42 protein-coding genes, 1 pseudogene and 1 riboswitch (2 of these 44 only partly in view) are annotated in these 57,671 nt (G+C 62.7%); of the genes and pseudogenes, 8 read left to right on the top strand and 35 right to left on the bottom strand.

What is annotated here, in order from left to right; genetic code table 11:
- The 6 genes from FYJ68_RS05310 to FYJ68_RS05285 form a co-directional block, all read right to left on the bottom strand.
- Positions 1-450, bottom strand: partial view of a cation diffusion facilitator family transporter gene (locus FYJ68_RS05310; protein ID WP_229772046.1) — the 5' end (the start) only. It extends 744 nt beyond the left edge of the window; 450 of the gene's 1,194 nt are visible here — the first part of the coding sequence; it begins with the start codon at positions 448-450; its stop codon lies beyond the left edge, outside the window.
- Between the two features lie 102 nt (positions 451-552).
- Entirely contained in the window at positions 553-1,080 is a 528-nt protein-coding gene (locus FYJ68_RS05305; protein ID WP_326832233.1) for a MarR family winged helix-turn-helix transcriptional regulator, read from the bottom strand.
- Positions 1,077-1,622 carry a glutathione peroxidase gene (locus FYJ68_RS05300; protein ID WP_154434719.1) on the bottom strand — a complete coding sequence of 182 codons (546 nt, stop codon included), beginning with the start codon at positions 1,620-1,622 and terminating at the stop codon, positions 1,077-1,079. The genes FYJ68_RS05305 and FYJ68_RS05300 overlap by 4 nt, the downstream gene beginning before the upstream one ends.
- 617 nt (positions 1,623-2,239) lie before the next feature.
- Positions 2,240-3,529, bottom strand: coding sequence for a phosphopyruvate hydratase (gene eno, locus FYJ68_RS05295; protein WP_154434717.1), 1,290 nt, complete (start codon positions 3,527-3,529; stop codon positions 2,240-2,242).
- Positions 3,530-3,784: 255 nt separating this feature from the next.
- On the bottom strand, positions 3,785-4,189 hold the full coding sequence (locus tag FYJ68_RS05290) for a flavodoxin domain-containing protein (RefSeq protein ID WP_154434715.1): 405 nt from the start codon (positions 4,187-4,189) through the stop codon (positions 3,785-3,787).
- 94 nt (positions 4,190-4,283) lie between these two features.
- The gene (locus tag FYJ68_RS05285; RefSeq protein ID WP_154434713.1) at positions 4,284-4,949 is read right to left on the bottom strand and encodes a DUF3793 family protein; all 666 of its coding nucleotides are present in this window, start codon (positions 4,947-4,949) and stop codon (positions 4,284-4,286) included.
- A 600-nt stretch (positions 4,950-5,549) separates the two neighbouring features.
- Here FYJ68_RS05285 and FYJ68_RS05280 point away from each other — a divergent pair.
- Positions 5,550-6,860 carry an Nramp family divalent metal transporter gene (locus FYJ68_RS05280; protein WP_229772045.1) on the top strand — a complete coding sequence of 437 codons (1,311 nt, stop codon included), beginning with the start codon at positions 5,550-5,552 and terminating at the stop codon, positions 6,858-6,860.
- A 257-nt stretch (positions 6,861-7,117) separates the two neighbouring features.
- Here FYJ68_RS05280 and FYJ68_RS05275 read toward each other — a convergent pair whose 3' ends face one another.
- The 9 genes from FYJ68_RS05275 to FYJ68_RS05235 form a co-directional block, all read right to left on the bottom strand.
- Entirely contained in the window at positions 7,118-9,274 is a 2,157-nt protein-coding gene (locus FYJ68_RS05275) for a heavy metal translocating P-type ATPase (protein WP_154434711.1), read from the bottom strand.
- Between the two features lie 3 nt (positions 9,275-9,277).
- Entirely contained in the window at positions 9,278-9,577 is a 300-nt protein-coding gene (locus FYJ68_RS05270) for a DUF1490 domain-containing protein (protein WP_154434709.1), read from the bottom strand.
- Positions 9,578-10,091: 514 nt separating this feature from the next.
- Positions 10,092-10,640, bottom strand: a complete 549-nt coding sequence (locus FYJ68_RS05265; RefSeq protein WP_154434707.1) for a hypothetical protein — start codon at positions 10,638-10,640, stop codon at positions 10,092-10,094.
- A gap of 185 nt (positions 10,641-10,825) precedes the next feature.
- Entirely contained in the window at positions 10,826-11,743 is a 918-nt protein-coding gene (locus tag FYJ68_RS05260) for a helix-turn-helix domain-containing protein (RefSeq protein ID WP_154434705.1), read from the bottom strand.
- A gap of 198 nt (positions 11,744-11,941) precedes the next feature.
- Positions 11,942-14,605: a ferrous iron transporter B gene (feoB, locus tag FYJ68_RS05255; protein ID WP_154434703.1), complete on the bottom strand. Its 2,664-nt coding sequence runs from the start codon at positions 14,603-14,605 to the stop codon at positions 11,942-11,944.
- A 125-nt stretch (positions 14,606-14,730) separates the two neighbouring features.
- Positions 14,731-14,967, bottom strand: a complete 237-nt coding sequence (locus FYJ68_RS05250) for a FeoA family protein (protein WP_154434701.1) — start codon at positions 14,965-14,967, stop codon at positions 14,731-14,733.
- 67 nt (positions 14,968-15,034) lie between these two features.
- Positions 15,035-15,316: a FeoA family protein gene (locus tag FYJ68_RS05245; RefSeq protein ID WP_154434699.1), complete on the bottom strand. Its 282-nt coding sequence runs from the start codon at positions 15,314-15,316 to the stop codon at positions 15,035-15,037.
- A gap of 456 nt (positions 15,317-15,772) precedes the next feature.
- Entirely contained in the window at positions 15,773-17,500 is a 1,728-nt protein-coding gene (locus tag FYJ68_RS10170) for a hypothetical protein (protein WP_229772044.1), read from the bottom strand.
- A 198-nt stretch (positions 17,501-17,698) separates the two neighbouring features.
- Positions 17,699-20,431, bottom strand: a complete 2,733-nt coding sequence (locus FYJ68_RS05235; RefSeq protein WP_154434917.1) for a phosphoenolpyruvate carboxylase — start codon at positions 20,429-20,431, stop codon at positions 17,699-17,701.
- A 241-nt stretch (positions 20,432-20,672) separates the two neighbouring features.
- On the opposite strand from FYJ68_RS05235, the gene FYJ68_RS05230 reads away from it, so the two are divergent.
- From FYJ68_RS05230 to hslO, 3 genes are all read left to right on the top strand, one after another.
- Positions 20,673-22,070, top strand: a complete 1,398-nt coding sequence (locus tag FYJ68_RS05230; RefSeq protein WP_229772043.1) for a lipopolysaccharide biosynthesis protein — start codon at positions 20,673-20,675, stop codon at positions 22,068-22,070.
- A 226-nt stretch (positions 22,071-22,296) separates the two neighbouring features.
- Positions 22,297-22,372: riboswitch (Fluoride riboswitch) on the top strand.
- Positions 22,373-22,426: 54 nt separating this feature from the next.
- Entirely contained in the window at positions 22,427-23,653 is a 1,227-nt protein-coding gene (locus FYJ68_RS05225; RefSeq protein WP_154434697.1) for a chloride channel protein, read from the top strand.
- Positions 23,654-23,890: 237 nt separating this feature from the next.
- The gene (hslO, locus tag FYJ68_RS05220) at positions 23,891-24,802 is read left to right on the top strand and encodes an Hsp33 family molecular chaperone HslO (protein WP_154434695.1); all 912 of its coding nucleotides are present in this window, start codon (positions 23,891-23,893) and stop codon (positions 24,800-24,802) included.
- Positions 24,803-25,099: 297 nt separating this feature from the next.
- Here hslO and FYJ68_RS05215 read toward each other — a convergent pair whose 3' ends face one another.
- Together FYJ68_RS05215 and FYJ68_RS10550 are read right to left on the bottom strand one after the other, a co-directional pair.
- Positions 25,100-25,981 (bottom strand): stealth conserved region 3 domain-containing protein, encoded by an 882-nt coding sequence (locus FYJ68_RS05215; protein WP_229772042.1) that lies wholly within the window; start codon positions 25,979-25,981, stop codon positions 25,100-25,102.
- An 81-nt stretch (positions 25,982-26,062) separates the two neighbouring features.
- Positions 26,063-26,179: pseudogene (locus FYJ68_RS10550) on the bottom strand (Stealth CR1 domain-containing protein); the annotation flags it as partial.
- A gap of 303 nt (positions 26,180-26,482) precedes the next feature.
- On the opposite strand from FYJ68_RS10550, the gene FYJ68_RS05210 reads away from it, so the two are divergent.
- Positions 26,483-28,093 carry a flippase gene (locus tag FYJ68_RS05210; RefSeq protein WP_154434691.1) on the top strand — a complete coding sequence of 537 codons (1,611 nt, stop codon included), beginning with the start codon at positions 26,483-26,485 and terminating at the stop codon, positions 28,091-28,093.
- 64 nt (positions 28,094-28,157) lie between these two features.
- On the opposite strand, the gene FYJ68_RS05205 is transcribed toward FYJ68_RS05210, so the two are convergent.
- On the bottom strand, positions 28,158-28,652 hold the full coding sequence (locus FYJ68_RS05205; RefSeq protein ID WP_154434689.1) for a S24/S26 family peptidase: 495 nt from the start codon (positions 28,650-28,652) through the stop codon (positions 28,158-28,160).
- Between the two features lie 97 nt (positions 28,653-28,749).
- Between FYJ68_RS05205 and FYJ68_RS05200 the strand changes: the two genes are divergently transcribed.
- Entirely contained in the window at positions 28,750-29,943 is a 1,194-nt protein-coding gene (locus tag FYJ68_RS05200) for a hypothetical protein (RefSeq protein ID WP_154434687.1), read from the top strand.
- 56 nt (positions 29,944-29,999) lie between these two features.
- Entirely contained in the window at positions 30,000-31,760 is a 1,761-nt protein-coding gene (locus FYJ68_RS05195; RefSeq protein WP_154434685.1) for an ABC transporter ATP-binding protein, read from the top strand.
- 114 nt (positions 31,761-31,874) lie between these two features.
- Here the strand turns inward: FYJ68_RS05195 and FYJ68_RS05190 are convergent, their stop codons facing one another.
- The 11 genes from FYJ68_RS05190 to FYJ68_RS05140 all read right to left on the bottom strand — a co-directional run bounded on the left by FYJ68_RS05190 (position 31,875) and on the right by FYJ68_RS05140 (position 46,508).
- Positions 31,875-32,228, bottom strand: coding sequence for a hypothetical protein (locus FYJ68_RS05190; protein WP_229772041.1), 354 nt, complete (start codon positions 32,226-32,228; stop codon positions 31,875-31,877).
- A gap of 197 nt (positions 32,229-32,425) precedes the next feature.
- Positions 32,426-33,661, bottom strand: a complete 1,236-nt coding sequence (locus FYJ68_RS05185; RefSeq protein ID WP_154434681.1) for a glycosyltransferase — start codon at positions 33,659-33,661, stop codon at positions 32,426-32,428.
- 92 nt (positions 33,662-33,753) lie between these two features.
- The gene (locus FYJ68_RS05180; RefSeq protein ID WP_154434679.1) at positions 33,754-35,043 is read right to left on the bottom strand and encodes a DUF4874 domain-containing protein; all 1,290 of its coding nucleotides are present in this window, start codon (positions 35,041-35,043) and stop codon (positions 33,754-33,756) included.
- Entirely contained in the window at positions 35,040-37,418 is a 2,379-nt protein-coding gene (locus tag FYJ68_RS05175; protein ID WP_154434677.1) for a hypothetical protein, read from the bottom strand. Before FYJ68_RS05175 ends, FYJ68_RS05180 begins: the two co-directional genes overlap by 4 nt.
- Positions 37,419-37,436: 18 nt before the next feature.
- On the bottom strand, positions 37,437-38,369 hold the full coding sequence (locus FYJ68_RS05170; protein ID WP_154434675.1) for a hypothetical protein: 933 nt from the start codon (positions 38,367-38,369) through the stop codon (positions 37,437-37,439).
- Positions 38,366-40,537, bottom strand: coding sequence for an NAD-dependent epimerase/dehydratase family protein (locus tag FYJ68_RS05165; protein WP_154434673.1), 2,172 nt, complete (start codon positions 40,535-40,537; stop codon positions 38,366-38,368). Before FYJ68_RS05165 ends, FYJ68_RS05170 begins: the two co-directional genes overlap by 4 nt.
- A complete protein-coding gene (locus FYJ68_RS05160; protein WP_229772040.1) occupies positions 40,534-40,779 on the bottom strand; it encodes a PqqD family protein in 246 nt (81 codons plus the stop codon). Before FYJ68_RS05160 ends, FYJ68_RS05165 begins: the two co-directional genes overlap by 4 nt.
- 14 nt (positions 40,780-40,793) lie before the next feature.
- Positions 40,794-41,960 (bottom strand): nucleotidyltransferase family protein, encoded by a 1,167-nt coding sequence (locus FYJ68_RS05155; protein ID WP_154434669.1) that lies wholly within the window; start codon positions 41,958-41,960, stop codon positions 40,794-40,796.
- Positions 41,953-43,395, bottom strand: coding sequence for an exopolysaccharide Pel transporter PelG (gene pelG, locus FYJ68_RS05150; protein ID WP_154434667.1), 1,443 nt, complete (start codon positions 43,393-43,395; stop codon positions 41,953-41,955). Before pelG ends, FYJ68_RS05155 begins: the two co-directional genes overlap by 8 nt.
- Complete coding sequence (gene pelF, locus FYJ68_RS05145) at positions 43,396-44,820, bottom strand: GT4 family glycosyltransferase PelF (protein ID WP_154434665.1); 1,425 nt, start codon at positions 44,818-44,820, stop codon at positions 43,396-43,398. It lies immediately after the preceding gene.
- On the bottom strand, positions 44,817-46,508 hold the full coding sequence (locus FYJ68_RS05140) for a hypothetical protein (RefSeq protein WP_154434663.1): 1,692 nt from the start codon (positions 46,506-46,508) through the stop codon (positions 44,817-44,819). The genes pelF and FYJ68_RS05140 overlap by 4 nt, the downstream gene beginning before the upstream one ends.
- A gap of 456 nt (positions 46,509-46,964) precedes the next feature.
- Between FYJ68_RS05140 and FYJ68_RS05135 the strand changes: the two genes are divergently transcribed.
- Positions 46,965-48,314, top strand: a complete 1,350-nt coding sequence (locus FYJ68_RS05135) for a sensor domain-containing diguanylate cyclase (protein ID WP_195837732.1) — start codon at positions 46,965-46,967, stop codon at positions 48,312-48,314.
- 36 nt (positions 48,315-48,350) lie between these two features.
- Here FYJ68_RS05135 and FYJ68_RS05130 read toward each other — a convergent pair whose 3' ends face one another.
- From FYJ68_RS05130 to FYJ68_RS05105, 6 genes are all read right to left on the bottom strand, one after another.
- A complete protein-coding gene (locus FYJ68_RS05130) occupies positions 48,351-51,347 on the bottom strand; it encodes an EAL domain-containing protein (protein WP_154434659.1) in 2,997 nt (998 codons plus the stop codon).
- Between the two features lie 54 nt (positions 51,348-51,401).
- The gene (locus tag FYJ68_RS05125) at positions 51,402-53,171 is read right to left on the bottom strand and encodes a sensor domain-containing diguanylate cyclase (protein WP_195837731.1); all 1,770 of its coding nucleotides are present in this window, start codon (positions 53,169-53,171) and stop codon (positions 51,402-51,404) included.
- 593 nt (positions 53,172-53,764) lie between these two features.
- On the bottom strand, positions 53,765-54,955 hold the full coding sequence (locus tag FYJ68_RS05120; RefSeq protein ID WP_195837730.1) for a GGDEF domain-containing protein: 1,191 nt from the start codon (positions 54,953-54,955) through the stop codon (positions 53,765-53,767).
- Positions 54,956-55,302: 347 nt separating this feature from the next.
- On the bottom strand, positions 55,303-55,764 hold the full coding sequence (locus FYJ68_RS05115; protein WP_154434653.1) for an RpiB/LacA/LacB family sugar-phosphate isomerase: 462 nt from the start codon (positions 55,762-55,764) through the stop codon (positions 55,303-55,305).
- Between the two features lie 140 nt (positions 55,765-55,904).
- Entirely contained in the window at positions 55,905-57,005 is a 1,101-nt protein-coding gene (locus tag FYJ68_RS05110) for a glycerol dehydrogenase (protein ID WP_154434651.1), read from the bottom strand.
- A gap of 264 nt (positions 57,006-57,269) precedes the next feature.
- On the bottom strand, positions 57,270-57,671 hold the final stretch of the coding sequence (locus FYJ68_RS05105; protein WP_326832232.1) for an SIR2 family NAD-dependent protein deacylase. Its footprint extends 429 nt past the window's final position; 402 of the gene's 831 nt are visible here — the last part of the coding sequence; its start codon lies beyond the right edge, outside the window — the gene reads right to left on this strand; it ends in the stop codon at positions 57,270-57,272.

Below are 57,671 nucleotides of genomic sequence, written 5' to 3'. Positions count from 1 at the left end.
GCCAGCGGCGACCACCAGAAGCGCGACCGGCGTGTATTCGGGGGTCTCGGGCGAGACGATCTTGCGCACGCACTCCACGACCGACGTGACGCCGGCATACAGCACGATGACCGAGATGACCGCCGCGCTGAGGTACTCGACGCGCCCGTAGCCCATGGGATGCTTGTGGTCGGGCGCACGTCCCGCGAGCTTGGTCCCCACGATCGTGATGACCGACGAGAGCGCGTCCGAGAGGTTGTTCACCGCGTCGAGCGTGATGGCGATGGAATGCGAGAGGGTCCCCACCACCGCCTTGAAGCCCGCCAGCAGGACGTTGGCGACAATTCCCGTCACGCTCGCCCGCACGATCGCCGCCTCGCGTCCCGTTGGGGGAAGCGCCCCCTCGCGGGTCCCGCTCACGCCCTCCGGGTCCGACCCTGTCATCATCTCATCCTGATTGCCATCGGCCATTCCGGCCCATCTCCCTCTGTCGCATGGCATGCACGGGGCATGCCGGACCACCGCGCCACGTGATGGGGGCGCGGTCATGTCGCTCTCGCCTTTCTCCCCCGGCTAGTGCTGGTCTTGTCGCAGCTGCCCCAGCACCTTCAGCAGCAGGCGTTTGAGCTCGGCGGCCTCCCCTATGGACAGGTCGACGCACTGGAGCATGCCGCGCGGCACCGAGGCGGCCCGACGCTCCAGCTCCCTTCCCTCGGGCGTCAGCCGAACGATGAGCTGGCGTGCGTCGCGGATGCCCCGCTCGCGCGTGACGTAGCCCTTCTCCTCCAGCTTGCGAAGCAGCGGGGTGAGGGTGCCGGAGTCCAGGAGCACGCGCTCGCCCAGGTGGCTGACCGTTGCCTCGCCCTCCTCCCACAGCACCATCATGCAGATGTACTGGGTGTAGGTGAGGCCGAGGGGGTCGAGCAGGGGCGCATAGCGGCGCACGACCTCCTTTGAGCAGGCGTAGAGCGGAAAGCACAGCTGGTCCTGCAGCCGGATGGGGGTGGGCGTCTGGTCGGTGCCGCCCGTGCCGCAGGATGGCGCGGCAGCTGCGACGGGGGCGACGCCCCTCTCCCCCGCCTGGGCCTGGGGGGACGTCACAGCTGCCCCTCGATGGCGCGCTCGACGTCTGCCATGTCGTCCGTGGGCTCGAAGCGGGCGACCAGGTGGCCGTCCCTGCCCACCAGGAACTTGGTGAAGTTCCACATCACATACGCCTTGTCGCCAAACTTCTTGGCGTTGGACTTTGCAAAGCGCGAGAGGGCCGCCGCCTTGATCCCCTTGCCAAACCCCTTGAACGGGGCCTCGGTGGCGAGCGCGGCAAAGAGCGGGTCGGCGCCTTCGCCGTTGACGTCGATCTTCTTGAAGCGCGGGAACTTGGTGTCAAACTTGAGCGAGCAGAACTGGTTGATCTCGTCGTCGGTCCCGGGCGCCTGGCCGGCGAACTGGTTGCACGGGAAGTCCAGGATCTCGAGCCCCTGGTCGTGATGGCCCGCGTAGATGCGCTCGAGGTCCTCGTACTGCGGGGTGAAGCCGCACCCGGTGGCGGTGTTGACGATGAGCAGGACCTTGCCGCGATACGCGTCGAGCGGAGCGCTGCTCCCGTCCTGCGCGGTGACGCTGAAGTCGAAGTAGTCGTTCATGCGGGACCCTCCTTGGTCGTGGCGTTAGCGGCCATTGTCCTCCCCCTGCCGCACATTTTATTGTGCGCAATTGTATTGCATGCAATCTTCACGCGCGCGAACTGTACGCCACATCCCCGCCGGTACGTCGGAGGATGGCATCGAGGGGGGCGACATGCCCATGCGACCAGGGAACGTGGCGGAGATGCGCCCAGTCCGCCGCGAGGAAATGCCTGGCGCTGCAGTGAATACGAGGTTGCGCATTCGGTGGCAATCTCCTTGTCGCCAGGGCGGGTGACAGACGAATGGGAGAGGCTTAGCCGCGCTGGCCTTCGTGTTGATTCGGGAGCGGAATGCTTAGCCGCGCTAGACCCCATGCGGATTCCACCGCCCCGTGCTTAACAAACCTAGCCCTCGTGTTGATTTCTGGCACGGAATGCTTAATCACCCTAACCCTCATGTGACGGGAACGGACAAAAAACGACACGAGGCCTAGGGGCGCTAAGCACACCATCGCTAAATCAACACGAGGGCTAGGGTCTTTAAGCATTGCACGGCCGAATACACACGAAGGCGGGACGCACACCCATCGGCATGCGTCCCGCCCCGTATGGCCCGCCCTCCTTCAGGGGATGCCGCTAGCGGATGTTGTAGAAGGCGTCGCGGCCGGCGAAGTCGGCGGCGTCATCCAGAACGTCCTCGATGCGGAGGAGCTGGTTGTACTTGGCGACGCGGTCGCTGCGGCAGGGTGCGCCGCTCTTGATCTGGCCGGCGTTGGTCGCGACGGCGAGGTCGGCGATCGTGGTGTCCTCGGTCTCGCCGGAGCGGTGCGAGACGATGCAAGCGTAGCCAGCTCGCTGGGCCGCCTGCATGGCCTCGAGCGTCTCGGTGAGCGTGCCAATCTGGTTCACCTTGATGAGGATCGCGTTGGCGGCGCCAAGCTCGATGCCCTTCTTGAGGCGGGCGGTGTTGGTAACGAACAGGTCGTCGCCCACAAGCTGGACGCGCTTGCCCAGGCGCTGGGTGAGCTTGACCCAGCCATCCCAGTCCTCCTCGGCCAGGCCGTCCTCGATGGAGATGATGGGGTACTTGTCAACGAGCTGCTCCCAGTAGTCGACCATCTGGTCGCTCGTGAGGCTGCGCCCCTCTCCCTTGAGCTCGTAGAGCCCGGTCTCCTTGTTGTAGAGCTCGCTCGTGGCGGGGTCCATGGCGAACATAAAGTCCTCGCCGGGCTTGAAGCCGGCACGCTCGACGGCGCGCTGCAGGTACTCCAGCGGCTCCGCGTTGGTCTTGAGGTCGGGCGCGAAGCCGCCCTCGTCACCCACGCCGGTAGAGTGGCCGGACTCCTTGAGCACAGCCTTGAGCGTGTGGTAGACCTCGGTGCACCAGCGAAGCGCCTCGGCAAAGGTGGGCGCGCCAACGGGCATGATCATGAACTCCTGGAAGTCCACGTTGTTGTCCGCGTGGACGCCGCCGTTGAGCACGTTCATCATGGGCGTGGGGAGCGTGTGCGCGTTGACGCCGCCCAGGTACGCGTAGAGCGGCTGGCCGGTGGACTCGGCCGCGGCACGGGCAACGGCAAGCGAGCAGCCCAGGATGGCGTTGGCTCCGAGCTTGGACTTGTTGGGTGTGCCGTCCGCCGCGAGCATGGCCGCGTCGACCGCGCGCTGGTCCTCGGCGTCGAGGCCGATGATCGCCTCCGCCAGCTCGTCGTTCACGTGGGCGACCGCCTGCGAAACGCCCTTGCCCTGGTAGCGGGCAGCGTCACCATCGCGCAGCTCGCAGGCCTCGAACTCGCCCGTCGAGGCTCCTGAGGGGACGATCGCCCTGCCATGCGAGCCGTCCGCAAGCGTGACCTCCACCTCAACGGTGGGGTTGCCGCGGGAGTCCAGGACCTCGCGACCGTACACGTCGATAATCTCTGCCATATCGGACCTCCCAATATGTTAGTTTCATTCTGTCATTTTGCTTCTTACCCAGACGAGCAGCGCGATTTCACTCGCAGGCGAGATGCTTAATTTCACCGGTGCTTGCACGAGCCGTGCACCCCAGAATCCTGCCGAGCGCCGAGTTCCCTAATCACTCCCCGCTCGTGACTCATGCAAGCACCGGATTCTTTAAGCAGCACCAGCCCGCAGTCCATGCGGAGACCGGATTCTCGAGCACTCCCGTCACCATCGCCGCTAGGACGCCAGCCGAGACCCAAGCTCCCTCAGGCGGGCGAGCGCCTCGTCGTCCGGCTCGAGGTTGGCGATAACCGAGTCCACCACGTTGACGCCCGCGTCCTCGGCCGCCTGGCGCCAGGTGTCCATCCACTCACCTGTGCCCCAGTCGTAACTGCCAAAGAGCGCCACGGGCCTCTCCCCCAGATGAGGAACGCACTCGTTCCACACCTCCTCGAAGTCGGGGTCGAGCTCCTCCGAGCCCATGGCGGGACAGCCAAATGCCAGGGCGTCGTAGTCCGCCACGCTGGCGGGCGAGAAGGACGAGACCTCCGTTGCCTCCGTCGACGCACCCTCTGCCAGCGCGCTTGCCATCGCCTCGGTGTTTCCCGACTGCGTCCAGTACACGACCGCTACGTTCTTCATGGTTCCTCCTTGGGTGTATGTTCGTCCGTGTGACGAGGGCGCGGGCGACGGTGGACGTCAGGGTGCGGCCGCCCCTGCGTCGTCCGTCCCCTGGTCACGCGAGCAGGCGGTCCAACGTCAGCCCCGAGACAAAGCGCTCCCTGCACGCTCTCTCGCTGCACGCGACGCGCAAGAAGCGGAGCTCGGCCGTCCGAGCGTCCCCGTAGGACCTCCAGGGGCCACGGCACGTCTCGCTTGCCCCGTGCATGTAACCCAGGACGTCCTCCAGCGGATAGCCAAGGACCACGCCGATCTCGTGGGGAAAGGGGACTCCCTCGCCGCGCAGGTGTGCCGCGAGGCGCCTGCGGAGGGTGCCCATGAACTCTGCGACGTTGTCAACGGGATATCCAAGCCCCTTGAGGAAGGAGCGGGTCGCCGGGTCGCCCAGGACCTCCGCAACCAGGTTTGGCCGGTACGCGAGGAGCTGGATCCTGTTGGAGCGCTCGCCCAGCGCAATGAGGATGATGCCGCGGAGAGGGAGCTCGACCTCGTAGGTCCGAACGGCGTCCCTCAGGGCATTGCGCGTCTGCGGCCCGGGAGGGGTGCCAGCGGGCTCGATGCGCACGGAGAAGATCGCAGCGGGCTTCTCGCCCTCGATCACCGCACCTGCCGCCCGCACGAACGTGCAGGCAAAGCCGTGGCAGACCCTGCTCTCTAGGGAGTCGCAGCCCTCAAGGCTGTCGGAATCCGCCCTCACCGACATGGCACCCGTTCCACACATCAGAACCTCCGTGTCGCGCCGCCCGGGGACGGCGCAGGTTCGCCTAGTTCAAAATGCGTCGCCGGCATAGGAAAGGGGGGATGCCGGCGACGCCTGGGAAAACCTGAGCGCGTTGCGGGGAGAGGGTCCGCCTGCGTCAGGAAGGAGATGACGCTTGCTGCAAGTGTTTTACTTGGCTAACTCCTTGGCACATAGAGTACACCATGTCTAACTTGTACAAGGGGAGACGGGCGGGATTTTCTCGCCTGCGTCCGTTTGGGCCAGCGGCTGCCAGGTCCCGGCAGGTCACAGAGGTGGGCCGCAGGCTCGTCGCGATTCCAGCGTCTCCGGGGGGGCGGGGCAAGCCACGGCGCGCGGTCCACGGGGCGGTGCGAGGTCGGTGCCTCCGGAAGCGCGTCCGCTGCGGGGTGGCAAGCGCCTTCGCTGCCGGCGGGCAAGCCGGGCACCCAACGGACGTGAGTGGCAGGCACAGTGCCCTGGCCCCTCTCGCCCGACAGCTACGAAGCCCTCCCGTATGGCACGGCGTCCACCGGGTATCTAATAGTTAACTCAACCTAACTTTTTGGACCTGCGAGACAATAGGCCCAATCGCGAAGGGACATGACCATGACCAATGTCAGCAACGGGACCACCGACTCAGAGCAGGCGAGAGACACGCTGCCGCAGCGCCTGCGGCGGAGGTTTGGCGGCATGAGGACGGGCGGGCACGGTGGCCTCGAGATCCTGAGGAGCATCGGCCCCGGCCTGCTGGTGACGGTAGGCTTCATCGACCCGGGCAACTGGGCGTCGAACATGGCGGCAGGCTCGCAGTTTGGCTACTCGCTGCTCTGGGTGGTGACCCTCTCCACCATCATGCTCATCATGCTGCAGCACAACGCCGCGCACCTGGGCATCGCCACCGGACAGTGCCTTGCGGAGGCCACGACCACGCACCTTCCGCGACCTGTCTCGCGCCTGATCCTGGCGAGCGCCTACCTCGCCACCGTTGCCACCGCACTCGCCGAGGTCCTGGGCGGAGCCATCGCACTGCAGATGCTGTTTGGCCTCCCCCTGCCCGTGGGGAGCGTCCTCGTCGCCGCGGCGTCCCTCTCCCTCCTCATGAGCAGCTCGTACAAGCGGGTGGAGCGGTGGATCATCGCCTTCGTGTCCCTCATCGGGATCTCGTTTTTGGTCGAGCTCGCGCTCGTGGACGTGAGCTGGGGCGAGGCAGCAGTCTCGTGGGTCACGCCCGCCCTCCCGTCGGGTTCGCTCGCCATCGTGATGAGCGTCCTGGGCGCCGTGGTGATGCCCCACAACCTGTTCCTGCACTCCGAGGTGATCCAGAGCCAACACTTCGAGGCGCGGGGTGACGACGTGGTTCGCGAGCGCCTGAGAAACGAGTTCGTGGACACGCTGTTCTCCATGGGCGTGGGCTGGGCCATCAACTCGGCGATGGTCATCCTGGCCGCCACGACGTTCTTTGCGCGTGGCATCGTGGTGGATGACCTCGCGGTGGCGGCGCAGACCCTCTCCCCCATCCTGGGTCAGGCGGCGACCGTCACCTTTGCGTTGGCACTCCTGCTTGCGGGGCTCTCGTCGTCCATCACCGCCGCCATGGCCGCGGGGACGATCAGCGCGGGCATGTTTGGGGAGGAGTACGACATCCACGACCGCCACTCCTCCGTGGGCGTGGTCGCATGCATGGCTGCCGCCGCGCTGGCGTGCCTGCTGGTGCCCAACGCGTTCCAGGGCCTGGTGGTGAGCCAGGCGCTCCTCTCCCTGCAGCTTCCCATCACGGTGTTCCTGCAGGTGTACCTCACGTCGTCTAGGCGCGTGATGGGCAGGTGGCGGAACTCGACGGCGACCAAGGTCGTTCTGGTCGCCATCGGCGTCACCGTCACGTTCATCGACGTGATTGGCCTGCTGGGCTGACGACGAGGCGCCCCAGGGGTCGGCTTGCGGGCGCCTCGCGGAGTTGGGGTGCTGAGGAATCTCGAGCTGTGGCAATCCACGCGGCGCGCCCGCGCGCGAGCGGCTGAGGAATCTCGAGCTGTGGCAATCCGAGGCCCCACTCTGCCCGGGAATCGCGACTATTGGCAGCGGGACACCATCGTTCTGTCCTCGCTCGCTGCCACTACTCGTCTTCCCTCAGCGCAGACCGGCCTCGGATTGCCACCGCTCGACTTTCCTCAGCACCCTCCGCTTGGGGCTTCCGCATCAGGGAGCCCAAGACGCCACGCCTCGCGCCCGCGGGGCAGGAGGCGACGGGTGTTGAGCGCCGCCACGGCGAACGTGGACCCATTGTGCATGTATGCCGCGGTGGTAAGCGGGAGGACGCCCGCCACGCCCAGCGCGATGAGCACTGAGTTGAGCGCGACGATCAGGTGGTAGTCGTCGTGAATCCGCCTCATGAGGCGCTGGGCGAGGACGCGCATGGTCACGAGGGACTCAAGCGAGGCGTCGAGCACGCTCACGTCCGCCACCGCGCGCGCGATGTCGCTCGCGTCGCTCATGGCAACGCTCACGTTGGCGGTCGCAAGCGCCGGGGAATCGTTGATGCCGTCCCCCACCATGACCACGACGTGACCCCCGTCACGCAGTGTGGTCACGTACGAGCTCTTGTCCTCGGGGAGGACCTGCGCGTGGTACTCGTCTATCCCCAGGTGGGCGGCAACGTGGGACGCACAGCGCTCCGAGTCGCCCGTAAGCATCACAAGGCGGCGGACACCCAGGCGGCGAAGCCTGGCGAGAACCGCCGGGGCCTCCTCGCGCAGCGGGTCCCCGATGCAGATGGCGCCCACCAGCCGCGAGTCGATCGCAAGGTAGACGACGGAGGAGCGCGGCGCCACCTCCTCGAGCATGGCATCGAGGCCGTCCGGGCGCGGCACCCCCTCGTCCTCGAAGACGAAGTGCGCGCTGCCGATAACGGCGTTGGCCCCGTCCACGGTGGTCGAGATGCCATGGGCGACCACGTACCGCACCTCGGCGTGCATCTCGTCCTCGTGGCGGAGTCCGCGGCGGCGCGCCTCCTCCACGATCGCGCGAGCCATGCTGTGCGGAAAGTGCTCCTCAATGCAGGCCGAGTAGCGCAGCACGCTCGCCTCATCCATCTCATCGAACGACAGGACCCGCTCGACGCGCGGCGAGGCGTGTGTGAGGGTGCCTGTCTTGTCGAACACAACCGTGTCAGCCGCGGCCAGGGCCTCCAGGTACTTGCCACCCTTGACCACGATGCGCTGCCGGGAGGCCTCGTCCATGGCGCTCATGACGGCGATGGGGGTCGAGAGCTTGATGGCGCACGAGTAGTCCACCATGAGGACGGTCATGGCCTTGGTCATGTTGCGCGTAACGCCCCAGATGGCGAAGAAGGCCAGGAAGCTGTAGGGGACGAGTCCGTCGGCGAGACGCTCGGCCCTCCCCTGCACGCTGGCCTTGAGCTCCTGGGAGCGCTCAACCATCGTCGCGATGCCGTCTATGCGGGACGCACCGGGAGGCGCGTCGACGCGCACCCTGAGGTCGCCGTCCTGGAGGGCGGTGCCAGCGTACACGGTGGAGCCCTCCGCCTTGCGGACGGGGCGCGCCTCCCCCGTCATGGACGCCTCGTCCACGCTACCCTCGCCGTCCACGACAGTGCCGTCGACGGGCAGCACGGAGCCGGCGGTAAGGTGCAGCACCTGCCCGCGACGGACCTCCGCCATCGAGATGCGCACGTCACCGTCATCCCCGACGAGCCACACGTTCTCGGCGCGCGTCACCAGACCCTCCTTGAGGGCGAGGTGCGCGCGGCTCTGCACGTGGGTCTCCATGGCGTCCGAGAGCTGGAGGAGGAACATGACCGTGCCCGCCTCGGCGAACGAGCCACGCAGCAGCGACGCCACGATCGCGGTGGCGTCCAGGACCTCCACCGTGAGCTGACCCGCGAGGAGTCTGCGAAGCCCCTCTCGCACAAAGCCCGCGGCACGCACCACGGTCCAAGCGATGCGCAGGGGCGTGGGCAGGAGCGCCAGCCTGATGAGTCGCCAGGCGACGAGGTTGCCCACCCTCAGGGCGAACCGGTTGTTCTCGTCCGCGACCTCGATGGCGGTGCAGAAGTCCTCGGTGCCGACCTCCTCGCTCGGGAGGGCCAGCACGTCGAGGGAGTCGACGACCCGCAGCACGCGACCGCGTGCCACTGGGTCAAAGCGCACGAGGATGGAGCCGTTGGCAGGATGGACCTCGGCATGGCGGACGCCCGGGGTGCGCATCAGCCGGTACGCGATGCCGCGCGCCTCTCCCTCGTCGAAGAGCCGCGCGCCGCAGCGAAGCCTTAGGCGCCCCGGAATGTCCGAGACGATAGAGTAGAGCATGTGCTAGGCCTCTGCCCCCTCGGCGTCGACCTTCGCGATGACCTCGTCGCGCACGCCCTTCTCGAGCTCCGCCATGCGCTCGCGCACCGCGGCGTCGATCTTGGCCTGGCGGCGCGCCTCGGCGGTCGCGTCGCTCGCGTCGTCCACGATGCTCTGCGTCTCGGTGCTCACCGCGTCGGCTACACGCATGCAGCCAGACGTGACGGCGACCGCACCCCTGTGGAGGATGCCTGAGGTCGCAAGACCCGCAACGGCACCGGCGGCGGCTGCGCCACCTGCAAAGATCCAGAAGTGATGAGCCATGGTCAGTCCTCTCTCTTGTCGTTCCTCCCGACCCTGCAGCGGGAGGTCAAGGGGCGAATCTATGGCTCCAGGGGATGGCGGGGCAACTCCCCGCGGTCACATGGCCCAAACGGTCGCGTCTTCACCGCGTCTCGACGCACCCCGACGACGCCGCACCGGACGCCGCTTGTCCAGAGGGTCCTGGCGAGGCTGGCGCCATGCGGACGCCAAGGCTGATGGATGCCGAAGCCGATCACTTTAAAATCTCTGCGCCGTGTTGTCACAGTCGGAACGCCCAAGGTACCCCGGCCCCACACGGATTGGAGGCCCACATGCGGGTAAGCTGCTGAGGAATCTCGAGCTGTGGCAATCCGAGGCCCGACTCTGCCCGGGAATCGCGACTATTGGCAGCGGGACACCCTCGTTCTGTCCTCGTTTGCTGCCACTACTCGTCTTCCCTCAGAACAGGCCAACCTCGGATTGCCACAACTCGACTTTTCTCAGCACCCCCCCCCGCAAAGCCACGCGGCAGGGTCTACAGGCGCTCCTCCAGATCGGCATCGGGGTCGGTCTCGTCCCCGTCCGCGAGGGGCGACTCGTTGATGGCGCCCGCAAGCTCCACCGCAAGGTCCATCGAACGGCGCGCGAGATGGTCCTCCTCCTTGAGGAGCCGCTTCAGCAGCAGGTGCCTGAAGCGCCCTCGCAGCTTCTGGGACCCCATGACGCGCCTCGTGACCTGGATGGTGCGCTCCAGCGCCGCAGCGGCATCCATGTGCGACTCGTAGACCTCAACCAGGCGGTCGTACTCCTCCCTGCCCATCTCGACCGTGGGCAGGACCACGCGGTCCTCAGCAAACGGCGACTCGTCATCGTCGGTCCCCGCCCTGTGAGCCTTGGCGAGCCGCCGCCACGCCAGCACGGCACGCACGAGCGTGACCATCACGAGCACCCCCGTGGCAACGAGCACCACGACGATGCCCAGGTACGACCCCAGTACCAGGCTTCCCACCACGGCGACCTCGGCAAGCGCCGCGAGCACGAACGCAAGGCAGAGGTAGCGGGAGGCAAACGCCTTCTTCTCCATGCGGTCCCCTTTCTCCATCCTGAAAGAGGATGGACCACGGCGGACCCATGCGACGCGGCAGGACGCAATCGCCATCACCCCCGCATACATCTGAGGGCAACCCAACGGCAGGCGGCAGAGGATAGCCGATGCCCAAGCCTTGGCCACCTCGCTCCATTTACTAGGCGAGAGGGACGAGGGCCCCGCTATAGCGAGGCCCTCCACTGGCTGGGCGTCTTTCCCATGCAGGCGGCGAACGCCTTCGTGAACTTGGAGGGGTTGGAGTACCCCACCTCCGCGGCGACGTCGGCGATGCTCCGCTCGCGGTCCTCCAGGAGCCGGGCGGCCTCGTGGATGCGATAGGAGCGGTACCACGTGTACACCGGCACGCCGATCACCTCGCGGAAGGCCTGCTTGAGCACCGTGGGCGACGTCTCGCAGGCACGGGCGAGCGCGGGGATCGTCACGGGCGTCTCGAGGTTGCCGGTCATGATGGCCTGAGCGCGATACGCCACGCGCTCGTGGTTGGCGCGGCCAACCGACCGCGGTACATCCGATCCGGCGTCCGCGCGGCCGACCACCGACAGCTCGCGCAGTAGCTCGATGACCTTGAGGCGCCGGTATCCGCCCCGCTCCCCCGCCGAGGAGTCCATGAGCTCGACGAGCACGTGGGGGACGCGCGGCACTCCCTCGAGCCGGCGGAAGCCGGACCCGCCGCCCCACAACGCCGACTCGAGCCCCTCCAGGTCCACGTCGAACTCCTCGAGCGACGAGCGGGGGGCGCCCGCGAGGCGGTCGGGGTTGACGAGGACGATGACCCCCTCGAAGTCCGCCTCGAGGTCGACCCTCCCCTGCCCCGCCAGGCGGAGCACAAACGACTCGCCGGGGCAGATGACCTCGTTAACCTCACCGTGCCGTGCCAGGCAGATGCCCCGCCTGCAGTGGCTGACCGCCACCATGTCGAGGGGACTGGGCCCCTGCGGAAGCGTGACACGAGAGTGCGGCGCCCTGCCAACCAACAGGAGCCACACCCCGTCGAGGACCTCGACGCAGGACGAGGCGGGACCGCCACAGGGGCAAGCCTTCGTCCTTCTTGCGTGGCAGAAAGCTTCCGTCCGGCTCATCGAGCCTCCCCCGAAGCCCGCCTGAGGCAGACATCCCTCAGCAGCACGGAGCCAAGCGAGACGCCCGCCGCAAGCGCCGCCGCAATGAGCTCGTCCATGTTGCACCCCTCCCTTCCAACGGGGGCACGCCGCCGACGGTCCGCCGGCGACGCGCCCCTGGCTTGGCGCACCGGGCGCCAGCCGACGATGACTCGCTCGCTACGCGGCTTCCTCCGAGAGGCTGTCCAGGATCTTGTCGTCCTTCTTGTCCCACTTGGGCATGGGACGGAAGAGCTGGAACAGCATGAGGGCGAGAAGCGCAAACGCCACGACGGTCCAGAAACCAAAGTTGCCAAACACCGCGAGCTCGTAGAACTGGTTGATGAGCAGGCCCACGACCCAGCCGAATCCGCACTCGTATCCAATGGCGAACCAGAACCACTTGGGGTCGTCCATCTGCTTGCGAATGGTGCCCATGGCAGCGAAGCAGGGGGCGCAGAGCATGTTGAAGGCAACGAAGCCGCACATGGCGCCAACGTGGAGCACCCCGCCGATCGTGAACATGTTGGCGAAGCCCTGCCACATGCTCACCGAGTTCTCGGTCGCGCTGCCCAGGCCGTAGAGGACGCCGAACGTGGAGACCAGGTTCTCCTTGGCGATGAGGGCCGAGATGGTGGACGCGGTTGCCTGCCAGTTGCCAAACCCAAGCGGCGCGAAGATGAAGCTCAGGGCACCGCCCACGCCGGCGAGGATGGAGTAGTCCATGTAGGTGTCGGGCGCCCCGTCCATCGACTGCAGGAACCCAAACGAGCCGTTTCCGCCGTCCCAGCCCGCGATGCCGAAGTTGGAGAGGACCCAGATGCCCACGGCCGCGGCGAAGATGATCGTGCCGGCCTTCTTGACGTAGGCGGAGACGCGCTCCCACACGTGCAGCATCCAGCTCTTGACGGAGGGCAGATGGTAGTCGGGCAGCTCCATCACGAACGGGACGGGCTCACCCTGGAAGGGCTTGGTCTTCTTGAGCATGACGGCCGAGACGATGATTGCGACGACGCCCATGAAGTAGAACATGGGGGCAACCCACCAGGCGCCGTTATCGGAACCAACCAGCACGCCCATGACCAGGGCGATGATCGGCAACTTGGCGGAGCACGGGATCATGGTGGTGAGCATGGCGGTCATGCGGCGGTCATGCTCGTTCTCGATGGTCTTGGTGGAGAGGACGCCAGGCACGCCGCAGCCGGACGAGACGATCATGGGGATGAACGACTTCCCGGAGAGGCCAAAGCGTCGGAACACGCGGTCCATCACGAAGGCCACGCGGCTCATGTAGCCACAGTCCTCGAGGAAGCAGAGCAGGATGAAGAGGACGAAGATCTGGGGGATGAAGCCCAGGACGGAGCCCACGCCACCGATGATGCCGTCGACGACGAGGCTGATCACGACGTCAGATGCACCTGCTGCAGTAAGCGCGTTGGTCGCGGCGGTGGGGATGGAGTCCACAAAGTTGCCGTAGTCGTGCTGGTCGGGTTCGGGGTGGTCGAGGGCGTCCTCAAAGTCCGCCTCGGTGACGGTCGAGAGGGTCTCGAGCTTCTGACCCGAGGCGAGCACGGGGTTGCCGTCGGAGTCAAGCTTGGTGATGATGTTGCCGTCGGTGTCCACGAAGTTGCCGTCACCGTCGGTCACCGGGACGTCGGTCGCGACGACGTCGGCCTTCTTGGCTGCGGCCTCAAACTTCTCGATGGTCGCCTGGGTCTCGGAGGTCTGCTCGTCGGCATCGATGGCGTCCTGGACGCCGTCGGTGTCCACGCCCTTGTCGGCGGCGGCGGCAATGTAGCCCGAGATCATGTCGTCGTAGTTTGCGTCGGACCATGCCTCCTCGTCCGACTCGTACTGCTGCTGCGAGGCGGAGCTCACGAAGAAGCCGTCACTGAACAGGTTGTCGTTGACCCAGTCGGTCGCCGCGGTGCCCACGGTGCCGATGGCGATGTAGTACACCAGGCACATGACCGCGATGAAGATGGGAAGGCCCAGGATGCGGTTGGTGACCACGCGGTCGATCTTCTCCGAGGTCGAGAGCGCGCCCACGGACTTCTTCACGGCACGGTCCATGACCTTGGCGATGAAGTCGTAGCGGTCGCCGGTGATGATGGACTCGGCGTCGTCGTCGCGGTCCCTCTCCACCGCCTCGATCGTAGGCTCGAAGGCCTTGACCTCCTCAGCCGTGAGGCCCAGGGGCTTGATGGCGTCGACGTCGCGCTCAAAGACCTTGACGGCGTACCAACGGACGAGCTCGGGCTTGCACTGCCCCTCGATGCCCTTCGCGATCTTGGCGAGAGCCTCCTCGACCTCGGGCGAGAAGCACTCCAGGGGCTTGGCGGGAGTCCCCTCCTTGGCTGCCCTCTCGGCCTCCCTCACGAGCTTGTCAAGGTTGTGGTTGCGGAGCGCGGAGACCTCGACAACGGGAACGCCGAGCATGTGCGAGAGCTCCTTGACATCGATGGTCTCGCCGTGCTGCTTGAGCAGGTCGCACATGTTGAGGCCTACGACCACGGGACGACCGGCCTCGAGCAGCTGGGTGGTGAGGTACAGGTTGCGCTCGATGTTGGTAACGTCGAGCAGGTCGATCACGGCGTCGGGGCGCTCGTTCACCACATAGTCGCGAGAGACGACCTCCTCCGGGGAGTACGGGGAGAGGGAGTAGATGCCAGGCAGGTCCACAAACGTGACGTCGTGGTCCTTCTTCCAGGTTGCCATCTTCTTCTCGACCGTGACACCCGGCCAGTTACCCACGTAGCCGTTGGAGCCCGTGAGCTCGTTGAACAGCGTCGTCTTGCCACAGTTTGGGTTACCAGCCAGGGCAATGTTGTACTTCTCTGCCATTACTCGCCTTTCTTTCCTACCATCTGACGCGTCGGTTGGATAGTCGGATTGTTTCCCGCGTCTTACTATTGCCACCTCGCAAGCCACATTTGTTAGACTCAGCTAACTTAAAGGGCAAAAAGGGGCTACGCCTTGGCGATGTCGGTGACCTCCACGTCCTGCGCCTCGTCCTTGCGAAGCGACAGCTCGTAGCCTCGCACGGTGCACTCGATGGGGTCGCCCAGCGGGGCGACCTTGCGAACGAACACCTTGGCGCCCTTGGTGAGGCCCATGTCCATGATGCGGCGCTTGACCGCACCGGTGCCGGTCAGGCGCGCGACCGTGCAGGTCTCGCCCACCTTCACGTCTCGAAGCGTTGCCATGCAACTTCCCCTTCCACATGAATGCCGGCAGTCGCCGGCCCATTGAAACCTAACGTCGAAATCTGCGCTAGCAGGTGACGATCCTCATCGCCATGTCGCGCCCGATGCCAAAGGTGGCGCCCTTCACGCCCACGATCACGTCCCCGTTCACGCGCGAGACGACCTTGACCGTGCCGCCCGGCACAAAGCCGAGCTCCGCGAGGTGTTGTCGAAGGTCCTGGCCACCGCGAACCTTCGCGACGGTCACGGTCTCGCCCTCGCGGACCATGGCAAGCGGAAGCTGCGCGCCCGTCACATGGACCTGTGCGGTGCTGTCGGACCGAACGTCTCCCATAACCGTGCCATCCATCCCTCTCACCCCCATTGGCCCGCCGACTTCTGCCGACGGGAGAAGTTACTTTCACCTAACTCGTAAAAGTAGTATAGGGTTTACTTTCTATGCGGGACCCCAAAGGGACAAGTTTTCTGCGGTAAACACCATTTGCGCAGGTAACCATTGGTAGGCTGGCCCATTCGGACGGACTATTATGTTACTTGGCTTATGACATTTTGCTCACACGAGGAGCTACAGAGTCCTACTTCCTCGCATACTCGCAACCTCGGACCGATAACGCCACTTATATGTCCGAGGTTGCAGCCCCGGGAGCGAGGCCGGACTGATAACGCCACCTATGTGTCCGAGGTTGCGTGGGGGGATCGCGGCACGGGAGGGGCGCACGCAAGAGTAAGAAAGAGGGAGCCTCGCGGGCCGTCTGGCCTGCGGGGCTCCCCTCGCTTGGGTTCGTGACCTGCGCCGCGACCCTCGCTACCGCTTCACGCCGTACCAGGCGATGCCCTCCTGGTTCCAGCCAACGGAGGCAAGGTGCTCGTCCTCGGCCTTGTTGGTCGTGAAGTTGTGGGCGCCGGAGGTGGCGTTGGGGTTGTACTCGCGGTACACGGGCGCGCCCTTGGCGTCGTCCGAGTACCAGCCGATGCCCTCGTCCCTCCAGCCGGCCTTGACGAGGCTGTCACGCTCGTAGGCGCTGGTGGTGTAGTGGTGGTCGCCCGCGTTGGGGTTGTACAGGCGGTAGACCGGGGTCTTGGACGTCTTGGGGGCAGTCCAGCCGGTGCCCTCGGACTTCCAGCCCACGCTCACCAGGTGGTCCCTCTCGGCCGCGTTATTGGTGTAGAAGTGCTCGCCCGAGTTGGGGTTGTACAGGCGGAACATCTCGACCGTCTCGGCCTTCTGGGTGCCGTTGAAGGTGACCTCGAAGAGGACGGTCTTCGCGGCGCCCTCGTTGGTGGAGACGGGATAGCCGCTGCTGCTGGTGCTGGGGATCACCGAGGTGGTCGCGTAGTCGGAGTTCTGGTCGAGCCACTCGTGGATGCGCTGGGTGCTGACCCAGTACTGGCCGCCAAACTGCTTTACGTCGGGATCGTCCGCGTACGCCTCGAACGAGAAGACGGTCTTGTCGGGCTTGCCGTCCTTGTAGGTTGCCAGACCAAAGGTGCCGACGAGCTTGTGCTCGTTCTTCTGCCACTGGGCGTGAAGCGTGGTGTCCTTGGTGATCTTCTGCGTGGTATCGAACGCGTACTTGCCATCCGCGTCAAAGGTCAGCGCCTTGAGGGAGCACCCGCCCTTCGTGGCTTTGTCGAGCTTGTAGAGCTCGCTGCCCGAGATTGCCTTGTCATCGTTGGCGGAGAGGGTCAGCGCGTCCTCTTTGCCGTCCCCGTCGGCGTCATAGCCAAGCTCGACGGTCACGGTGTGGACGGCGTCGCGGACGTAGATGTACTGGTCGGTGGTGGTGTTGGTCCAGGCCCCGCCCTGGTACGAGAAGTAGAACTGGATCTGGGAGAAGCCCTGCGACGCAAAGTCGGCGCCCTCGTCCTTGGCAAACTGGTCAACGTAGGACTGCTGCTTGTCCGCGGGCAGGGTGACCACGCAGGTGTAGCCCGAGGCGGTCTTGATCACGTTCCCAATCTGGTAGGTGCCCTCGGTGAGGGAGTAGTCCTTGGACTTGGTGGCGTCGGAGGCGCTCCGCACGGTGACCTTTGCCTGCGCCACGTCGGTGGCGGTGGGAGCGGCAGGGGCGGCGTTGGGGTCCTTCACGACCGCGTAGATGCGATTGAGCTTTCCGATGTCGGACTTGGACACGCTCACATTGCCCACGAGCCCGGCCTGGAACTTGTAACCATGGGCCGAGACGTAGTCCTTGAGCTTCTGGATGTTGATGGTGTAGCCGCCCCAGCTGTTAGCCGTGACGCCCTCGTCGTCGCTGTAGACGTCGTAGGAGTAGATAACCTTGTCGGGATCGGGGTTGCCGTCGTCGTCGAAGTTGTCAGAGTCCTCAATGCCCACCTTGCCGATGAGGACGTGGCCGGCAGAGGCGGTCGCGGCCTCAGCCTGCGCACCCTGGGAGAGTCCGGTCCCCGCAAGCGCGACCGCCGGCACGGGAAGCGTCAGGAGCGCCGCCAGGGCGACGGCAGCCGCACCCCTCCCCGCCATCTTTAGGTTGTCCCTCTCATCGGTCGCGTCAGAATGCTGCCTTCTCATGCAAGTGCCCCTTTCGCATGTCCTTGGGTCTCGCTTCAGTGCGATTCAAGGTTAGGAGGCCAAAATTAGGCCCTTGTCAGGTTGCTGGACTGAGTTCGTAAGAGATGGCGAGCGAACCTTCGGCACACAAAAGGGACCCCACGGACACGAAGTCCGCGGGGTCCCGTCACATAGCCTCTCGCACTGGAGCGAGGTCAATCACCCGGTGTTCTGCAGGCCGGCGGAGACGCCGGAGACGGTGCAGAGGATCAGGTAGATGAAGCGCTCGCGCTCCTCGGGCGTAAGCTTGTCTCCCTTGTTGCGGAGCGCGTCGAGGGCGCGCACCTGGGCGAGGGAGAGCACGTTCACGAAGGGCAGGCGCATGCGGATGAGGGGCCCCAGCACGTGACGGTGCTGCAGCGGCCACTCGTTGCCGGTGATGGCGAGCACCCACTTGCGCGTGAGGTGCATCTCGTCCATGACCTTCTTGTTGAGGTCGGGGCGATCGCCCAGGTCAAGATACATCTGCGCCAGGCGGTCGTCAGTCTTGGAGAGCGACATCTCGATGTTGTCGATGAACGTGGTGAAGAGGGGCCACTCCGCATAGGCGTCCTGAAGCCTCTTGAGGTCGCCGAACTTCTCGCATGCCGTACCCAGGCCGTACCAGGCGGCGAGGTTGGTGCGCGCCTGCGACCAGGAGAAGATCCAGGGAATGGTGCGCAGGTCGTCGAGCGACTTGGCGCCCAGGCCACGCTTGGCGGGGCGCGAGCCAATGGGCATGAGGCCAATCTCGGTGAGCGGGGTCACCGTGCTGAACCACTCGGCAAAGCCCTCGGTGTGCAGAAGGTCAAGAAAGCGCTTGCGCGACTCGAGGTCGAGTGCCTCGGAGACGTCCGCGTACTTCTCCGTGGTCTCGGTGTTGATGACCTCGATGGAGGGAGCACTCTGGAGCAGGGTCGCCCCGGCGACGGACTCCACGTGACGGCGTGCCAGCGTGGGGTCCCCGTAGCGGGCAAAGATGATCTCGCCCTGCTCGGTGAGCTTGAAACAGCAGTTGACGGAGCCCTTGGGCTGCGAGAGGACCGCGCGGTTGGCCGGGCCGCCGCCGCGTCCCACGGCGCCACCGCGGCCGTGCATCAGCACGAGGTCGATGTTGTTCTCGTCCGCCCACTTGGCGATGTTTGCCTGGGCTGCGTGGAGAACGAGCGTGGCCGAGGTGGGACCGGCGTCCTTGGAGGAGTCGGAGTAGCCCAGCATGACCTCCATCTTGCGGTCGGTCTCCTGCAGGCGCTTCTGGACCTCGGGCAGCTTGATGATGTCGTTGAGCGTGTTGACCGCGTTCTCGAGGTCCTCGACCTGCTCGAACAGGGGGATGACGTCGAGGGTGGGCACGTCGCGCTCGTGCGCGAAGGCAAGGCGAGCGAGCTCGTACACGTCGGCGACGTTCTGGGCGCTCTTGGTGAAGCTGATGATGTAGCGGCGAGCGGCTTTGACGCCGTTCCTGCGCTGGATGGTACCGATGGCGCGGAAGGTGTCCAGGACCTCGACGGTCATGGGCTGCAGCTTGCCGCGCTCGCCCCAGCGGCCGTGCTCGCGGATGTCCTCGAGCGCGCGGCTGTGGACCAGGGAGTGCTGGCGGAACTCCATCTCCACGAGGTGGAAGCCAAAGGTCTCCGCCTGCCAGATGAGGTTCTGCATCGGCCCGTACGCCTCGCGCACGGCCCCGCCCGCGGCGAGGGAGCGCTGCACCACCTTGAGGTCGGCGATGTAGTCGTCGGCGTTGTTGTACATGATGTCAGCCGTGCGGGCGATCGTGGCCTTGAGGCGCTCCGCGATGACCATAGTCACGGCGCGGTGCATCTCGGACGCCGAGATGGCCTGGGCGCGGTTGGTAAGGACCTCGCTCATCTCCACCTGGTGGCTCCAAAGGTTCATGAGCTCCTTGGAGGGCCTAGTGATGTCGGTGTCCATGGTGAGGTTGCGGCCCACGTAGTTGGTGCGGGCGGCAAGCGTTTCGAGGATGTGGACGCGGTACTTCTCGCTCACCAGGCGGCTGACCTTGGCGGTGACGTTGGGGTTGCCGTCGCGGTCGGAGCCGATCCAGCTGCCGGGGTGGAAGAACGCGGGGCACATGGGGGGCACGGTGCCGGCCTTGTCACCCAGCTCCCAGTCGTCGAAGCGACGGTACACCTCGGGAACCATCTCGAACAGCGTGCTGTCGAAGATGTTGATGACCGTGTCGGCCTCCTCCACGGGGGTCGGCTTCTTGATGGCGATGGGGGACGTGCGGAACAGCGCGTCGATCTCCTGCGTCATGCGGCGCTCGTTCTCGGCAAGCGAGACGCCACCAAGGCGCGGGCGCTCCTCGAGCAGCACCGAGATGCGGCGGATCTTGCCCTCGACCGCCTTGCGACGGGCCTCGGTGGGGTGCGCCGTGAAGACGGGGTGGAACTCCAGGCGGTTGAGAAGCGATATGGCCTTGCCGCGCCCGCACTCGTCGACCAGCTGGTGGTAGGCCACCGTGATGTCGTTGATGGGGTCCTCGGGGGAGTCCACCGGGATCTCCTGCTCGCGCTTGCGCAGCGATTCCACACGGTAGTTCTCCTCGCAGATATTAGCGAGGTGGAAGTACACGGTGAACGCACGCATGAGGACCGTGACGTCCTCCACGCCCATGCCGTCGAGGAGGTCGACGGCATCCTTGAACGCGGAGTTGACGCTATCGGCGTTGGCGTCCTCGGAGTTGTTGACGACGATGGAGTCCTCGAGTAGCCGGTCGAACGCATCTCGGATGGAGGGGTCATGCTCCTTGATGACCTTGCGGACAAGACGAAGGAACAACGCCAGGTTGTCCTTGAGCTCGTCCGGCACGTTGACGTCCTGGAGCGCCCTCTGCGCCAGGGCCCTCTCCATCTCCTCCGCCGACAGGCCAGAGGTGGAGTCGTTCTTCATTGCCTGAGACAACCTTCCTCCTTTGTTGCATACCGCCTACATGCGGATACATGGGATTTGGAAGCATTCGCGGTGTCTACCATACTCTGCGAGTGCGCACGTGTACCCTCTTCCATCTGCCTGAAACCCAATGTTCACGGTCTCTTGCAACATTTTGGAGAGTGCCTCTCGCCCATCTCGCAGGGATACAATCGATTGTACGAAATTGCCGTCCAGACATGCTTGGGAGCGATACGGGCCCATGAAGATACCCCACAGGAAGCAGGCAGCGAGGGCGTCGGCAGCGGGGAGGGAGAGGAGCGCGGCAAAGCGACCTCCCGCGCTGGCGCGCCTTGCCAACGCATGGTGGGACCGCCTCATCTCGTCGGTCGTCTCCGGCTCCCTTGCCGACCAGACGGCCCAGTACGCCGGCCACGACCAGACCCGCGACTACATGTACAACACCGCCGGGCTTGCGTTGTGGGGCGGCCTCTTCCCCATTCTCACCATGATCTGCACCCACCTGGTGGGGGCGGAGCAGGCAGGCATGTTCTCGATGGCGTTCGTGATCGCCAACCTGCTGCAGTTCGTGGGCCTGTATGGCGTGCGGACCTTCCAGGTGTCGGACATCGACGAGATGGATTCCTTCGGCGCCTACCAGATCCAGCGCGCGCTCGCCTGCCTGCTCATGGTCGCGGCTGGCTGGCTCTACTTCGCGCTGAGGGGCTACTCGGACGAGATGCTCTCGGTGTGCTACGCCACGCTGTTGTTCCGCCTGGCGGACTCCCTCGCCGACGTGTACGAGGGTCGCCTGCAGCAGTTTGACAAGCTGTGGCTCGCCGGCGTGTCGCAGGGGGTCCGCTGCGCCGGGGCGATCGCCCTCTTCACGGTGGCGCTGTTCCTCACCCGCAGCATCACCGTCGCGAGCATCGCCATGGCCGTGGCGGGCTTTGCCTCGCTCCTCCTGCTCGCCATCCCCCTCGCCTACTTCGAGACCCCGCGCTCGCGCAGGTGGGCGGCCGTCGAGGTGCGCGAGGTGTTCGTGGAGTGCTTCCCCGCCTTCGCCGCGCAGTTCCTGTTCGCGCTCATCGAGGCGATCCCCAAGTTTGCGATGGAGGGCCCTCTCCCCTACGACGACCAGCTCTACTTCAACGCCATCTACTTCCCAGCGCAGGCGATTCTCATGGCCGTTGGGTTCATGTACAAGCCGCAGCTCGTGCGCCTGGCCAAGATCTGGGCCGACCCTGACGGCCGCAAGCGCTTCGACCTCATCGTTATCGCCGTCATAGGCGCCGCCGCCCTGGTGACCGTGGTGTTCCTGGCGATTGCCGCGATCATCGGAATCCGCATCACGGGCTTGCTGTACGGCCTGGACTTTGAGCCCTACCGCACGCAGCAGTACCTGATGATCGTCGCAGGAGGCATGTCCGCGGTGGTCGACTTCCTGTACCAGATCATCACGGTGCTGCGTCGCCAGGAGGCGGTGACCAAGGTGTACCTGGTGGGCCTGGTGGTGGTCTCGGCGGTGAGCTTCACAATGGTGCGTACGGTCGGCTTTGACGGCGCGGTGTACGGCTACCTGGCGGTCATGGCGGTCCTCATGGTCCTGATGGTGATCCAATACGTCAACATCCGCCTCCATCCCGTCCGAACGTACTAGGACGGGCAGGACGGGCGACAGGGGCGGAGCGGCCCCGGACGCGCCCTCGGAGGAGACGGGAGGCGATGCGATTCCGTCGCACGACCGCTTCGGCCGATGGCCGGGACCATTGGGCGCCGCGCGGGCGGGACGCCATCAGATGCGGCCCGATCCCAGAAAGTCGGCCCGTCTCGCCCCGGTTTCGCGTATCATCTCTCCCCGTGCGCCGCGAACGGGCCCGTCCCTCCCGGCCATGCGGGATGAGGTTCCCCGCCGGGCCACGTGCCCCAAACCGCCCTGTGGCTGATGACTTCTGTCGCGCTCTGCGGCAGGGGTCTTTTTTTGTGCGCCGGCACCACCGGCGGGAGGGAGAGAGCATGCACGAGAGGACACGGCGCATCCTGGGGAGCTACGGCGGCATCCTGCTGCTGGGGGCGGTGGGCATCCCCATCGGGGTGGCGGTCGGCTCCATCGACGCGGTGTTTGGCCGCGTCCTCATCGCGATCACCGCGTTCCGCGACGCCCACGTGTTCCAGCTGGTGCCGTTCCTCGCCCTGGCGGGCATGCTCATCGCATGGGCGTACCTGCGCCTGGGGAAGAACACCGGGCGCGGCATGAGCCTGGTGTTCGACGTTGGCCTGGGGAGGGAGAACGTCATCCCCCTGCGGCTGATTCCCCTCATCATGGGCGGCACATGGCTCACCCACCTGTTTGGCGGGAGCGCCGGTCGCGAGGGCGTCGCGGTGCAGATTGGCGCGACCCTCTCGCATTGGGTGGGACGGAAGCTTCCGTTCAAAAACCCAGGCAACACCTTCCTGATCGTGGGCATGGCGGCAGGCTTTGCGGGCCTGTTTGGGACGCCACTCGCCGCAACGCTCTTTGCCATCGAGGTCTTGGTTGCCGGCCGGCTCGAGTACCAGGCGTTGTTCCCCGCACTCACCGCCTCGTTCGCCGCAAGCTGGACCTCGCGGGCGCTCGGACTGGAGAAGTTCGAGGTCGTCCTTGCCTATCCCGTCTCCCTGGACGCGGCGACGCTTGGGAGGGTGGCGCTTCTCGGCGTGGCGTTTGGCGTGGTGGGCGGTCTCTTTGCCTGGTGCCTCAAGTGGGCAAAGGCCATCGCGGCCGCGCACCTTGAACACCCGGTCAGGCGCATCGCGGTCATGGGGGTCTGCTTGAGCCTCCTGTTCCTCCTCCTGTGGCAGGGACGCTACTGCGGCCTGGGAACCAACCTCATCTCGGCGAGCTTCTCGGGAGACCAGGTCCTCCCCTGGGACTGGGCCCTCAAGTTCGCGCTCACCATCCTCACGCTGGCTGCTGGTTTCCAGGGGGGAGAGGTGACTCCCCTCTTCGCCATAGGCTCCTCCCTGGGTGTCGCTCTCGCCGGCCTCGCAGGTCTCCCCGCTCCCCTCGTGGCAGCGCTCGGATATGCCGCGGTCTTTGGAGCCGCAACCAACACGCTCTTTGCCCCCATCCTCATTGGCACCGAGGTGTTTGGCTACTCCTACCTGCCCCTCTTCTTCGTGGTATGCGTGGTCGCCTACCTGTTCAACATGGACAAGTCCATCTACTCGCTGCAACAGATTGGCTGGCGCCACGAGTCCTAGCCATTGCGTGCCATGCCGTCGCCTGCGCCAACGACGCGTGACCGCGGGGCAGAGGGGCTATGACGCACGGGGCGGGACGAGACGAGCGGCGCGCTCTGCCCCTTGTTCGCGAGCCGCGTTTGCCCCCTCCATATGCAACCTACGACGTCACAACGCCCGCACCATGACAGCGCGACTTTGGGGTATCTATCTAGCCATTGAACATGCGCCTGGACACAGGCGAGAAAGGAAGGCCCCATGGCAGAGGACATCATCGACTTCGCAGACGCGAAGGTTCGCGCACACGACCACATCGTCCGTGGCACAGCAGCCAACGGCCAGCTTCGCGCGTTTGCCATCAACGGACGCGAGACCGTCCAGGCGGCGAGCGACCACCACCACACCAGCAGCGTCGTAACCGCAGCCCTCGGTCGCCTCATGATGGCAGGCCAGATGATTGGCGCAATGTCAAAGGTGGACGACGAGCTCATCACCCTGGAGGTACGCGGCGACGGGCCCATCGGGGGCCTCACCGTGACCGCAAACAACAAGGGTCAGGTAAAGGGGTTCGCTAACAACCCCAACGCGTGGCTGCCCCTGCGCGAGGACTCTCACCTGGACGTAGGTGGCGCGCTTGGCCCCGGCACGCTCACCGTCGTGCACGACATCTCGCACATGGAGCCGTACTCCAGCACCGTCGGCCTGGTCTCGGGAGAAATCGGTGACGACCTCACCTACTACTTCGCGGCGAGCGAGCAGATTCCGACCTCGCTTGGCGTGGGCGTGCTCGTGGATGTGGACTACTCCGTGCGTCAGGCGGGTGGCTTCATCATCCAAGCGATGCCTGGGTATGACGACTACGTACTCGACGAGCTGGAGCAGAACCTGAGGGGCGTGAGGTCCGTCACCCAGATGCTCGAGGACGGCATGACGCCGTCGGACATGCTGGGATACCTCCTGCGCGGTCTGGACTACCGGGAGCTCGACGCCATGCCCGCAGAGTTCCACTGCGGCTGCAACCGCCATCGCGCGGCTCGCTGCGTGATGGCGCTGGGCGAGCACGAGATGCGCGACATGGTGGAGAAGGGCGAGCCTGCCAACGTGCACTGCCACTTCTGCGGGGCCGACTACGTCTTTGCGCCGGAGGAGCTCGCGCAGTTGCTTGCCTAGGCATCGAAGCGGGCTCGGACAGCGCAGCCGCACCCTCGGTCCCAGCACCACCCCCTCGCCCTCGCAGCTTCGGACACTTAGGGCCCGCTATCCGTCCGAGATCGCTACCCCGGCCGCAGCCTCGGACACTTAGGGCCCGCTATCCGTCCGAGATCGCTACCCCGGCCGCAGCCTCGGACACTTAGGGCCCGTTATCCGTCCGAGGTCGCTACCCCGGCCGAAGCTTCGGACACTTAGGGCCGCCTAAGTGTCCGAAGTTGCTACTTTGAGCGATACGGGTCAGTCCGGCCTTCTCTCCTACCTCTCGAACGAGCACGGCTCCGGAAGCAGGCGCTCGAGCAACGACCTCACGCGAGCGGCACGCGACTCGAAGTCGCTGCACTCCCCATCGTTGACACACGCGAAGGTGCGGGAACCGCCCGCAAGGTCGCGCTCCAGGCGGTCGAGGTCGCGGTCGCACTCGAAGGCGTAATAGCCCAGGCGACGCGTGACGTTGGCGGGGCAAAAGCCTCCCGAGAGCTTCTGCCACTCCTGCAGGACATAGATGCTCACGTCGTCGTCCCCGCGAAAGCGCGACGCGACGGTAGCACCCAGGACATCGGGCTCCTCCCTCCAAACCTCGTCGAACGTCGAGCGCAGCATCACGGCTGGCCCATGTGGTGTAAAGAACCCCGTCATCTGAGGAAAGGCAAGCTCCACGAGGTTGTAGGCAAAGTATCGGGGCGGATACCCAAGGTGGAAGAACGTGCCGGGCCGCTCTCGCATGACCTTGCGCTTTGCAAAGTGGCGCGAGAGCAGCAGCGAGTTGTTGAGGTAGATGTGAGACATCACGGGGTTAGCCGGGTTCGCGATGACTGGTTGGCAAGCCAGCATATCGCGTGGCAGCCCACCCCGGAAGAGGTCTGACGGCTCCAGGGGACCAACCAAAAACACGTCATCGTTGAACGAGACGAAGTGCTCCGCCAACCCGGGGATGAGGTGGTAGCAGAGTTCGATGGCGTTGGAATTGAACGTTGGGAGACACGAAGGCGGCATGAACTGGTCGTGCGTCACCAGATGGAGGCGCTCATTCCCAAGGTCAAGCCAATCCGGAACCTGACCGTTAGTGACCAGGTGAACGGTACGCACCCACGGCGCAAACCTCTCGACGCCCCTAAACCAGTACCTCAACGTACCCATGTCGCGATAGCGCTGGCTTCCATCGTCGATTTCGGCCACTTGCACATGGGGAACGCGCTGCGAAACAGACCGTGCAAGCCGATGTGCCCGTTGCCACTCGGGGTCGGAACCGTCAACCCAGGTGACAACGAAGTCGATGACACCCTCGTCGCCTGGGAAGGCGCGAGAGCCGACCGACGCGGAAGAGGCAGAACACATTGCACCAATCGCCCCCATCCGATGATTTGCCCGCGATGCAAAACCCTAACAGGCGTACGCGCCGCAGCCGGCACGGCCAACACCCGCCCGACCAATTGTATCTTGGGAGAGAGGGACCACTGACACTCATCCTTTGCCCTACAGACCACGCAAGCCTCAACGCGGCAGGGAGCGGGGCAGTACCCTCTAAACTCGTAGGGCATGGCAAACCGGTCATCCTGCGGCCTCCCACCTCCTGGCGCCGCACTTCCGGGCCAATGCGGGACGGGCAGCGCTGAGCATTCCGAGGCATGATTCAGGACTATGAGAGACGAAGGACAGAGGGGTACGTTCAAGGTTCACTCGGTTCGCTATAACTTTGTCATGAACCTGCTGCTCACGGTCTTGAACACCATTCTCCCCCTTATCACGTTCCCCTATGTGTCAAGGGTCCTGGGCGCCGATGGCTATGGGAAGGTCAACTTTGCCATCTCGGTCTCGAACTACTTCTATCTGGCTGCCTGCCTTGGCATCCCCACGTACGGAATACGTGCGTGCGCCAAGGTTCGCGACAACCCCGGCCTCCTGTCGCAAACCGTCCAAGAGATCCTGATCATCAACAGCGTCTCGCTAGTCCTCTCCATGGCCGCCTACGCCGGCATGGTCCTCATGGTTCCGCGCCTCGCCCAGGACAAGGTCCTCTATGCCATCGAGGGCATCAACGTCATCTTCAACACAATCGGTTCGAGCTGGGTATTCCAGGCGCTCGAGCAGTACGACTACATCACGATCAGGTCCCTCATCTTCAAGGTCATGGCAGTCGCTGCCATGTTCCTGCTCGTGCACACGGCATCCGATTACCGCATCTATGCCGCCACCATCGTCTTCGGCGGGGTTGGCTCCAACACGCTCAATGTCATTCGCCTGCACCATCTCGTATCGCTCAAGCGCCTTCCCAGGGGGAGTTACAACTTCAGGAGGCACCTGCGGCCCATCTTCATCCTCTTCGCACAGAGCGCCATGAGCTCCATCTTCGCCAACCTCGACACGGTGATGCTCGGCGTCATGAAGAACGATGCCGAAGTCGGCTACTACACGACGGCGGTGAACGTCAAGCTCATGCTCACGAGCATCGTCACGTCCCTGGGAAACGTCCTTCTCCCCCGGATGTCCTACTACGTCCGTCAGGGAAGGAGGGACCTGTTTGAACGGCTCATGACGCTCGCGCTGTCAGCCTCCCTCTTGATGTCCCTTCCCCTCTCCGTCTATTTCTTTGCAGAGGCAACGGATTCCGTCCTGTTTCTGGCAGGTAGCCAGTTCCTTCCCGCCGTGCCTGGCATGAGGGTGATCATCTTCGCGGTCATTCCCATCGGCCTTACCGGCATCATCGGAATCCAGGTTCTCACGGCACTCGACCGGGAGCTCCAGGTGCTCGTCTCGGTGGCCGTCGGCGCGGTGGCAGACTTTGTCCTGAACCTCGCCCTCATCCCCACCCAAGGTGCGACGGGCTCGGCACTTGCCACGCTCATCGCAGAGAGCCTTGTGCTTGTCACCCAGCTCTATCTGGCGCGCGACCTCCTGAACAAGCCCGGCGTGCGCTCCGGGATCCTGGGGAGCCTCCTCACCTATCTGGGACTGTCGACGACAAGCGGGGTCTGCGCGTTTCTTGCAGGAACGCTCTGCACGGGCGTCATTACGGGCATTCCCCTCACACCCCACGGCATCGTGCAATGCACGGTTTCCATCCTCACCGGCAGCGGCCTCTCGACGTCTCAGATATTCCTGCGCCTGGTCGTCACGGGGGTCGTGTTCTTTGGCATGTACGCCCTTCAGCTGCTCGTCTCAAGGGATTCCCTGTTCCTGAAGGCCCTCGGCCGCGGCAAGCGCGGCCTCCCCGAGGGACGCCAGGAAGACCAGGACTTGGGCGGGCTGTAGGGAGGGAAGGAACCCCCTCGCCAAGGAGCCTTTGCAAACCTCGCAGAGACACCCACGACACGCACTACTGGCGTGCCTGCCGAGACGCCAGCCCTTCGCGCCGCAGGAGCCGCCTTGCCAAGCTCATGATCTGATGACCCAACGGACGCAGGGGGCGAAGCAGCAGCCAGGCTGCGCTCGCGATCCGGTACGTCCATTCGTCTACCCGGTGCTCCCTACCCTTGCGCGTGAAGCCCGTCAGGATGCCGATGAGCTGGTCTGCCCCGACGCCCCTCTCGATGTCCGGGAGGTTGTCTCCCACAAACCAGAAGGTACCGTCTGGCCTCGCGGAGAGCACCCTGTGCATCACGAGGATGCCACCCCTCCTGCGAAAGAGGATCACGTCCCCCCGCCCCACGCGGTATCCCGGCTCGATCGGCTCGAGCACCGCCCAGTCCCTGCCCGGCACGAACATGGGGTACATGCTCCAACCGGTGGGGCTGACCTGTATGGAGAGGCCCGCGCGAAGCAGCTCCTCCGGATTCCGCCCTCCTGCGGGATTGAGCTTCAGAGCCGCCATCTCCTCTTTTCGAAAGCCCCGTGTTCGAACACGGCCGAGGCGCATCACCGTGGAACTATGATATCTGCCTAACAAGGCAACGCGCCGGGAGGTGACAATGGAGAAGAAATCTCCCCGCTATTCCATCGCAAGGTTGGCGGGAAGGGACTACCTGCTGCCGTTTGGACAGGGCATCGTCGACCAGCAGGGTGCCTACGAGGTCAACGACACCGCGCTCTTCCTCTGGTCGCACGCAGACGACTTCGAGAAGCCGGAGGACCTCTTTCGCGCGTGGGTGCAGCACGATCGGATTCCTCCGGAGCAGCTGGATGAGGCACGGGCGGACTTCGAGGCCTGCATGCGCTCCTTTGAGCGATGCCACCTCCTGGATGGTCCCGCACCCCTCCGCTTCCCGGCGGAACCCCACTACAAGAGAGTCAAGATCGCGCACCTTGCCATCGACTTCCAGGGCTCGCCAAACTTTTTCCCAGCAGGCTATATCCCGTTTGCCACCCCTGACCCCTTGGGGAAGGGCACTGCAGACCAGACCGTCACCGTGACCCTCGCGCTCCCCCGGCCGTGTCCTGGGGCACGAGTTCTGTTGGAGAACGACCAGCTTGCCGTTCTGGACGAGGGCGACCTCTGGCGGCTCGCATACCCCGGCTTTCGCCACGTGCGGCTGGTGCGCGTCACGAAGGACGGGAGCCGGGTGGCACTTCACGTCAGCCCTGTCTGCCATGATGACGAGGACGGGATGGAGCGCCTGCGCTTCGAGGTGTTCCACGCCTTGCGCCTCCCCTTCCTCGTTCGTGCGGAGCAGGAGCGCATGTATGCCCTGCACTCCTGCTCCCTTCTATACCGGGGGAAGGCGTGGCTCGTCTCCGCCCCGTCCGGAACGGGCAAGTCGACGCATGCGAGACTCTGGGAGACCCTGGGCTATGCGACGGTTCTTAACGGCGACCTCAACCTCATCAGGGCAGACACCATGAGCGTCTGCGGAATCCCGTGGTGCGGCACCTCGGGCATTGCCACCACGCAGGAGGTGCCCCTGGGCGGGGTTATACTCTTGACCCGTGGGAAGACCGACCGATTGATCCCTATTCGGGAGGACCAGAAGCAGCTGCGGACCATGCAGAGGCTCATCTCGCCCCTATGGACCGAACAGATGCTCAGGGATTGCGTGGGGTTCTCGCAAGAGCTTGCGCAGCGAGTCCCCGTCTGGAGCCTCTCTGCGACCACACGACCTACGGCAGCACGCCTGATGAGGGATGCCGTGGACTCCTGGCTGGATGACGGCGAGGGAGCCAGGTAACGGGCACCGCCCATTCACGGCTTCCCGAGGGAGAGGGCTGGAAAACGCTAGGGGCCATGAGGGAGAAGCTACAGTTCTACATCCAGCGCATTCGCGAGGGTCGCCTGAAGGAGATGCGCCTTCAGGTCCGTTGGGTCTATGCCTACGCGCGAAGCTACTGGAAGCAGATGGTCTTTTACACCGTCCTCGGCATGGGCGGGGTGCTGTTAGGGCTCGTCTCGAGCCTCATCTCGCGCGACATGGTGGACATCGTCACGGGGATGAAGACGGGAGCGCTCGCTCGGACCTTCTTCTGGATGATCGGCATGTCTGTGAGCAGCATCGTGGTGAACCAGTTCACGAGCTACTTCTCAAACAAGATCAGCTACCAGGTCGATGCCGAGATCAAGGCCGACATCTTCTCGAAGATCCTCGTGACCGACTGGGAGTCCGTCTCTCGCTACCACACGGGCGACCTTCTCACCCGTTGGACCAACGACGCCTCCAACATCTCGTCTGGCGTCCTCAGTTTCATCCCCACCGCAATCATCAACGTGTTCAAATTCGCGGGCACCCTCCTCATCGTGGTCAGGAGCGATTGGACCTTCGCCGTGTTTGCGATGATTGGCATCCCGTTCTCCATGCTCATGTCCAAGACGCTGCTCTCGCGCATGAAGCGCCAGAACATCAAGAATGCTGACATGAACGCTAAGATGACCGGCTTCAACCAGGAAAGCTTCTCCAACATGCAGACCATCAAGGCGTTCGACCTGGTGCGACTCTACGTTGACCGCCTTAAGGAGTTGCAACGCAACTACATAGAAATGGAGCTCTCGTACAGCAAGCTCAACATGATGACCTCGTTCCTGTTGGGCCTTATTGGCCTGGCGGTAACGTACGGCTGCTACGGTTGGGGCATCTATCGTGTCTGGACCGGGGCAATCACATACGGCACCATGACGATGTTCCTCTCCCTCACCGGAAACCTCACCGGCTCCATCAACAGCCTGTCGGGCCTGGTTCCCCAGCTCATCAGCCTGACCACCTCCGCAAAGCGGCTGATGGACATCGTCGAGATGCCACAGGAGGACTACAGCGGTCGCACGGAGGCGGATGCCTTCTTGGAGAGACACCGCACGGACGGTATCGGCATCAGCGCCGAGGACGTGTGGTACGCCTACCACAACGGGACCGAGGTGTTTCGCGGCGCCTCGTTCCAAGCTCGTCCACACGAGGTCATTGGCCTTGTGGGACCATCCGGAGAGGGCAAGACGACCATGTTGCGCCTCCTGCTTGCCCTACTCCGACCCAAGCGGGGCGCCGTCTTCCTGACCTCCGGGACCGACCGCATGCCAATGACCCCTGGCGCCCGAAGGCTGTTCTCCTACGTTCCGCAGGGCAACACAATGTTCTCGGGCACCATCGCCCAGAACATGCGCAACGTCTGTCCCGAGGCCACCGACGAGCAGATCGAGCGGGCGCTCAAGCTCGCCTGTGCCTGGGACTTTGTCCGGAAGCTGCCTGACGGCATCAACACCGAGGTCGGCGAGAGGGGCGGCGGCTTCTCGGAAGGTCAGTCGCAGCGCCTATCCATCGCCCGTGCCCTGCTTCGCAAGACGCCCATCCTACTGCTTGACGAGGCGAGCTCCGCCCTAGATGTTGCAACCGAGCGCAAGGTGCTGCGCAACATCATGACCGACGAGTATCCCCGAGCCTGCGTCGTCACGACCCACCGCCCGACCGTCCTCACCATGTGCACGAGGGTCTACAGCATCCGTGGGCAAAGATGCACGCCACTAAACCCAGAGGAGGTCGATGAGCTCATTCGAGAGTTCTAGCGCCACGCACAGAGCCCGCTTGGGCCGCCTCATGGTGCAGGGTCGGCCGACCAAAAAAGAGGAGGCACAGGGGACAGAGTCCCGTGCCTCCCCACATCGTCGCAAAAAGGACGCCTAATCGGTAATCTTGACGCCGGTAACAGCCAGCCCCGAATCAGCTCGGACCACAAGGTCTCCGAGCCCAATGTTGTCGGAGGGGTTTTGGTGGTAGCTATACTCAATCACAAGCGTGCTCGTTCCATCTCCGCTCACCAGCGTCCCGTTCGAAGAGCTATAGTTGACGGGCATGTTGAACGAGATGGTCAGTCGCTGCTTTTCCTTGGTGTGATCGGCCTTGTGGACACCGTTCACCTGAATGCGGTAGTCTCCGCGACCCGTCTGGGGCGTCTGGTGAATGTAGGCAGTTGCCGTATAGCACCCACTTGCGGCATAGATGCCCTCGGCGAGGTCCTCGGTCCTAAGTATCAATGGCTTCTCGTACATTTTCTGTTCTCCCCCTGCGGCTTGCTCCGCTCTTCCTGTAAAGCCACCAGTTGGCTTCCCACCGCAAGCAGATTCTGCCGCGTTCCTTGACTGTTGAAAGCCAACTGACACCACATTAACCCTGTTATACCACCGAAACCGTACTTCCTAAGCTTGCATGCTGAATCGCCCGCTTGCATATCTCACGAGCATAGCGCCTCTGCCGGCGCAGGTCCCCCCTCCAGGAGCAAGGCCAGGTCGCCACCGCTGAAGTCGCGTTGAGAGGCGCGCAGGCCCATTTGTTTGGCAGCCGATGGGTTCAACAGCATCCATGACACCGCCTCAGCAATCCGCTCGGCTTCGAGTGGAACGAGCATGCCGTCGTAGCCGTCCTTAACCTGGTCACGGTTTCCCGGGGCATCCGAGACGATCACGGGTTTAGACAGGATTTGGGCCTCTTCGACGGCAACGCTCTTCCCCTCGTATGCCGTGCAGTGAACGTAGATGTCCGCCTCTTTGAAGTACGGATACGGGTTGTCCCGCGTTCCCATCAGAACGAAGCAGCCCTCTAGGCCATCCCTGTAGATCGCCTTCTCCAGCCTCGCACGGCTCCTTCCCTCCCCCATCACGTACCAGCGCACTTCCGGGAGGTCCTCCCGCTGCTTGAGCAGACGCATGGCCTCGACGGACACCTCGAGCTTTTTTTGGGGGACCAGGCGACAGACCGTCAGGATGCGCCTCCCCGGGAACGCATCGGAGAAGCCCTCGCCCTCCTGCGACCTCTCCCTAATCTCGCTCGGACTCAGGATGTTGTGGAAGACCCTCGTCTTGCCGGCATAGTTGGGATAGGCGGAGAGGAACGAGGCCCTCACCTCGTTGGACACGCAAAAGACCTGGTCAAAGTAGTCATAACAGCCCTGATCGAGATCTGCGGAGTTTCCCGCCTCGGAATAGGAGATGTGCAGGAAGGCGACTTTGCGCCTCGCTCTCACGTGAGTGGCAACGAAGTAGGTAGAACCACCCTCCAAGAATGCGACAGCGAGGTCGTAGTGCTTCTCGGGCATAGGCGCGGAGTCCGCAACGACCTTCCACAGCAGCTTGTCCGCATGAACCCTTCCCGACTTCCTCATGCGAATGAGGTTCTTTGCCAGATAGCCCGCATTCTTGAGGAGCGAGCAGCGCACGAGGCAGGACCTGAGCACGGTCTTGAGCAGGCACCTGCGACCCTTGGAGGAGAGGACGTCGATGGGGTGGAACGTATGGTTGACCAACCGGACGTAGGGCGGGAGGCGGTCGATCAGCTCACCCTGCCCCAGCATCACATAGAGGTCGATGTCGTAGGCGGCCGGGTCAATGCATCGCAGCAGACGGAGCAAGGCGACTTCCGCCCCACCCATCCCCAGCGTGTTGATCACGAACAGCAGTCGCTTCTTCTTCACGGGGTGCTCTTCCCACTAACCCCTCTGTCTTCCTACGGGACACTTTCAGTTTAGTCCATGGTCCTCCAAGCGATTGTTTGTGGTTTGAGCGATTAGCCGACTCGTAGGTGACTGAGCCCGAAAACCGTCAGGGCACCGTCCTCGCACCCTTGGTTTGCCAATGGAAGTTCGTTTCCCGCCTCATCCTTGAGCACGACCGCGACCGAATACCCGTCTGCCCCCTCGTCGAGGGGGAGCGTGGCGGAATAGGTTTGGGAGCCCCCGGAAGGCACCTCCCGCAGGTTCGCGGCGAGCGCGATGTCCCGGCTCCCGTCTCCCCCGGAGAGGCGCAGCCAGGCAGAGATGCTCGAGGATGCCCGGGAAAACCCCGTGTTCTTGATGGTCACACTCACGGTCGTCCAGTCCGAGAGAAACGATTGCCTAACGTTCGCGGCACTGACCATGAACCGCGCGCCAAGGTGAGCCTTCACATACTGTGCCACCGTGGTTCCGTCATACTGCGCCGCAGCCCAGGCATCCCATACGTTCCGGTCATAGTCCTCGTTGAGGTACGAGACGTGGAGCTGCCTCAGGTGTTCCATCTGGTTCACAACGCCCGAGTCGGTCTCTTCCGTCGAGACCACCTCGCCACCATAGGGTAGCTGCCCCGAGACCACTCTCTCCAGGCTCAGGCCCCCGTCTTCCTGATCGGCGTCGAACGTTCCAAGGTCGGTAGCGCTTCCCAGAAGCCCATCGTTGAAGAGGGAGAGACGCCCCTTCAGCGATGGGTCGTTGCGCACGATCGACTGATACTGCCCCGCGGTACGAACGGCAAGCGGGATGCTTGGGTCGAGGCAGCCACCCAGCGTGTCTGCCAGTCGGAGCATCGACGCCTCGCCGGAGAAGTGTCCGCCGTGCATCTCTCCCCAGTCCCCGCAGAACAGGCCCTGCACTACCACGACCTTGTCCGCATAGGAGTTGACCACGTCGGCGACCTGGCGCATGTGCGTCTGCACCGTCGAGATGTCGGACGGCTCGTGCAGCGCTGCCTGCCCATCCCAGTCGTAGCAGAACCGCAGGATGAGCCTGCGCCCCCCGGAGGAGGCGGCGTCGAGGAGGCTGTGGAGGTTCACGAGCGCGGTGTGGGGCAGCGCAACGTCACGGTAGGCGCTGAGGTTGACCTCGAGCATCACCAGCTGCTCCCCGTCGTACGTATCGTGGTTCGCCTCGTCGATGCGCACTGCGTGAATCTTGTACGTCCCCTGACCGGGGTAGCTCACGCATTGGGTGCCCTCGCAGAGCGGCAACGCCTCGACCTTCCACCACGTCTTCCAGAACCACGTCAGCATGAGCGCTCCAATCGCCGCGACGAATGCCAGGGCGACCCAGGGTCTCCCCCTCATGAGAGCTCGCCCAGGTAGTCAAGGTAATCGATACCCAGGTCGTCCAGACGGTACGTGTTCTGGTGGAGCCGGAAGCAGATAAAGTCGTCCGTCTCGTAGCAGACCGTCATGTCATAGGGATAGAGCTGCTGCATCCGGCGTGCCCAGTAGTAGAGCTTTGACATGACAATGACGCGATTGCGAAATCGGTAGGCACTCTGGCCGGAGATGTCTGGCAGCGGCTCCCCCGCCGCCTCCTTGGAGACCTTCGCGTATTGCCCGTCAAGCTGGCTATAGTAGTAGTTGGCCCTCTTCTCGACGAAGAAGTACACGTCGTCTGTGGGGATGGCGAAGTAGGAGGACTCCCCCGCGTCAATCTTCTTCAGGAGGTCCCCAATCTCGTAGTGCCACCCACGGTACCTGTACATCTCCGTCTCGATGTTGGCCGAGACGATGGTCCAGTGAAATGGCTTCTCGCTCTTGAGGATATCTGAGGCAACGATGATGTTGCCGTTGGGCATGATCTGGGTCAGCCGTTGAAGCTCGTCGCTCTTGTCGACCTTGGTGTAGCCCGTCTGAATCTGCGCGGCGATCATCAGGCACGAGAATGCCAGGCAGAGCCCGGAGCGCAGCGTTCCCCTGCGGTCGAAGGCGAGAATACCCACGACAGCGTCCACGCAGAGCGGGATGGCAAGGAGAAACGAATAGACCAGGAAGTACGTGGTTCTCACCTCATCCATGAGGCGGGGGAGGCCGAGGGAGTTTGCCTGCCGCAGCAGGAGAAGGAAGATGACGCCAAGCGACGAGGCAACCAAGGTCGCTCCGTACTGGTAGTCATGAATGCATTGGTGCGCGATCCCCAAGAGGATGAGGACGCCAAGAGAAGCGAGAAGGGCGTCTGCCAGCTGGCCGGGATCCTCGGCAAACGTGACGGTTATCCCGCTTCTCAAGGCGGCGTAGAGCTTTCGCACCTTGCCTTCAAGGCCCTGGAGGGTGGTGGGAGATGGCTCCTCCGCCTCGGGCGCTCTGCCGGCCGCGACGGAGGCAACCGAACCAGAATCGGCCCGTGCGCCGTCTGTCCCCCCTCGCGAGGAGGCGCTCGCCACGCTGGTGGAGTCCTCCTGAACCTTCATGGATTCCTGGGTCTGGGTGCTGGCGTCGTTGTTGATGACATCAAGGCCCCAGCGCAGCGAGTTCTGCAGCGGGGTGCCGAGTGCGAAGCAGATGAGCATGGGGTAAAGGGCCAAGGAAAGCGAGAGCGCCACCGTCCTCACGACCGAGAGGAAATAGCCCTTTCGCACGAACCGACCCATGAAGCCGACGACGACTGCAAGGCACATCAGTCCGGCGGCTATGGCATCGTAGAAGTGCACCGCCAGCAGCGTGCCGAAGGCAAGGGCAAAAAAGGCGAGACACCACTGCGACTCCCGCCATCCCAGGACCCATCCCCTCGGGCCGTGCGCCTGCCTGAGCGTGGGCGCGAGCCTCCCTCCCTGAACCTCCTCATGCCGCCAGTAGAAGAACCTGACCGCATAGTAGAGGCAGGGATAGACGAAGAGCATGCCGAACTCCTCGGGAAGGGATGCAAAATAGCGTTGGTCGAAGGCAAGCTCAAACGCCCCGGTCAGCACCATGCAGATGATGGGGCCCGCATAGGCGAACCTGCTCTTGCAGAGGCAACGAGCTACGACGAACGGCATGAGAAAGATGTAGAAGTCCTGCACGAAGTAGAAAAGGCGCAGGATGAGGTACGCGGGGATGCCGAACACGGCAGACAGGTAATAGATGACGACGTGGTACCCCATGGGGTAGATGCCCCCCGAGAACAGGTTGTTCTCGAACAGCTGGTTTATCCAGGCTAGGTGAACGGGCACGTCCGAGGCCATGTAGCCAAGGCAGTGCATGACCATGTGACCGAACACGTAATAGCAGGAGGCGACGTAGGCGAGAATGAACGCCCAGTCGATGAGGTTGTGCCTCACCTGGCCCCAGGCCCATCTCCCCAAAGACCCGAGCGCCCGCCCCAGGGCGTCACGCATGTCGTGGAGTACCATGCGCAGCTGCAGCGTGCCGTGCGCCAGCCGAATCAGCCCGTCAAAGGCCGTCCCGAGCCATCGCTTCCAGTCAATCTCATACACATACGTGCGAATTGACAGGACAACCGCCGCGGTGAGCGCAATCAAGGTGATGCGGTTTGAGATGTGCAGGAGCTCCAGCACGTACCCAATGTTGATGATGGCGCAGTTTCCCGCGGTGAAGGCCATGAGAAACTGCTGGGAGAGCGAGAACCTTCTGAGCACGCGGCCTGCCGCAAGGTACGGCAGGAGCACTACACAGGCCGAGTACAGCACCAAAACGCCAGTCGCCTGCAAGAGCGAGAGCCAGCCGATATCCAAACGCTTGACTCCTTCCCGTCACGCAAAGAAGCGAATCATCTGCAGCGTCTCGTGATCGACCGCAATGTCCGACTGCTTCAGGGCCCCGAGCATGGAGAGGAACTCCTCGCGCTTGCCCGTCTCATAGTAATAGCGCAGCTGCAGCTTGTAGGTGGGCAGCACATCGGGAAACTGCTTGGCTGCCATCTGGCACCACTTCCAGCAGCCCGGGTAGTCGCTGACCTCCAATAGCCTTGATCCGATCTGATACACCTCGTCGGAACGAATCGCGTCCATCTCTTCGAGGAGTCCCGCGACACCATCTTGGAGTTCCACGAACGCCTGCTCCTCCCTTGGGCTCACCACGTGCTGCGAGGTCATGTGATTGAGCTCGTCAAACAGGTCTCGCACCTCCTGGATGAAGGCAAGACGCTCCTCGGGTGTCCTGTTCTCCCGCTTGCGGTCCTCTCTGACCTTGAGGGCCTTCTGGTTGGTGTTGTCTCGAAACTTGTCGAGCGTTTCCTGAAGCACGGACGCGGAGTAGTGCGCCACCTCGCTGTCATCGCTCGAGAGCCCCCTCGCGATGACCGAGAGCGCATTCTCCTCGTTTTGCCGAACGATACTCATCATGAGCTGTCGGGTCGACTTCTTATCCGAGACTGACATCGCATCGTTGAGGGGGACCATGTTCCTCTCCCTCTCCACATCCGCGCCGTTATAGCTCATCACGCGTTCCTTGGAGAAGACGACGTCCTCAAGATCGACCTTTCGATGGAAGAAGGCATGAAAGCATATCCACCCAAACAGGAAGAACAGTGGCCCGAAAACCGGGCAGACAAGCATGACAATCGCGCGGAACAGGCCACTCCTGGACGCCTTCTTCTTGCGCAGGAGGTTAACCAGCAGATACGCCACGACGACGATCGCGTTCGCGAGCAGTATCAGCAGAAAGACTGCTACCTCGTGGTTCATGACTCGTCACTCGCCTCCGTCGCAATGAACCCCTCGCTCCGGAAGCGTTCGAGCACCATCTGGTTGTTCTTGTTCGTCGTGTTGGTCAGAATCGCGTACACCTTGCCGTCCACGACACCCACGTAGTCGGTCGACCTCAGAAGCCCCGTCGCCGCCGACGCAGTCTTGGTTGCCTTGGCATGTCGCCTTGGCCTGTCAATCTGGATTACGTCCATCGTCACGAGATTGTGCTCTGCCGCGTTCTTATATGCCGCAAGGGTCCGCTGGAAGGCTTCTTTCTTAAGGACCGAGGTGCCGGGAATGTAATACTGGCTTCGTTGTAGCTCGATGAGGCGGTTGGCGCGCAGGACGGCGTTCTGGATAAGTGCAGACACCACCGCAAGCTGGTTTGACTCTGCCAGCGTGAGACGGCTCCAAGGAATTCCCCACACGCAGACGAGGGCACGCATTTGGTCCTCCTCGTAAAGGGCGCTTGCCATGAGGGGAAGGCCCGCCTCCAAGCCGCGGTTGACGAAGACGTTGTGGTCGGCGAGCGTCGCGTACATCTCCCTCTTCCTGGAGTAGTCAAACGAGTTGCCCAGTGACCGCGCCGTGTCGCTGGTCGAGGCGATGAGGCGAGCCCACTTGTCGTTGGAGACCAGGTAGATGGCAACATCATTCACGCGAAGAACCTGTTCCACGATCCCTGCAGCCCTGAACAGCACATCGATGCCCTCGGCGCGGTCAAGCGACCGGGTGATTCCGTAAATCTCGCCGATACTGCCAACCTCGCTCACGACCTGGTCCTCCAGCGAGTCCTTCACGCGCACGTTGGTCCCGTTGATCGCTCGGATGTCGTCAATCTGGACCTGCATGTACTCGTGGTCCTCGTCTGCCTCCTCGTCACGCTTGGTCAACTGGTCCTTCACGTAACCGGATGCCAGGCCAAAGGCGAAGACCATGGCGATCCAGAGGTAGTCGGCATAACCCATCAGGCTGGCAAAGCCAGCCTGATGGAAGTTGCCGACCAGCACCGCCGCCGAGGCAAGGACCGAGGCGAACACCGCCTGCTGCTGCCCGTAGCGCAGGGCGAAGAACAGGACGTAGAGGAAGTAGAGGTCGATGTACTTGAGGTACTCCGTGCCACCGAACGTCTGGCGCAGCCAGGTGACCAGCAGGAACACGGCCACGCTCTCGACAAACGGAAGCGCCGCCCTGAGCAGGGTGAGGAGCTTGTTCTCCCCCTCCCTCCTCGCAGGCTCGCCTTGGTAGCGCTCCGGGTGCTGGGACATGGTGTGGACGATGGTGTCGATGCCATCCTCCAGGGGCACCAGGCGATTGATTCCAAACTCCCCCTCAAAGCGGTCGTTGCCCAACAGAACCTCTGACGCCTGGGCGCCCTCCCCTTGGGGGGCAACGTCCTGGATGCCGTAGCGCTCGCAGGACTTGCACACCAGCGCGGCAACCTCCTCCTCCGGCGTGCGAGCCATGGAGCCAATCTGGTACAGGCTCTGCCTCAAGGCACCCTCTCGGGATACGAGGTTCAGGAGAAAGTACAGGGCATCCGCCTGATAGAGCCCCGTGAGCGTCGTGTCCTCATGAAACGTGACCCTCTTCTCGTTAAGGGCGGAGAGGCACATCCGCTCAATGGGACCACGAACCTCGCAGAGGGAGGAGGGGACGTGATACAGCCCGTTCAGGCGCACGACCGCGGCATCCAGGTTCCTGCAATGGTGGAAGCCCGCGGTCATGAGCTCACCAAGGCCAACCGTCATGCCCTTGTCGTCTCTCGCGTCGGGCCGAACGTCCTCCCCCACGGTCTCGGTATGCGCGTCAAGGAGGACGCATTCCGACGAGAGGTAGAGGAAGCGCCCCCTCTTCTGCCGCGCGAAGGCCATGAGGAGGTTGGTCAGCCCTCCCAGGTAGGCGGATGCGTCGCCCTCGTCCTCCCACGTGTAGTGCGCATCAAAGGCACCCATGTAGATGACGACGTCCGGGTCGACGCTGGCAAAGACCTCGTGCATGTTGGGCTCATCGTAGGGAAAGTCGTACCGAACGAATGTCTCCTCGTACCAATCGCCCTTGCGCCGGGCGCCTGTGAGAAGGTAGACCTGATGGCCGTTTTTCTTGAGGTCAGCAATCAGCCGATTAATCAGATCGCATGTGCCACCCGCTACGAGAACTCTCATTTGACACCTGAATTCATGTACTCGCCGAGGGAGTGGACGAAGTCGCGGACATCGCCACGGACCACCGTCTGGTCCACGCCCCCATCCTCGCTGAGTCTTGCGGTCATCTCTCCCTCGTCCATGCCCTTGAGAAAGAGGTCCGCCATCTTTGCCCCGGATTCGTTCAGGACTAGCGGGGCGTGGTAGGGATGCCCGTTTTGGGCAACGTCGATAAGCCAGTACCGCCCAGCTGCCTTCCGCACGACATAACCTTCTCTCATCGGTCTGACCCCCGCTCAAACAGGTGCATCTTGGCGGAGACCTCGCTACGCTCCCTGGTCTCAGCGAGTACGTTGCCCAGCGTGGTGTGTCTCACCTTGCGGTTATTGTAGAAAAACTTAAAGAGCGTGCTCAGCCACAGGGCTGGCCAGAGCGGGACGACCCTGCTTGCCTCGGGATAGTTCAGGCGCATCTGGTGATGAAACTCACGGGCGTAGTCAGCGAGCCCCGTCCCTCGCAGCGCGACCATGCGTGCGTTGCTCGACTTCCCGTGGGCCCCCGAGCAGAGGATGTCCTGCATGAGCAGGGCGCAGTCCTCGTCGCACACGGTCTGCTCCCCCCGCATGCCCAGATAGGCAACGCAGGTTGACGAGAGGTATTCGGAGAACTCGAGGATGCCGCACTCGCGGCACATCTCGCGATACGCGCGCCTCTCCTCCTCGGGAATGCCGCGATCCCAGAAGATGACCCAGTCTGCCAGGATCTTGAGGCCAAACCCCGAGCGCAGATAGTGCTGGAGCGCATGCAGGACCAGACAGAACGCCTGGTCGGCAGGAGACGCGCAGGGCCAGTCCATGCCTAGGAACGAGAAGCTCTCCATGCGTCCCGCGAAGCCCGACGTTATCGAGCGGATGGCATCGTTTATCCTGGCGTCGTCAAATGCCTCGACCAGGCTGGTGTGCAGTTCCACCTGCAACCCATCCAGGGAGAGGGCAACGTGATGGTGGGCATTCTGCTCGCCCAGCACGACAAAGCCAGCGTCCTCCAGCACCCTGAGGGCTTCGTCCAGCCGGCTTGAGTCACAAAGGAGCAGGTCAACGTCAGACGAGGGGCGCAGCTCCGGCGTGGGGTACCATCTCGCGACCGAGACACCCTTGAGGACGAGGACCTGCATGCCGGCGCCCTTGAGCGTGCGGATCGCATACTTGCCCAAGAAGAGGAGCCTGTAGAAGAGATGGACGTTCATCTCCGCCGCCCTCTGCACGCGGTCGGCATGGCAGACCGGATAGAGCAGCGGGAGCACCTCGTGCCACTCCGCCTCGTCCAGCACCGCATCGCCAAGCGACGTGGGCGATAGGCCTGGCCGTGGTCGAAGGCTCTGACGCAGGGCTGCGAGCAGACGCACGTTTGCCTCCCCCATCCTTGCAGGATCAGTCCTACTCACGGGGCACCCTCCAGTAGGAGTCTGGTTTATGGCCGTATCCCCTCCTCAAGATGCTCCCCCTGCAGAAGATGTGCGTGTCAAGGTTTCTCTCGATCCACTGCAGGCGCAGGTAACCCACGGTAAAGCCGGCGGCCGCCCCAAGAACCAGGCCCAACCCATGAAGGATCTGCGGGAGATGCATGGACCAGAGCGCGCCGAGGAGCGTGACGAGGGCGAAAACTAGCGACATGAGGACGGCGCCCTTTGTGTCGTTGAAGTAGTACAGGTACAGCATCTCGGCATACATGACAAACAGGATGAAGTAGCCCCCCGCCAGCGCGGGGTAGACTCGAAGCAGCTCCCCGTCGAGGAACACGTGCGGCATGACGAGGCTGACCACAAAGTAGACGGCTACGGTGATGATGAACTGGATCCTAACCAGGTCCATGAGCTGTGCCCTCAGCTGGAGGAACATCATCCTCTTTGCGTTCTCTATGTCGTGACGCCTGCCACCGATGACCGCCTCGGAGTAAGCCTTGTAGCGCTCGTGAAAATGCATCTCGACCTCGCTGATGAAGATCACGGTGGCGGAGATGTTCGTAAACATGGCAAGGCAGGTCGCCATGTCGTAGGTCATGTTGGTGACGAAGGACCCCACCAAAACCAGGTGGTCGGGAGCCGTCCAGAACACAAAGTTATGCACGAACAGTCCGAGGGTATACAGGAAGTTCGCGATGACCAACGACGGATACTGGCGCATGTAGGCGAGCACGCCGCGGTAGTTTCCGCTCGACTCCCTAAAGTACGAGTTGATCAGGCCGACCTCGAGACTCGCAATCATCAGAAACCCGATGGCCATGGAGAGGAGCAGCGCGTAGGAGGCATCGAAGCCGAGGACGTGATGGAGCACGAACGACAGCAAGACCGCCACCGCCATGCCGATTGCGAAGAACAGCGAGATGCGCCGGTAGCCCTTGGTGATGGACAGGTAGAGCATGGAGTAGAACACGAGGAGAAGCCCCATGAAGCCTGCATATCCCGTGAACACGTAGTAGAGGGGGACCCCACCCACCACGTATTCGTGAACGCAGAACGGGATGCCCAAGAGGCAGCCCAGAACAACGTTCAGGAGCAGACCGAGAAAGTAGCAAGGGCGGATGTCCTCGTACCTCTCCTCAAAGATCGTGTCGGAGAGGTAGCGGGACAGGACCGCGTTGAAGGGAGAGGCGCAGAGCAGCGAGAAGATGAACATGTACAGGATCGTGTCGGCAAACAGCTCTCGCGAGGCGTACGACACGGTCTCGAAGTGCAGGATCATCTGCGAGATGATGATGGCACCGATGACGGCGAACATGGGGGCCACGGTCGAGATGGTGCTGTAGGCAAATCCGTAGAGGTCCGTTCCCAGGGTGTTCTTCTTGAAGATTCGGTTGAGCGAGATTCCTATGCCGGCCATCTATCTTGCCTCCCCCTGCTCAAAGGCGTCGTAGAGGCCCCGATAGGTCTCCTTCATCTGGTCGAGCCGATAGAAGCGCTTGGCTCTCTCGTAGCCGTTGGCGGCCATGTCATGGCGCATCTGGGGATGCTCGGCGAGGGTGACCATCGCGTCCGCGATCTCGTCCACGCCCATCACATGGCACAGTATCCCGGCAGGCCCTATTCCGTCGTCGTTGCCGTACAGGAGCTCTCGGCAGCAGCCCACGTCGGTGGCGATCACCGGCCTCTTGGCGGAGAAGCTCTCGAGCACCGTCAGGGGCTGGCCCTCCGAGATGCTGGTCAAAATGGTGAAGTCCATACGTCCCAGGTACCGTGTCACGTCAACGCGGCCCGTGAACACAACCTCGTCCTCGAGACCCATCGAGCGAACCATCTCGAAGCACTCGTCCGCGTATTTCCTCTCCTCCTCGTAGGGTCCCATAATCCATAGTCTCAGGTTCAGAACCTGCTTCCGGGCAAACGAGAAGGCAGCTATGAGCGTCTTGACGTCCTTGATCGGGGCAACCCTGATGACGGCTCCAACGTTGACGAATTGGCGGTCCTCCTCAGTCTTCTGGGGGATGTCCTCAAAGTGCGACATGTCCACCCCGTTGGGAGTGACGATGGCTTTCTCCTCCGGGCAGCCAAGCTCAATCTGAAGACGATGGGCACCCTGGTAGAGGGACGTGACCACGTCGGCGCGGTCATAGGCGAGCTGGGACATCTTGTAGAACTGCTCGATCCAGATGTTCTTGTACACGCCCTGCACCCAGGATGCCTTGATCAGCTCCTCCTCGCGCTCCCTGGTATAGATGCCATGCTCCGAAACCAGAAGCCCACAGTGGTACTTTCGCTGCGCCATCGCCCCGAGCACCCCGGCGTAGCCGGTTGCCACGCAGTGGTAGAGGTCTGCCTGGGGAACCTCGCTCTTGAGGGCAAGGAACAGGGGCAGGTACATCGAGCGCATGGTCCAGAGGAAGTCGGAGAAGACGATCTCGGGATAGTTCTCGTCGTAGTAGTCGACGACGCAACGAAGGAAGAACTCTCCCATGAGCAGGTCGTTAATCGAAAGGTCCTTATGCTGGAAGATGTCAAAGACGGTGTCCCAGTCAACGTCCTCGTTGAAGATGAGCGACCTCAGCGCGGCTCGCTCCCCCTTTGAGAGGCGGGGCTTCCCCCTCCGCTTTTTTGAGTACCAATCGAGGTCGTTGAGGTACACCTCATAGACGCCGCTTACGTTGTCTGGAAGGTCGTAGACAAACCGGTGGCGGTAGGAGCGGTCGGCAACGATCGCAAGGATGACGAACTCGTGCTGGGGAAAGGCCTTGATCATGCTGTGAATCCAGCTGGAGACGCCGCCCACCACGTAGGGGTAGCAGCCCTCCGCCACCATGCAGATTCTCATTGCGCCTCCTCCCGCCATTTGAAGGACATGCTCGAGCCTTCCATCCTCAACAGCCACGCATCCTTCTCTATCTGCGTGACCGACCCACCCGTGACGCCCACCGGCTTGCTGCCGTGCGTGCGCAACAGGTAGTAGGAGGGGTCGGACACCCCACTGGCAAGACAGACGGACCCGTCCTTCTCCTCCACCCCCAGGTCGATGTGCAGGAAGGTGCGAATTCTCGCATCTGCCTCCGACGCGCTGACGCGCGAGAACGATGAGAAGGGCTTCCAGTAGGTTGCGTAGTTTGCCGAGACGCGACGGAAGTAGTTCTGCCACTCGTCGTCCGTGGTCTTAGGCCAGAGCGGCTTGTGACCGTCGAGCATCGCCCCGGCATAGGCAAGCATCGTCTCGCTGCCCTTGAGCGCGAGGTCGGCGCTATAGGTGAACTCCGAGGGAACCGAGGTGACCCGCTGTCCCGTGACGTCATCGCTTACGTATGAGACGACGTCCTCCCCCGATGCCTGGGGAAGGACCCTCGTTCGAACGCTCTGGGGCAGCGGCGAGGAGTCCGGCGCGTATGCCGTCAGGAAGTCGTGATGCACGCTAGACGTGCCCTGCCTGAAGGAGATGCCCATCTCGCCGCTCGTCTCCCCCAACTCACGCAGGGAATCCCGATAGAGCTGCGAGCTATCGTCCCCAGACCAGAGGTCGGTCATGACGGTATCGGTGTCCGCCATCAGAGTGGAGAGTGACGGATACATGATCTTCTGCTGAACGCCCGTCTGGGAGCGACCGTAGACCTCGCTCATCCTCCTCTCGTTGCCATCCTCCGATCCGGGGAAGTCCAGAACGGAGAACACCTGCGCGTTGACGACGGGTTGAACCACGTAGTCGCTGCCCGCATACTGCATGGCCGACAGGATGCCCATGCCCGCAAGGTCATCCTGCATGAAGTCCCCGTTGACGGCGAACACGTTGCCCTTGCGCAGCCCGCAGCGCCAGATCACCGCCGGAAGGTACTGGTTCTGGTCCTCGTCATCGAAGTTCTCCCCCATCATGCCGACCATGTAGGTCTCGCAGCCGTCCAGCGTGACATACCAGGGGATGGAGAGGCTCAGGTCCTGCAGCCTCTCCTCCCGAGCCGTTGTCCCATAGATGGTCTCGCCACCCAGGAGAAAGCCGGAGAACAGGTGATAGCCTTCGATCCTGACGCTGTTGTCACGCACCTCGCGCACTCCCAGGAGGCCGGAGAGCCTCCACTGGGACTCGACGAACGAGGCGGGGGGAAGGTCCATGAACACGATGGTGTTTCCCCTGTCGGCAAGGCTGCAAAGGGCGTCTACCCCGTTCTCGGACAGCCCCGATCCCTGCACGAGCACCATGGCAGCGATGCTCTTTCCCTGCAGGTCCTCTGCGCGCAGCGCACTCACGAGGTGCCTGCGACCAAGGCGGCACCACTCCTCGGCAGTGCGCTCCAGGACCTGGGACCTACCCACGAACACCACGTCCCGCTCCGAGAGCTCCGCGATGTCGTCGACCTCGCGTACATCAAAATCGCTACCGGCAGAGCCAGGGCCCTTGGGGGGCACCCTCTCGCCCGAGCTCACCTGAAGGTCATGGGCTTCGGTCGTTCCCAAAAAGAGCACTAACACGGTGGCAAACATCGAGGACATGGTCAGGAACATCCTGCGCGTGATCATCGCCATCACGCCACCTTCCTGTCATCTGCCAACGGTGCCTCCGTCCATCCGCCTGCCGTAATCCGTCTCTGCCCAATGTCAGGCAAAAACGGATGCTCGACATTCAACGTCTCTTCACATATCTATCGTAAGACTTACCACTTCCCAAGGGTCGTTCAAACACGTGCGTCTCGTACAAACGAGACCGAATCGGGAACGGAAGCAAAATTCCAACGCCTGAATACACGTCAAAGCGGGCGATGCTCCACCACCAAGCAACCTCGGATACATGCCGTCCCGTGGCTTCCCAAGGTTGCGGCGGACCCGGTTGCGCCGCGACGGGTACGGCAGGCGCTTCCGGAGACGGGCCGAGGCTGCATTGACCCGCAGCCACTTCCACCCCGGAGCTTGGGTTCTATTGACTATATTGTTACGGAGAGACGAACTGCCAACAGAACCCAAGGCTTCTTTGGGGGCCTGTCGATGTACCAAGTAGATGACTTCAACGAGATTCCGCTTCCCTACGCCGTCTTCGAAATCATTTTGAGCGACGACGGAAGTCGCGTATTGAATTCACGTTATGCCTTCGTCAATGCCAGGTACTGCCAGATGGCAGGCATGCGGCGCGCTGATATCTTGGGCAAGACGTACAAGGAGGTCTATCCCGACGCCGACAACCACTGGTTCAGCTACTGCTATCAGGCGGGGGTGAGGCGAGAGACCGTCCACGGCCGCACCTTCGAGCCCGTCATTCAGCATTGGCTGGAATTCACCGTCGCCCCCGTCTCGAAGCCTGGCTACGTTGCCTTCACGTTCAGGGAGATTGACCGAGAGCAGGAGCTCCTAAAAACCGAGAAGAGAGACCACCAGACGGGTCAGCTCATCCTTCGCATGTCAAGGATCCTCAGCAGCGAGATGAGCTACGAGGACAGCATGAACCGCGTCCTCAAGGAGCTCTCGAAGGTCATGCATCCCGACCGCATCTACATCCTCGAAACCGATCGCATCACCTTCACCAACACCTTCGAATGGTGCGCCCCTGGCGTCTCTTCGGAAATCGACACCCTCCAAGACCTGGGATACGAGGAGTTCCTCAAAGACTGGGAGTCCTTTACCAACAACGGCACCACGGTCATCATGCCCGACATCAGGGTTCTGTGGGAGAGGAACCCAAAGTGTTACGAGATCCTCAGGCGGCAGGGAATCGAGCGCCTCATCGCAGCCCCCTTCTTCCAGAGCAGCCAGCTCATTGGCTACCTCTGCGTAGACAACTATGAGGAAAACGACGCCATCAACACCCAGAGACTCCTCGAGATGGTCTCGTTCTTCATTGGCGCAAAGGTCCTCAACCAGCGGCTTCTGGTGAAGCTAGACCATCTGAGCCGCTACGACATGCTGACGGGGGCAAAGAACAGGAACGCCCGCATAGAGTTCTGCGAGAGGGGCAAGGCGAGCGGCGAGAGCATCGGAGTGATCTACGCCGACGTGGATGGTCTTAAGCAGATTAACGACAGACGGGGGCACGGCGCAGGAGATGACGTCATCTGCCACGTGGCGAGGACAATGACAGAGGTCCTCGGCCAGACCCATGTGTATCGCGAGGGCGGGGACGAATTCGTCGCGCTTCTCCCCGGCATCGAACGCGAGGAGTTTATGGCGCTGACGAGGCGGCTTAAAGGTCGTTTTGCCGAACAGCGCGACTACGTCATTGCCACCGGATGCGCCTGGGATGCCGACGGAGTCAACATCCAGGCGGTCATTCAGCTTGCGGACCAGCGAATGTACGAGTGCAAGAGACGCTATTACGCCCATCACGACCGCCGACGGAACTAGGGGACCTGGCCCTGCCGGCGGTCGCGCCTGGCCTCGTCAATCGAGACAGACGAAGCGGTTTTTCCCCCGCTTTTTTGCAGCATACAAGGCACGGTCGCACCGGGCGATCATCTCTAGGTAGTCGTCAACGTGCGTGGTGTAGCCCAGCGAGACGGTGAGGGAGGCCTCGTCTCCGTTTGAGAGGGAGATCCTCCTTCCCCCCACCTCATCAAGAAGCCGCTGGCATTTCTCGTCCAGCGCCTTGGTGTTGGTGCGAACCAAGCCGACGAACTCCTCTCCCCCATACCGATAGAACGTGACACCCTCTCGCTTCCCATACTCCCCGAGCATTGCCCCGAGCGCGCACAGGCACTCGTCGCCAGCCTCAAAGCCAAGTGATTCGTTGAGGCCCTTGAAGTCGTCGACGTCAATCATCATGGCGGCAAACACACGCTCCTTTTCCCCTCGCCTCATGCGACGGAAGGAGTCGGTAAGGTCGAGACGGCTGCCAAGGCCCGTAAGAAGGTCGTAGCGCCTATCGAGGTCTGCCCGTCCAAGCGGCTCCGATGCATCGTCGGCACTGAAGGGCAGCTGGTCGTTTCCCCCATCCGCTAGCCCCTTCTCGCGCTCGATCTCTTTGATCCGCTCCCTCTCTTGCGAGATGTCGACGCCATAGATGATGCTCTCGACGTTGCCGGTGCTGGGATTGTCAATCAGGTGAGCCGTGATGCGCGACCAGCGAATCGAGCGGTCGTCGTAGTAGGACTCCGTCTCGAGGACGACCTCTCGCCTGCCGTCTGCATATGCCTGAAGCTGGGCGTCCCGACAGAAGGTATCGAAGAACCGTTCTTCGCCCTTCTCGTCTGGAACGAAGGAGCCGATGCGACGGATGAGCGAATCCACGTCCTCTAGATTCTGCATGTCACGGGCGTTCTGCGCATTGCCGCCCGAGCTGATCCAGACGTCTGCCGTAAGATCCACGTGGAAGACCCCCTGACCGTCAGGGATGGTCTCCAGGATGGAGCGAATCTGGTCGGTGTAGCGCTGCTGCGCAAGCTTCGTGCCCGTTATATCGTGGCCATACTCGATGAAGACCCTCCTACCATGCAGGTTCGCATATCGAGCCTTGAGGGCGAAGACGTGGGACCCATCGTCCACCTCGAGCTCCCTCTCGTCCTCGTCGCCCATGAGCTTCATGGGGCAATGCCCACACGGGGCATCAAACCCCAGCATGTACCGGTAGCACTTTTCCCCTTCGTAGGGTCGCTCGGGATGGCCGGAGATATTTCTTGTCATGGCGTTGGCATACACCATGCTGTAGTCCTCAGGGTGGCACACCTGAATAAACAAGCCGGAGTGGTCGACGAGGTCAAGCATGTCCCTCAGGTCGAACGGCTGGCTATCGCGAGGGGTAAGCACCACGGCATCGCTCTGCGTGCCTATCTGGGCCTTGGACAGGTAGGCGCAGAAGTCCCCCTCGGAAAGGGGGCGCGAGAAGTAGAACCCCTGGATGTAGTCACAGCCGCATCCCTTGAGGAACTCCAACTGACTTGCGCCCTCGACGCCCTCGGCAATGACCCTCAGCCCGATGCCGTGGCACATGTCTATCGTTGATTTGATGACGGTCCTGACCGTAGGCTCGGCATCGATCTGGTCGATGAACGACTTGTCGATCTTCACAACGTCAAACGAATAGTCGCCAACCATTCCCAGCGAGGAGAACCCGCTGCCGAAGTCGTCGAGCAAGACCTTTGCCCCGCCCAGGCGAACCTGCTGGAGCAGGTACCTGCAGTTCTCCTTGAGGAGGGCGACGGCCGTCTCCGTCACCTCGTAGTTGATGCTATCTGTGGGCAGTGAGCTCTCCTGTGCCAGGTTCAACACATGGCTTATGAACGAGTCATCATAGAAGTCCTGCCGAGAGAGGTTGACCGAGATGGGAACGAAGGGCATCCCCCCCGTTTGCAAGGACTGCTGAAACGTGTACACCTGCTGGAGCACATAGTAGTCGAGCTGCGTGATGAACCCATTCGTCTCCAACGCCGGAATGAAGCGATTTGGCCCTATGAGGCCACGCGTGGGGTGTATCCAGCGCACCAGCGCCTCGGCACCGATGATCTTCCCCGAGGCGGCCTCGACGACCGGCTGATAGTAGACCTTGAAGTCCTTGTTGGTGATGCTATCCGAGAAGCTGGTGAGTATCTCCGCCTGGTCGATGTACCTCTCGCGCATGCTCGCATCGAACACCACGACGTTACCGTGGTCCTCCCTGCCGGCGAGCTGCTCTGCCATGATGGTCCACTCGATCATGCGAGAGGTGGACGCCTGGCTATCCTCCAGATAGTAGATGCCACAACGCAGATGCAGGTGCACGTTATGGTTATCCTTCGCCCATTCGAGGTTGAGCAGGGGCTCAAGCTGGTCCCTGTCGATGCGACCCCTCCGCACGAGAAACAGGAACCAGTCAGACTCGATGCGTGCGGAGACGATTGGCTTGAGATAGCTGTCCTTCAGGGTCTCGAAGACAAACTTGAGCACGGAGTCGCCATCCTCGACTCCAAAGGTGTCGTTGATCGCCTTGAAGTTGCGGATGTCGAACAAGATCATGGCGTAGTCGGTCATGTTGGACCTGGAGAGCACGCGCTCGCTCTGGTGGATGAAGCCCTTGCGCGTGCACCCGCCCGTGAGGCTGTCGAAGTACTCCTGCTCCAGGAGCTTCTTCAGCTCGTTTTTATCTCGGGGGAGCCTCGCCGCAATCGTTGCGCTCTCCCCAACGGTGCTCAGAACCAAGGCGTGACCAAGACCCCCGCTTGGGAGGTTGACCTCCACGGCATCTACCGTCTCGCCAATCCCTCGGATGGGGTCAATGTAGGTCTGTGGTCCTTGCACGTGGTTTGCCACGGGGCAGACGGCACAGGGTTCCTCCTGGTTCATGAGGCATTTGTAGCACTTCTCGCCAACCTTGAGCGATGGGTATAGCTCTTGGATGGTCTGGTTGACAGCGATGACGTTGTAATCCTCATCGATGAGGTAAAGGCCCGATGACTTGCCTTCCATATTCCGAATGTCTCCTGACGACGCGCCGGCGTTGATTGCCGCCGCATTGTATGCCTAGTGTGACGTATTCTGCCCCGAGCTGACTCCATCAATCAAGCTTCGCTCGTGAATGAAGACGAAGAAGATGTCCCCATGAAACTCGTCGTGGATGAGGCGGCCAACGTCTATTACGGGTATCACGCGGCCATCCTTGGTGACAACACGGTACTCAACGTAGTCTTCGAGGTATTGCCTGCTTTCCTCCGTCTTTTGCTGCGATTCTATCTGATTCCAGATGGACTCCTCCACGGCAGCGCGGTCCTCGGGATAGATGAAGCTCTGGAACCTCAACTTGGTGTACCGGCAGAAATCATCGAAGTCGTCGCAGCCAAGAAGGTGGATCAGCGAGTCGTTGGCAAAGAGAATCTCCTCACTTGCCGGGTCTGCCTTGTAGATGAGGAAGGCCCCCGGGATGCCCGAGGCAAGGGCCTTGGCACTGAACCCGAGCCTCTCTCGCTTGATGTGCGCCATAAAGGGTGCGTAATGGCGAGCCTCGTGCTTTCCGCCAATCTTGGCAGCGTACAGGGCCTCGTCCGCCAAGACTATGAGCTCGGAGCGATCCCTGGCCTGGGAGGGATAGTCGGAGTACCCCGCAGAGAGCGAGAAGCGAATGGTCTTCCCCCTGTACGTGATCTCCTGCTCCTTTGCGATGACCCCCTCGATGAGGGCGGAACACTGCTCGGGCGTCTGGTTTGTGATGGCCACGCAAATCTCGTCACCACCCGTGCGACCAATGATGCTGTCGGCGGGAAACGACTCCTCAAGGAACCTGCCCATATGGATGAGGGCCTCGTCGCCCGCTATGTGGCCGTGAACGTCGTTGATGACTTTGAAGTCGTCCAGATCCAGGAATGCAGCGGTCACGGGAACCTCAGGGTTCTGCTGAATCTGCATGTCGAGCTTTTGCATGAACCCACCGCGACTGAGAAGGCCAGTCAAGGCGTCTTGGTATGCGAGCCTGTGGAGCGTGTGCTCCTGTTGCCGCGTCTTTAGGGTCAGGTACAGTAGGCTTTCGATCGCAGCGACGAGCAGCACGCCCAAGACTATGAAGGGCACACTTCCGTTGAACCGCCATCCTCCCCTTGGCTCGACGCTGAGCGTCCAGATGCAGTCACCAATCGTGAATGAGTGTCCAACTGGATCGTCCAGAGACCCCCCGTTGTTTAGCGAAGAGGAGACGAGGACGGAGCCGCTCGACAAGGGTGAGACGGTGCTACTGAGGTTGTAGTCGTAGCCAAGCGAGCCGAGGGCACCCAGGGTGTTTTCGTACACTGCGGGAACGCGAACGGTAAGGATAACGTAGCCCCAAAACGTCTTGGCACCGTTCCCGTCGCCGAGATAGACGGGGTCCGTTATCGCAATGCACTCCCCGACTGCCGGGATGGAGAGCGGCCCATACAAGACGGGCTCGTCCTTCTCCTTTGCATAGTCCAAGACGACGAGGGCATCCTTGTTCTTGTTCAGGTCAATCGGTGAGAATTGGGATGGCTCGGGGTAGCTCTGCGTGATGACGCCGTTTGGGGCAAGCTCGATAAGGCTGACGTCGCTTGTCATCAACATCCTTGCGGCGAGCTTAAAGTCCTCCAGATCGCCCTGGCTCTGAACGATCGCGGCCTCAAGCGCCTCGCTCTTGTCGATGGCGTTTTGGAGGTCTCGGCACAGCTCTTCTGAGTACGCCTTGGTGACGTCCTCCACCCGGGCCTTCTTGTTTTGAATCTCGAACGAATGAATCCAGCCCACCCCAAACACGACGCCCAGGGCAAGCGCGATGCCGACAACGACCAATAGGATTCGATTTTTGCGAGTGAGCTTCTCGTATGAGTTGATGCTCTTATCGAGGCTTGTCGTTTTCATAGGCGTGGAGTTTTCGACTGGGTCCTTCAAATCACGGGTAACACGATGGGCATTGGCTCAGCAGGTCATACGTCGGTAACAACCTAGCGAGCGAGTGACGCGTCTTTGCAGCCAGCCACAACCACACGGCGCCAAGGCAACGGCACGTTGCCAAGAGGACCCCATGACGCGCACGCACCTGACCAAGGCCATGCGAGTGGGTATCTGCCTTCCCGTCACCAATAGCCCCCTCCACTTGCCTTCCGGAAAAAGGCGGCTCTGGGCAAGACGAGATTCGCACGAGGACCAGTGCGATGTCCCCCACTTGCAACGGCACCGCCGCCAACCTCTCCGTTATCGTACGGCATACTATTTTTTTCATTCGAACAGGCAGGTCGACATGGGCCCAAATTTCCCAGCATTGTTACCTACGAACGATCTGCCGGTGCATCCCCCGCGCAAGGACCTTCCGGTCCAGGCCCAACAAGAACGCTGCGTTGGCGCGTGTACAGCGCGTACGCCTACGTCGCAACGAGTCCCAGCCGCTAGTGAGTGAACCGGTGGTGAGCCTCTTTGACTGAGTACATCCGCTCGTCTGCCGCAGACAGCATCTCTGGGATGGAGGTTGTCGTCCCGTTGTTCGAGAGGCCGACGCTCAGGCCAATCCTGTATTCGCTCTTGCCGGACTCGTTATAGCACTCGATCGCCCTGAGGATGTTCTCCTTCAGCTGCTCGGCATTCCACCTGGTTGCCAGAGGCATAAGAACGAGGAACTCGTCCCCTCCAGTCCTCGCGAGGACATTTCGTGCCCCCGTGGTGTTGACCGCCCTCTTCAGAACCGTGGCGGTCTCGATGAGCGCCCGGTCCCCCTCCAGGTGACCGTAGGTGTCGTTAATGGACTTGAAGTGGTCAATGTCAATCATGAGCAGCCAGATCATGCCGTCCTGCCCATGCACCTTGAGGGCGGATTCGAGGTCCCGAAGTATCTGCCGGTGGTTGTTGAGACCGGTGAGGGGATCACGTGAGACAAGCTCCTGAAGCGTGGTGGAATAGATGACGCAAGCAGAGATGACCACACCGGGGCCCATGCAGGGCAGCGATGGAAACAAAACGTCCAAGGCGCCGCATGCCATGGGCAGGATCGGGAACGTCGCGATGGAGAGATAGGTTTCCCTCTCCGAATAATACTTGTCCTGAAACACGCGAAGCAGCGCCGAAAGCCACTCAGGCCCAATTAGGCAGTAGCAGATGCAGTACTGCACCAGGAACAAGGGTCCCCTCACGTAGCTGAGGGTGCTGTCGAAGAAGAACACCAACCCGGTCTGCGAGTTAACGAGGAGGAGCACGGCCTCTGCGACAATTGGGACGACTGTGAAGAGAATGATGAGCCGCTTGCTCGCAGGTGCATGCACCCGCCTGCTCTCGAAGAACAGCGCCCACATGGAGCACATCAAGACACCACTAAAGAAATTCACGTACTTGGGAGCCGCAAGAACCCAATAGGTTCTTGGCAGCAAGGACTTGTCCGCAGCAAACCACAACGCATCGCTCAACACATAGAGCGCCGTCATCCTAAGGGCGGTGGTGAAGACGACTTCCTCGAACTTCGAGAGGTGGTCTCGCCTAATCTGAAAGAGCATGACGAAAATGAGGGCAAGGCAGATGAGCGCAACCTCAATGTAGAGGAGCACACCGTAGGGGACGCTCGCTACGTGAACAGCTTTTGAAGCGAACATGCAATTCATCATATTCTCAAATACGCCTTCGACGCCAAGCTGGTTTTCCCACCTCCGATGAGTTTAGCCTAAGCCCAGCCTTACCACAGCGGAATCCCGCAGACGCAGCATTTCAGAAGTCGATGGAAACGGAGCCAACACGCGCGGGGCGATCTCCCCTCGGGCACCCATGGCGCGTGGTCCGAATGATTGAACTGGCCTCTCTCCCCTAGGGTAGTGCCGCCCGCACGACGAAGCCGTAGGCCTGTAGGGGAATGATCCTCCAAAGCCTACGGCTCGTCTGCTTGTTGCCCCAAGCCCTCAGCCATCTCTGCGGAGGAGAGACGAGGGCGCTTTTGCTGACAACGCTATGTCAGGGACCGCGTGTACTCCTTGTCGATTTGCGCCACCTTGTCGCGGCGACGCACGTACTTGGCAGCGGTTAGGGGCTCGGTCGCCATCCAGGTCTGAGCGATTGCCATCGCCAGCACGGGACCGATGATCTTTCCCCCCAGGCACAGGACGTTGGCGTCGTTGTGCTTGCGGGCCAGTTCGGCACACACAGGGTCCTGGCATACACAGGCAAAGATGCCGCGCACCTTGTTCGCAATCATGGCGCTGCCGTAGCCCACGCCGTCCACGAAGATCCCGCGGTCACACTCCCCCTTTGCCACGCTGAGCGCGGCTGGCAGCACGAAGTCGGAGAGGTCGCACGACTCGTGGTCGTACGTGCCGAAGTCCTTCACCTCGTGACCCTGTGACTCCAGCCACCCCTTGATCTGGTTCTTGAGGTCAGTTCCCGCATGGTCGTTTGCCATCGCAATGCGCATGGTTGCTCCCTTCCTCGCGCCAAACCCCGTAGTCGGCTGCCCGACTCCCCGCCAATGGTCTCGACCCGTCACCCCCAGCGCAACATAGGAACCATCCGTACGTCTGTGCCTGCCAAAGGTGACGTCGCCGCAGCAGGTCGCTAGTCGCTCCAGTCGGCCAACGCCTTCTTGCCAAGGGCGTCGGCGGCGAGCATGGCATGCGCGACCTTCTCGGGCGTTACCTCAAACGGCATGTTGTGCAAGGTGTCGTTATCCGCACAGGCAAGCTTCGCGACCTCGAGCACACGCTCGAAGGAGGCATCCTCCACGCCAAGCTGCCTGAAGGTGACGGGTAGCCCGACCTCCACGCAGAACAGCAAGACCTCGTCGAGCTCGGGCGCGTCCTCCAGCACCAGCTGCGAGATTGTGCCAAAGGCGACCTTCTCGCCGTGGTACATCTTGTGGGTCTCGGGCATCGCCGTCATGCCGTTGTGGATGGCATGGGCGCCCGCAAGGCCGGCGGACTCAAAGCCAAGGCCAGAGAGCAGCGTATTGGCTTCGATGATCTTCTCAACAGACTCGCTCAGGGCACCCGCCTCGAGGGCGCACTTGGCCTTCGCGCCATCGGACATGAGCGTGTCAAAGCACAGCCTGGCGAGCGCCATGGCGGCATTGGTCACGTGCCCGCCCGCGCAGGTCGTGGCGTCGGAACGTTTGCAGGCGCGGGCCTCGAAGTAGGTTGCCAGCGCGTCTCCCATGCCAGAGACCGTCAGACGCAGCGGACTCTTTGCGATGACCTCCGAGTCCATGAGCACGAGGTTGGGGTTGTGCTTGAAGAACTGGTATTCCTTAAACTGGCCCTCGGGCGTGTAGATGACCGAGAGCGCGGAGCAGGGCGCATCGGTTGCGGCGATCGTGGGAACGATTACGACGGATGTGTCGACGGAGTTGGCAACCGCCTTCGCGGTGTCAAAGATCTTGCCCCCGCCAAGACCGACCACAACGTCCGCCTCGCTCTGCTTGGCCAGCGTGGAGAGCCGGTCGATCTCGTCCTGCGAGCACTCGCCGTTGAACTCCTCAAAGACGGGAGTCAGCCCAGCGGAGGTCAGGCTCGCCCTCACGCGGTCACCAAAGCGACGGACGCCTCCCGCCGAGATGATCACGAGCGGCTTGGTGCCATACGCCTTGGCATAGTCGCCAAGGTTGTCGAGCTCGCCCGGACCCTGGATGTACTTGCTGGGGCTGATGAAGATGCGTGCCATGGAACCATCCTTCCCTTGAACTGCAAGGCCACGAACTCTTATACCCCTCCTGCGGCATGTCAGGAGATCGCGCGCAAGGTTGCCAATGCGAGGGTGGCGGTGGCGCGCACCGCCACCGCCCCGGCTTGTGGCCACCCCCCTGCGGTCTCGGGCGGATGCGGCTGCTGAAGGACCATCCGAGGAACCCGCCGCCCGCCCATGTAGGCCAACTCGTGCACGCCCCCTCGCGAGCCCCTTCCTCATGATATAGATGTCCTGGAGACCCTAGCCCAGCCGCACGCGCACGGAGGAAAGGGCCTTCGCGGCGTCGCAGTCCAGGATGACGCTCTGTCGCTCCAGCTGCGAGGGCGCCAGCACCTCTCCCTTGTTGAGCTGCACGTAGGTGGCGTGGCGGTTCTGGGCCGCCATGCGCCAGAACGGGTACTTGATGATGCCCGGCGTGTTGCCGCCCACGCCCACCTCCAGAAGCACGATGCGGTCGTGGCGATGCTCGCGCAGGAAGTCGTCGTAGCGCTTTGCCGCCGCATGCCAGCCCTCGTCCTCCACAAATGTGTCGTCGCAGCGCAGGTTGAGGGACATGGGCGCGCCGCAACGCGAACAGTGCGGTACCAGTTCCCTGGGAACGCGCAGGTCGCTCTGCTCGGCCACCATGTGCCGTATTAGGCC

Origin of the sequence: Olsenella porci (assembly GCF_009695875.1) — a bacterium.
Lineage (GTDB): Bacteria > Actinomycetota > Coriobacteriia > Coriobacteriales > Atopobiaceae > Olsenella_H > Olsenella_H porci.
This window is presented reverse-complemented; position numbering and strand designations above follow the sequence as displayed.

What these genes read in the sequence shown, in the direction of transcription:
- FYJ68_RS05300 (WP_154434719.1), bottom strand. Translation starts at nt 1,622, where the DNA reads ATGAACGACTACTTCGACTTCAGCGTCACCGCGCAGGACGGGAGCAGC.
- eno (WP_154434717.1), bottom strand. Translation starts at nt 3,529, where the DNA reads ATGGCAGAGATTATCGACGTGTACGGTCGCGAGGTCCTGGACTCCCGC.
- FYJ68_RS05290 (WP_154434715.1), bottom strand. Translation starts at nt 4,189, where the DNA reads ATGAAGAACGTAGCGGTCGTGTACTGGACGCAGTCGGGAAACACCGAG.
- FYJ68_RS05285 (WP_154434713.1), bottom strand. Translation starts at nt 4,949, where the DNA reads ATGTGTGGAACGGGTGCCATGTCGGTGAGGGCGGATTCCGACAGCCTT.
- FYJ68_RS05280 (WP_229772045.1), top strand. Translation starts at nt 5,550, where the DNA reads ATGACCATGACCAATGTCAGCAACGGGACCACCGACTCAGAGCAGGCG.
- FYJ68_RS05275 (WP_154434711.1), bottom strand. Translation starts at nt 9,274, where the DNA reads ATGCTCTACTCTATCGTCTCGGACATTCCGGGGCGCCTAAGGCTTCGC.
- FYJ68_RS05270 (WP_154434709.1), bottom strand. Translation starts at nt 9,577, where the DNA reads ATGGCTCATCACTTCTGGATCTTTGCAGGTGGCGCAGCCGCCGCCGGT.
- FYJ68_RS05265 (WP_154434707.1), bottom strand. Translation starts at nt 10,640, where the DNA reads ATGGAGAAGAAGGCGTTTGCCTCCCGCTACCTCTGCCTTGCGTTCGTG.
- FYJ68_RS05260 (WP_154434705.1), bottom strand. Translation starts at nt 11,743, where the DNA reads ATGAGCCGGACGGAAGCTTTCTGCCACGCAAGAAGGACGAAGGCTTGC.
- feoB (WP_154434703.1), bottom strand. Translation starts at nt 14,605, where the DNA reads ATGGCAGAGAAGTACAACATTGCCCTGGCTGGTAACCCAAACTGTGGC.
- FYJ68_RS05250 (WP_154434701.1), bottom strand. Translation starts at nt 14,967, where the DNA reads ATGGCAACGCTTCGAGACGTGAAGGTGGGCGAGACCTGCACGGTCGCG.
- FYJ68_RS05245 (WP_154434699.1), bottom strand. Translation starts at nt 15,316, where the DNA reads ATGGATGGCACGGTTATGGGAGACGTTCGGTCCGACAGCACCGCACAG.
- FYJ68_RS10170 (WP_229772044.1), bottom strand. Translation starts at nt 17,500, where the DNA reads ATGAGAAGGCAGCATTCTGACGCGACCGATGAGAGGGACAACCTAAAG.
- FYJ68_RS05235 (WP_154434917.1), bottom strand. Translation starts at nt 20,431, where the DNA reads ATGAAGAACGACTCCACCTCTGGCCTGTCGGCGGAGGAGATGGAGAGG.
- FYJ68_RS05230 (WP_229772043.1), top strand. Translation starts at nt 20,673, where the DNA reads ATGAAGATACCCCACAGGAAGCAGGCAGCGAGGGCGTCGGCAGCGGGG.
- FYJ68_RS05225 (WP_154434697.1), top strand. Translation starts at nt 22,427, where the DNA reads ATGCACGAGAGGACACGGCGCATCCTGGGGAGCTACGGCGGCATCCTG.
- hslO (WP_154434695.1), top strand. Translation starts at nt 23,891, where the DNA reads ATGGCAGAGGACATCATCGACTTCGCAGACGCGAAGGTTCGCGCACAC.
- FYJ68_RS05215 (WP_229772042.1), bottom strand. Translation starts at nt 25,981, where the DNA reads ATGGGTACGTTGAGGTACTGGTTTAGGGGCGTCGAGAGGTTTGCGCCG.
- FYJ68_RS05210 (WP_154434691.1), top strand. Translation starts at nt 26,483, where the DNA reads ATGAGAGACGAAGGACAGAGGGGTACGTTCAAGGTTCACTCGGTTCGC.
- FYJ68_RS05205 (WP_154434689.1), bottom strand. Translation starts at nt 28,652, where the DNA reads ATGGCGGCTCTGAAGCTCAATCCCGCAGGAGGGCGGAATCCGGAGGAG.
- FYJ68_RS05200 (WP_154434687.1), top strand. Translation starts at nt 28,750, where the DNA reads ATGGAGAAGAAATCTCCCCGCTATTCCATCGCAAGGTTGGCGGGAAGG.
- FYJ68_RS05195 (WP_154434685.1), top strand. Translation starts at nt 30,000, where the DNA reads ATGAGGGAGAAGCTACAGTTCTACATCCAGCGCATTCGCGAGGGTCGC.
- FYJ68_RS05180 (WP_154434679.1), bottom strand. Translation starts at nt 35,043, where the DNA reads ATGAGGGGGAGACCCTGGGTCGCCCTGGCATTCGTCGCGGCGATTGGA.
- FYJ68_RS05170 (WP_154434675.1), bottom strand. Translation starts at nt 38,369, where the DNA reads ATGAACCACGAGGTAGCAGTCTTTCTGCTGATACTGCTCGCGAACGCG.
- FYJ68_RS05165 (WP_154434673.1), bottom strand. Translation starts at nt 40,537, where the DNA reads ATGAGAGTTCTCGTAGCGGGTGGCACATGCGATCTGATTAATCGGCTG.
- pelG (WP_154434667.1), bottom strand. Translation starts at nt 43,395, where the DNA reads ATGGCCGGCATAGGAATCTCGCTCAACCGAATCTTCAAGAAGAACACC.
- pelF (WP_154434665.1), bottom strand. Translation starts at nt 44,820, where the DNA reads ATGAGAATCTGCATGGTGGCGGAGGGCTGCTACCCCTACGTGGTGGGC.
- FYJ68_RS05140 (WP_154434663.1), bottom strand. Translation starts at nt 46,508, where the DNA reads ATGGCGATGATCACGCGCAGGATGTTCCTGACCATGTCCTCGATGTTT.
- FYJ68_RS05135 (WP_195837732.1), top strand. Translation starts at nt 46,965, where the DNA reads ATGTACCAAGTAGATGACTTCAACGAGATTCCGCTTCCCTACGCCGTC.
- FYJ68_RS05130 (WP_154434659.1), bottom strand. Translation starts at nt 51,347, where the DNA reads ATGGAAGGCAAGTCATCGGGCCTTTACCTCATCGATGAGGATTACAAC.
- FYJ68_RS05120 (WP_195837730.1), bottom strand. Translation starts at nt 54,955, where the DNA reads ATGTTCGCTTCAAAAGCTGTTCACGTAGCGAGCGTCCCCTACGGTGTG.
- FYJ68_RS05115 (WP_154434653.1), bottom strand. Translation starts at nt 55,764, where the DNA reads ATGCGCATTGCGATGGCAAACGACCATGCGGGAACTGACCTCAAGAAC.
- FYJ68_RS05110 (WP_154434651.1), bottom strand. Translation starts at nt 57,005, where the DNA reads ATGGCACGCATCTTCATCAGCCCCAGCAAGTACATCCAGGGTCCGGGC.